56 protein-coding genes are annotated in these 52,239 nt (G+C 70.7%); 18 read left to right on the top strand and 38 right to left on the bottom strand.

Features of this window, described 5'->3' with window-relative positions; genetic code table 11:
• Positions 1-216 precede the first annotated feature (216 nt).
• Positions 217-804 (top strand): GNAT family N-acetyltransferase, encoded by a 588-nt coding sequence (locus ACIGYR_RS32420; protein WP_391846308.1) that lies wholly within the window; start codon positions 217-219, stop codon positions 802-804.
• An 81-nt stretch (positions 805-885) separates the two neighbouring features.
• Here ACIGYR_RS32420 and ACIGYR_RS32415 read toward each other — a convergent pair whose 3' ends face one another.
• From ACIGYR_RS32415 to ACIGYR_RS32390, 6 genes are all read right to left on the bottom strand, one after another.
• Entirely contained in the window at positions 886-2,463 is a 1,578-nt protein-coding gene (locus ACIGYR_RS32415; protein ID WP_399605755.1) for a type VI secretion protein, read from the bottom strand.
• Positions 2,464-2,475: 12 nt separating this feature from the next.
• On the bottom strand, positions 2,476-3,888 hold the full coding sequence (locus ACIGYR_RS32410; protein ID WP_391846318.1) for an ATP-binding protein: 1,413 nt from the start codon (positions 3,886-3,888) through the stop codon (positions 2,476-2,478).
• A 14-nt stretch (positions 3,889-3,902) separates the two neighbouring features.
• Complete coding sequence (locus tag ACIGYR_RS32405; RefSeq protein WP_399605759.1) at positions 3,903-5,459, bottom strand: SCO6880 family protein; 1,557 nt, start codon at positions 5,457-5,459, stop codon at positions 3,903-3,905.
• Positions 5,456-6,802, bottom strand: a complete 1,347-nt coding sequence (locus ACIGYR_RS32400) for a hypothetical protein (protein ID WP_399605762.1) — start codon at positions 6,800-6,802, stop codon at positions 5,456-5,458. Before ACIGYR_RS32400 ends, ACIGYR_RS32405 begins: the two co-directional genes overlap by 4 nt.
• A complete protein-coding gene (locus tag ACIGYR_RS32395) occupies positions 6,792-7,619 on the bottom strand; it encodes a hypothetical protein (RefSeq protein ID WP_399605765.1) in 828 nt (275 codons plus the stop codon). Before ACIGYR_RS32395 ends, ACIGYR_RS32400 begins: the two co-directional genes overlap by 11 nt.
• 171 nt (positions 7,620-7,790) lie before the next feature.
• Positions 7,791-8,099 carry a hypothetical protein gene (locus ACIGYR_RS32390; RefSeq protein ID WP_014673544.1) on the bottom strand — a complete coding sequence of 103 codons (309 nt, stop codon included), beginning with the start codon at positions 8,097-8,099 and terminating at the stop codon, positions 7,791-7,793.
• Between the two features lie 548 nt (positions 8,100-8,647).
• On the opposite strand from ACIGYR_RS32390, the gene ACIGYR_RS32385 reads away from it, so the two are divergent.
• Positions 8,648-9,412, top strand: coding sequence for a trypsin-like serine peptidase (locus tag ACIGYR_RS32385; RefSeq protein ID WP_399605767.1), 765 nt, complete (start codon positions 8,648-8,650; stop codon positions 9,410-9,412).
• Positions 9,413-9,463: 51 nt separating this feature from the next.
• On the opposite strand, the gene ACIGYR_RS32380 is transcribed toward ACIGYR_RS32385, so the two are convergent.
• The 4 genes from ACIGYR_RS32380 to ACIGYR_RS32365 are packed head-to-tail and all read right to left on the bottom strand — an operon-like array spanning position 9,464 to position 12,796.
• Positions 9,464-10,027, bottom strand: coding sequence for a hypothetical protein (locus ACIGYR_RS32380; RefSeq protein ID WP_399605770.1), 564 nt, complete (start codon positions 10,025-10,027; stop codon positions 9,464-9,466).
• Between the two features lie 22 nt (positions 10,028-10,049).
• Positions 10,050-10,238 (bottom strand): hypothetical protein, encoded by a 189-nt coding sequence (locus ACIGYR_RS32375; RefSeq protein WP_399605773.1) that lies wholly within the window; start codon positions 10,236-10,238, stop codon positions 10,050-10,052.
• Positions 10,216-12,291 carry a hypothetical protein gene (locus ACIGYR_RS32370; RefSeq protein WP_399605775.1) on the bottom strand — a complete coding sequence of 692 codons (2,076 nt, stop codon included), beginning with the start codon at positions 12,289-12,291 and terminating at the stop codon, positions 10,216-10,218. The genes ACIGYR_RS32375 and ACIGYR_RS32370 overlap by 23 nt, the downstream gene beginning before the upstream one ends.
• A 13-nt stretch (positions 12,292-12,304) precedes the next feature.
• Complete coding sequence (locus ACIGYR_RS32365; RefSeq protein ID WP_399605777.1) at positions 12,305-12,796, bottom strand: hypothetical protein; 492 nt, start codon at positions 12,794-12,796, stop codon at positions 12,305-12,307.
• 171 nt (positions 12,797-12,967) lie between these two features.
• Between ACIGYR_RS32365 and ACIGYR_RS32360 the strand changes: the two genes are divergently transcribed.
• The 3 genes from ACIGYR_RS32360 (at position 12,968) to ACIGYR_RS32350 (ending at position 15,430) form a co-directional block, all read left to right on the top strand.
• Complete coding sequence (locus ACIGYR_RS32360; RefSeq protein ID WP_391846334.1) at positions 12,968-13,969, top strand: NlpC/P60 family protein; 1,002 nt, start codon at positions 12,968-12,970, stop codon at positions 13,967-13,969.
• 230 nt (positions 13,970-14,199) lie between these two features.
• Entirely contained in the window at positions 14,200-14,904 is a 705-nt protein-coding gene (locus ACIGYR_RS32355; protein WP_399605781.1) for a phosphatase PAP2 family protein, read from the top strand.
• Positions 14,905-14,920: 16 nt separating this feature from the next.
• Positions 14,921-15,430, top strand: a complete 510-nt coding sequence (locus ACIGYR_RS32350; RefSeq protein ID WP_399605783.1) for a hypothetical protein — start codon at positions 14,921-14,923, stop codon at positions 15,428-15,430.
• 180 nt (positions 15,431-15,610) lie between these two features.
• On the opposite strand, the gene ACIGYR_RS32345 is transcribed toward ACIGYR_RS32350, so the two are convergent.
• A complete protein-coding gene (locus ACIGYR_RS32345; protein WP_399605786.1) occupies positions 15,611-17,182 on the bottom strand; it encodes an FAD-binding oxidoreductase in 1,572 nt (523 codons plus the stop codon).
• Between the two features lie 322 nt (positions 17,183-17,504).
• Between ACIGYR_RS32345 and pstS the strand changes: the two genes are divergently transcribed.
• The 4 genes from pstS (at position 17,505) to pstB (ending at position 21,661) form a co-directional block, all read left to right on the top strand.
• A complete protein-coding gene (gene pstS, locus ACIGYR_RS32340; protein ID WP_399606347.1) occupies positions 17,505-18,632 on the top strand; it encodes a phosphate ABC transporter substrate-binding protein PstS in 1,128 nt (375 codons plus the stop codon).
• A gap of 114 nt (positions 18,633-18,746) precedes the next feature.
• Positions 18,747-19,754, top strand: coding sequence for a phosphate ABC transporter permease subunit PstC (gene pstC / locus ACIGYR_RS32335; RefSeq protein ID WP_399605789.1), 1,008 nt, complete (start codon positions 18,747-18,749; stop codon positions 19,752-19,754).
• Positions 19,751-20,812 (top strand): phosphate ABC transporter permease PstA, encoded by a 1,062-nt coding sequence (pstA, locus tag ACIGYR_RS32330; RefSeq protein WP_399605792.1) that lies wholly within the window; start codon positions 19,751-19,753, stop codon positions 20,810-20,812. The genes pstC and pstA overlap by 4 nt, the downstream gene beginning before the upstream one ends.
• 72 nt (positions 20,813-20,884) lie before the next feature.
• On the top strand, positions 20,885-21,661 hold the full coding sequence (pstB, locus tag ACIGYR_RS32325; RefSeq protein WP_391846347.1) for a phosphate ABC transporter ATP-binding protein PstB: 777 nt from the start codon (positions 20,885-20,887) through the stop codon (positions 21,659-21,661).
• 287 nt (positions 21,662-21,948) lie between these two features.
• Here pstB and ACIGYR_RS32320 read toward each other — a convergent pair whose 3' ends face one another.
• Both ACIGYR_RS32320 and ACIGYR_RS32315 read right to left on the bottom strand, forming a co-directional pair.
• Positions 21,949-22,947, bottom strand: coding sequence for an anion permease (locus ACIGYR_RS32320; RefSeq protein WP_391846349.1), 999 nt, complete (start codon positions 22,945-22,947; stop codon positions 21,949-21,951).
• A gap of 7 nt (positions 22,948-22,954) precedes the next feature.
• Positions 22,955-23,575 carry a DUF47 domain-containing protein gene (locus ACIGYR_RS32315; protein WP_391846351.1) on the bottom strand — a complete coding sequence of 207 codons (621 nt, stop codon included), beginning with the start codon at positions 23,573-23,575 and terminating at the stop codon, positions 22,955-22,957.
• Positions 23,576-23,790: 215 nt separating this feature from the next.
• On the opposite strand from ACIGYR_RS32315, the gene ACIGYR_RS32310 reads away from it, so the two are divergent.
• On the top strand, positions 23,791-24,096 hold the full coding sequence (locus ACIGYR_RS32310) for a metal-sensitive transcriptional regulator (RefSeq protein ID WP_073901267.1): 306 nt from the start codon (positions 23,791-23,793) through the stop codon (positions 24,094-24,096).
• An 11-nt stretch (positions 24,097-24,107) separates the two neighbouring features.
• Here the strand turns inward: ACIGYR_RS32310 and ACIGYR_RS32305 are convergent, their stop codons facing one another.
• Both ACIGYR_RS32305 and ACIGYR_RS32300 read right to left on the bottom strand, forming a co-directional pair.
• A complete protein-coding gene (locus ACIGYR_RS32305; protein ID WP_391846967.1) occupies positions 24,108-24,269 on the bottom strand; it encodes a hypothetical protein in 162 nt (53 codons plus the stop codon).
• Positions 24,270-24,384: 115 nt separating this feature from the next.
• Positions 24,385-25,257: a hypothetical protein gene (locus tag ACIGYR_RS32300; RefSeq protein ID WP_399605796.1), complete on the bottom strand. Its 873-nt coding sequence runs from the start codon at positions 25,255-25,257 to the stop codon at positions 24,385-24,387.
• Between the two features lie 158 nt (positions 25,258-25,415).
• On the opposite strand from ACIGYR_RS32300, the gene ACIGYR_RS32295 reads away from it, so the two are divergent.
• Positions 25,416-25,601, top strand: coding sequence for a hypothetical protein (locus ACIGYR_RS32295; protein WP_391846355.1), 186 nt, complete (start codon positions 25,416-25,418; stop codon positions 25,599-25,601).
• Positions 25,602-25,649: 48 nt separating this feature from the next.
• Here the strand turns inward: ACIGYR_RS32295 and ACIGYR_RS32290 are convergent, their stop codons facing one another.
• The 8 genes from ACIGYR_RS32290 to mshD form a co-directional block, all read right to left on the bottom strand.
• Entirely contained in the window at positions 25,650-26,075 is a 426-nt protein-coding gene (locus ACIGYR_RS32290; RefSeq protein WP_391846357.1) for an NUDIX hydrolase, read from the bottom strand.
• An 18-nt stretch (positions 26,076-26,093) separates the two neighbouring features.
• Complete coding sequence (locus tag ACIGYR_RS32285) at positions 26,094-27,245, bottom strand: CHAD domain-containing protein (RefSeq protein WP_399605800.1); 1,152 nt, start codon at positions 27,243-27,245, stop codon at positions 26,094-26,096.
• Positions 27,226-29,592 carry an RNA degradosome polyphosphate kinase gene (locus tag ACIGYR_RS32280; RefSeq protein WP_399605802.1) on the bottom strand — a complete coding sequence of 789 codons (2,367 nt, stop codon included), beginning with the start codon at positions 29,590-29,592 and terminating at the stop codon, positions 27,226-27,228. The genes ACIGYR_RS32285 and ACIGYR_RS32280 overlap by 20 nt, the downstream gene beginning before the upstream one ends.
• Positions 29,593-29,749: 157 nt before the next feature.
• Complete coding sequence (locus ACIGYR_RS32275) at positions 29,750-30,508, bottom strand: hypothetical protein (RefSeq protein ID WP_399605805.1); 759 nt, start codon at positions 30,506-30,508, stop codon at positions 29,750-29,752.
• A gap of 34 nt (positions 30,509-30,542) precedes the next feature.
• Complete coding sequence (locus ACIGYR_RS32270) at positions 30,543-31,550, bottom strand: ABC transporter permease (protein WP_399605808.1); 1,008 nt, start codon at positions 31,548-31,550, stop codon at positions 30,543-30,545.
• Positions 31,547-32,428 carry an ABC transporter ATP-binding protein gene (locus ACIGYR_RS32265; RefSeq protein WP_391846367.1) on the bottom strand — a complete coding sequence of 294 codons (882 nt, stop codon included), beginning with the start codon at positions 32,426-32,428 and terminating at the stop codon, positions 31,547-31,549. Before ACIGYR_RS32265 ends, ACIGYR_RS32270 begins: the two co-directional genes overlap by 4 nt.
• On the bottom strand, positions 32,425-32,811 hold the full coding sequence (locus tag ACIGYR_RS32260; protein WP_399605811.1) for a GntR family transcriptional regulator: 387 nt from the start codon (positions 32,809-32,811) through the stop codon (positions 32,425-32,427). The genes ACIGYR_RS32265 and ACIGYR_RS32260 overlap by 4 nt, the downstream gene beginning before the upstream one ends.
• Before the next feature lie 93 nt (positions 32,812-32,904).
• On the bottom strand, positions 32,905-33,831 hold the full coding sequence (gene mshD, locus ACIGYR_RS32255) for a mycothiol synthase (RefSeq protein WP_391846371.1): 927 nt from the start codon (positions 33,829-33,831) through the stop codon (positions 32,905-32,907).
• A 162-nt stretch (positions 33,832-33,993) separates the two neighbouring features.
• On the opposite strand from mshD, the gene ACIGYR_RS32250 reads away from it, so the two are divergent.
• Positions 33,994-35,784: a bifunctional metallophosphatase/5'-nucleotidase gene (locus ACIGYR_RS32250; protein WP_399605814.1), complete on the top strand. Its 1,791-nt coding sequence runs from the start codon at positions 33,994-33,996 to the stop codon at positions 35,782-35,784.
• Between the two features lie 145 nt (positions 35,785-35,929).
• On the opposite strand, the gene ACIGYR_RS32245 is transcribed toward ACIGYR_RS32250, so the two are convergent.
• The 8 genes from ACIGYR_RS32245 to ACIGYR_RS32210 all read right to left on the bottom strand — a co-directional run bounded on the left by ACIGYR_RS32245 (position 35,930) and on the right by ACIGYR_RS32210 (position 44,054).
• The gene (locus ACIGYR_RS32245; protein WP_399605816.1) at positions 35,930-37,054 is read right to left on the bottom strand and encodes a tetratricopeptide repeat protein; all 1,125 of its coding nucleotides are present in this window, start codon (positions 37,052-37,054) and stop codon (positions 35,930-35,932) included.
• Entirely contained in the window at positions 37,051-38,370 is a 1,320-nt protein-coding gene (locus ACIGYR_RS32240) for an ATP-binding protein (RefSeq protein WP_399605819.1), read from the bottom strand. The genes ACIGYR_RS32245 and ACIGYR_RS32240 overlap by 4 nt, the downstream gene beginning before the upstream one ends.
• A 160-nt stretch (positions 38,371-38,530) precedes the next feature.
• Positions 38,531-39,982 carry a sensor histidine kinase gene (locus ACIGYR_RS32235; RefSeq protein WP_399605821.1) on the bottom strand — a complete coding sequence of 484 codons (1,452 nt, stop codon included), beginning with the start codon at positions 39,980-39,982 and terminating at the stop codon, positions 38,531-38,533.
• Positions 39,979-40,713, bottom strand: a complete 735-nt coding sequence (locus ACIGYR_RS32230; RefSeq protein ID WP_391846381.1) for a response regulator transcription factor — start codon at positions 40,711-40,713, stop codon at positions 39,979-39,981. The genes ACIGYR_RS32235 and ACIGYR_RS32230 overlap by 4 nt, the downstream gene beginning before the upstream one ends.
• A gap of 93 nt (positions 40,714-40,806) precedes the next feature.
• Positions 40,807-41,025 carry a hypothetical protein gene (locus ACIGYR_RS32225; RefSeq protein ID WP_391846383.1) on the bottom strand — a complete coding sequence of 73 codons (219 nt, stop codon included), beginning with the start codon at positions 41,023-41,025 and terminating at the stop codon, positions 40,807-40,809.
• Positions 41,026-41,068: 43 nt separating this feature from the next.
• Positions 41,069-42,058, bottom strand: a complete 990-nt coding sequence (locus tag ACIGYR_RS32220) for a S1C family serine protease (protein ID WP_399605825.1) — start codon at positions 42,056-42,058, stop codon at positions 41,069-41,071.
• Positions 42,059-42,151: 93 nt separating this feature from the next.
• Positions 42,152-43,177 carry a LacI family DNA-binding transcriptional regulator gene (locus ACIGYR_RS32215; protein ID WP_391846387.1) on the bottom strand — a complete coding sequence of 342 codons (1,026 nt, stop codon included), beginning with the start codon at positions 43,175-43,177 and terminating at the stop codon, positions 42,152-42,154.
• Between the two features lie 97 nt (positions 43,178-43,274).
• Entirely contained in the window at positions 43,275-44,054 is a 780-nt protein-coding gene (locus ACIGYR_RS32210) for a winged-helix domain-containing protein (protein WP_399605828.1), read from the bottom strand.
• A 179-nt stretch (positions 44,055-44,233) separates the two neighbouring features.
• Between ACIGYR_RS32210 and ACIGYR_RS32205 the strand changes: the two genes are divergently transcribed.
• The 3 genes from ACIGYR_RS32205 to ACIGYR_RS32195 are packed head-to-tail and all read left to right on the top strand — an operon-like array spanning position 44,234 to position 46,819.
• On the top strand, positions 44,234-45,094 hold the full coding sequence (locus tag ACIGYR_RS32205) for an alpha/beta hydrolase (RefSeq protein WP_399605831.1): 861 nt from the start codon (positions 44,234-44,236) through the stop codon (positions 45,092-45,094).
• A gap of 48 nt (positions 45,095-45,142) precedes the next feature.
• A complete protein-coding gene (locus ACIGYR_RS32200) occupies positions 45,143-45,397 on the top strand; it encodes a MoaD/ThiS family protein (RefSeq protein ID WP_030744385.1) in 255 nt (84 codons plus the stop codon).
• Between the two features lie 3 nt (positions 45,398-45,400).
• The gene (locus ACIGYR_RS32195) at positions 45,401-46,819 is read left to right on the top strand and encodes a hypothetical protein (RefSeq protein ID WP_399605835.1); all 1,419 of its coding nucleotides are present in this window, start codon (positions 45,401-45,403) and stop codon (positions 46,817-46,819) included.
• On the opposite strand, the gene ACIGYR_RS32190 is transcribed toward ACIGYR_RS32195, so the two are convergent.
• Together ACIGYR_RS32190 and ACIGYR_RS32185 are read right to left on the bottom strand one after the other, a co-directional pair.
• Entirely contained in the window at positions 46,820-47,020 is a 201-nt protein-coding gene (locus ACIGYR_RS32190) for a DUF397 domain-containing protein (protein WP_399605838.1), read from the bottom strand.
• Positions 46,993-47,844, bottom strand: a complete 852-nt coding sequence (locus ACIGYR_RS32185; RefSeq protein ID WP_399606349.1) for a helix-turn-helix domain-containing protein — start codon at positions 47,842-47,844, stop codon at positions 46,993-46,995. The genes ACIGYR_RS32190 and ACIGYR_RS32185 overlap by 28 nt, the downstream gene beginning before the upstream one ends.
• Positions 47,845-48,010: 166 nt before the next feature.
• On the opposite strand from ACIGYR_RS32185, the gene ACIGYR_RS32180 reads away from it, so the two are divergent.
• Both ACIGYR_RS32180 and ACIGYR_RS32175 read left to right on the top strand, forming a co-directional pair.
• The gene (locus tag ACIGYR_RS32180) at positions 48,011-48,412 is read left to right on the top strand and encodes a hypothetical protein (RefSeq protein WP_399605840.1); all 402 of its coding nucleotides are present in this window, start codon (positions 48,011-48,013) and stop codon (positions 48,410-48,412) included.
• On the top strand, positions 48,409-48,711 hold the full coding sequence (locus ACIGYR_RS32175; RefSeq protein WP_399605843.1) for a hypothetical protein: 303 nt from the start codon (positions 48,409-48,411) through the stop codon (positions 48,709-48,711). The genes ACIGYR_RS32180 and ACIGYR_RS32175 overlap by 4 nt, the downstream gene beginning before the upstream one ends.
• A 95-nt stretch (positions 48,712-48,806) precedes the next feature.
• Here the strand turns inward: ACIGYR_RS32175 and ACIGYR_RS32170 are convergent, their stop codons facing one another.
• The 4 genes from ACIGYR_RS32170 to ACIGYR_RS32155 form a co-directional block, all read right to left on the bottom strand.
• A complete protein-coding gene (locus tag ACIGYR_RS32170; protein ID WP_004986406.1) occupies positions 48,807-49,094 on the bottom strand; it encodes a DUF1416 domain-containing protein in 288 nt (95 codons plus the stop codon).
• A gap of 54 nt (positions 49,095-49,148) precedes the next feature.
• Positions 49,149-49,994, bottom strand: coding sequence for a sulfurtransferase (locus ACIGYR_RS32165; protein ID WP_399605845.1), 846 nt, complete (start codon positions 49,992-49,994; stop codon positions 49,149-49,151).
• 129 nt (positions 49,995-50,123) lie between these two features.
• The gene (locus ACIGYR_RS32160) at positions 50,124-50,231 is read right to left on the bottom strand and encodes an Ms5788A family Cys-rich leader peptide (RefSeq protein ID WP_391846404.1); all 108 of its coding nucleotides are present in this window, start codon (positions 50,229-50,231) and stop codon (positions 50,124-50,126) included.
• A 204-nt stretch (positions 50,232-50,435) separates the two neighbouring features.
• Positions 50,436-51,173, bottom strand: coding sequence for a DUF2993 domain-containing protein (locus ACIGYR_RS32155; RefSeq protein WP_391846406.1), 738 nt, complete (start codon positions 51,171-51,173; stop codon positions 50,436-50,438).
• A gap of 131 nt (positions 51,174-51,304) precedes the next feature.
• Between ACIGYR_RS32155 and ACIGYR_RS32150 the strand changes: the two genes are divergently transcribed.
• Positions 51,305-51,568, top strand: coding sequence for a DUF3099 domain-containing protein (locus tag ACIGYR_RS32150; RefSeq protein WP_391846407.1), 264 nt, complete (start codon positions 51,305-51,307; stop codon positions 51,566-51,568).
• A gap of 112 nt (positions 51,569-51,680) precedes the next feature.
• Here the strand turns inward: ACIGYR_RS32150 and ACIGYR_RS32145 are convergent, their stop codons facing one another.
• Positions 51,681-52,043: a DsrE family protein gene (locus tag ACIGYR_RS32145; protein ID WP_399605849.1), complete on the bottom strand. Its 363-nt coding sequence runs from the start codon at positions 52,041-52,043 to the stop codon at positions 51,681-51,683.
• Positions 52,044-52,239 lie beyond the last annotated feature (196 nt).

Genomic DNA, 52,239 nt, shown 5'->3' with positions numbered 1-52,239 from the left:
GGTACTGCAGGGGGGACCCTGTGGGAGAGTAGGACGCCGCCGAACAATTTTTGAGAAAACCCCCGCATCGGGCCGATGCGGGGGTTTTCTGCGTTTCCGGGACGATCTCTCATTCAGACGATCTCTGATTCAGAAGGCGACCTGGACGGTGGTCGACGAACAGCCGGCCCCGTAATTCTGGTGAACGGGTCCACAGGTGCGGGCTACCGTGGCCACATGACCACGCTGCCCAGGAATGACTACGTCGTTCGCGCCATACGTCCCGAGGAGTGGGAGCGGGTGAAGCAGCTGCGGCTGGACGCGCTGCGGGATCCGGTCGCGCATCTCGCCTTTCTGGAGGTGTACGAGGAAGCGGCGGCCCAGCCGGACTCCTTCTGGCAGGACCGGGCCCTGCGATCCGGTGAGGTGCCCACGGCCCGATCCGGTGAGGTGCCCACGGCCCGGCAGTTCATCGCGGAGGCATCCGACGGGACGTGGGCCGGCTCGGTCACCCTCCTCGTGGAGGAGGCCGGGACGGAGGACTGGGCCGGGTTTCCGGTCGAGCGGCGGCAGGGGCACATGGTCGGTGTGTTCGTACGGCCCGAGCACCGAGGGAACGGGCTGGTCGAAGCGCTGTTCGACGCCGGTGTGGAGTGGGCGTGGGAGCGAGGGGCCGAGCGGGTACGGCTGTTCGTGCACAAGGAGAACACGCGCGCCCAGGCGGCGTACCGAAGGATCGGCTTCGAGCCGAACGGCCGGGTCGTGGCGTTCTCGAAGAACGAGGGGGAGACAGAGCTGGAATTCGTCCTGGAGCGGCCTTCATAGAGAGGCAGTTCCTGGTGCGGCATCCTGGACCGGCAGTTCCCCGAGCTGCCTTCCTGGACCGGCAGTTCCTGGAGCTTCCCCCTAGACCGGCAGTTCCTGGTGTGGCCAGCGGGCGCGGGCCTGTTCCCGGGAGCGGAGCAGCGCGAGTGTGGGCAGGCCCTGGTCGTTGCCGGGGGCGAGGAGGGCCGGCAGCTCGGGGAAGGGGGCCACGGCCGCGATGTCGTCCAGGACCAGGGTGAGTGGTGGGTCGAGCCGACCGGAGGATGACCGTTCGGCCATGCGCCGGCCGTGCTCGACCACGCTGGAGACGAGGGCCGTCAGGAGGGGCATCGCGCCGGGATCGCTCCTCGGGTCCTCGATGGATTCACCGACCACATACAGCGTGCCCCCTTCGTGGACGAAGGAATCCAGGGCCAGCGCATCAGTTCGGTTGGGTGTGCAGGACTCGCGGATGTTGACCGTGAACAGCGCCGACAGCGCCCTGCTCGTCAGTTCCTGGGCGATGTCCCGGCGTTCCGGATGCGCGGTGAGCGCCGCCTCCAGCTCGCCGGCGGCGCCCGCAGCGGCCTTGGGGTGCGTGCGGAGGGTGCGGACGGCGTCCTGGACCTGCGTGCCCTGGGCCCAGCGGTGGACGTGCCGGATGGTGCGGTTCTCCAGGGCGGCGGCGTGGAGGTAGCTGCGCAGGAGGGTGACCGCGGTCTCCGCCACCGCCTGGTCGATCTTCGCGGTGGGCTGTACGGGGGCGAGCAGTGCTGCCGCCCTGTGCAGTGCCGTCTGTTTGTCCTCGCAGCCGCGTGTGGGGGACCAGTGGAGTCGGGCCGGGGTGTCGCAGAGGTGGACGGGGTCGTAGAGCAGGGTGGGGCCGAGTTTGGCCTTGGCGTCCTTCGTCTCCGCCCACAGGGCCGGGTCCGACGTCACCACGAGGGCCGGGCCGGGCGCGTCCTGGACGGCTCGCGCCGCGGTCGTCCGGCGGGCCGCGGGCGGGGCGTAGAGCACTGTGCGATCGACGCGTTCGGTTTCCCACGGGCCCGCCGGTGCAGCGGTGGGCGGGACGACCGCGTGATGGACGCGGCCGGTCTCCCACGCGCCCGTCGGTTCTCCGGTGGCCGGAGCGCCGGTGGGCGGTGCCTGCGGGACCGTTTCCTGGAGGGGCCGCGTCGGCCGCGGCTCCGGCTCGGTGCGGGGTGCGGGCAGGTCGTACCGAGGGTCCGGCTCGGTGCGGGGTGCCGGCACGTCGTACCGCGGCTCCGGCGGTACGGGCTGCCGGGCGGTGTGGCCGGCCGCCCGCCGGGCCGCCCGCCCCGCCCGCCAGCGAGCCATCGTGCCCATGGCGAACACCGTGCAGACGAAGAGAAGCATCAGCTGGCCGATGAACAGTCCCCAGAACAGGCCCCAGCCGGACAGCTGAGCCGACGGGGTGTCCGGCCAGGCGCCGGGGAGGTCGTGCGGCCGGCCGATGAGATGGCGCATGGCCAGGGGAGTGCGGGAGAAGGTGACGCCGTCGGGCCAGCCACCCTGGGCGAACCAGGCGGCGAGGCCCGTGGCGGTCCACACCAGGACGGTCATCCCGAGGAGGAACGCGAGCATGCCGATCAGCAGGCCGTCGGGGATGCCGCCCTGTCCGTCCCGGCGGCTGTCACGGCGATCGTCCGGTCTCACCCTGCATCCCCCTTACGCCACCGTCGACTCGGAGTCGCCCAGGTGCTGTTCCACGAAGGCCGCGGCCCGCTGCTCGGCCTCCAGTTCGGCCGCGCGCAGGGCGTCGTCGGCCGCGAGTTCGGCGGAGGACTCGGTCATCGCGCGGTCGGTGAAGACCAGCGGGCGTTCCGTCTCCGTGATCAGGTGTTTGACCACCTGGACGTTGCCGTTGACGTCCCAGACGGCGATGCCGGGGGTGAGCGTCGGGATGATCTCCACGGCCCACCGGGGCAGGCCCAGCACCCGGCCGGTCGCCCGGGCCTCGTCGGCCTTCTGGGCGTAGATCGTCCGGGTCGACGCCATCTTCAGGATGGCCGCCGCCTCCTTCGCCGCGGCCCCGTCGACCACGTCGGACAGGTGGTGGACGACCGCTACGAAGGACAGGCCCAGCCGGCGCCCGAACTTCAGCAGCCGCTGGAACAGCTGGGCCACGAACGGGCTGTTGATGATGTGCCACGCCTCCTCGACCAGGAAGATGCGCTTCTTCCGGTCGGGGCGGATCCAGGTGTGCTCCAGCCACACTCCGACGATCGCCATGAGGATGGGCATGGCGATGGAGTTGCGGTCGATGTGGGACAGGTCGAAGACGATGAGGGGCGCGTCGAGATCGATGCCGACCGTGGTCGGGCCGTCGAACATGCCGCGCAGGTCACCGTCGACGAGCCGGTCCAGCACCAGGGCGACGTCCAGGCCCCAGGCCCGTACGTCGTCTATGGCGACGTTCATCGCCTCGGCGGACTCAGGCTCGGGGTGCCGTAGCTGCTCCACGATGTCGGTCAGGACGGGCTGGCGGTCGACGATGGTCTCGTTGACGTACGAGTGCGCGACCTTCAGGGCGAAGCCGGCGCGTTCGTCCAGGCCGTGGCCCATCGCCACCTCGATGATCGTCCGGAGCAGCGCGAGCTGGCCGGTCGTGGTGATCGCGGGGTCCAGCGGATTGAGCCGGATCCCGTGGTCCAGGGCTGCCGTGGGGTCCAGCCGGATGGGTGTTATCCCCAGCTCCTGCGCGATGAGGTTCCACTCACCCACCCCGTCCTCGCCCTGCGCGTCCAGGACGACGACCTGGCGGTCCTTGAACCGCAGCTGGCGCAGGACGTACGTCTTCTCCAGCGCCGACTTGCCGTTGCCGGACTCGCCGAGGACGAGCCAGTGGGGGGCGGGGAGCTGCTGGCCGTAGAGCTGGAAGGGGTCGTAGATGTAGCCCTTTCCGGAGTACACCTCGCGGCCGATGATGACACCGGAGTCGCCGAGGCCGGGCGCGGCCGTGGGCAGATAGACGGCCTGGGCCTGGCCCGTGGAGGTGCGCACCGGCAGTCGGGTCGTCTCCACCTTCCCGAAGAGGAAGGAGGTGAATGCCTCGGTGAGGACGGACAGCGGATCCCGCATCGGTGAATCAGCCCCTACCTTCGGATGCCGGTGGCGAAGGGAAGTGTGTTCACGAAGGCGCGGTGGTGCTCTCGGTCGCACCACTCCAGCTTGAGGTACGACTTGCCGGCGGAGGCCCTTATCGTCCGCTTGTCGCGGGCGAGGGCCTCCGGTGAGCGGGAGGAGACGGTGATGTAGCCGACGAGGTTGACGCCCGCCGCGCCGCTGGCGAGGTCCTCGCCGCGCTGGTCGAGGCGGTTGTGGGCGGCGATGTCCCGTGGGTCGACGGTCCGGTTCATCTTGGCGGCGCGGGACGCCTCGGCCTCGTCGTTGGTCTTCTCGGTCAGCATGCGCTCGATGGCGACCTCGGTGGGCTCCAGGTCCATGGTCACCGCGACCGTGCGGATGACGTCCGGGGTGTGGACGAGGAGCGGGGCGAGGAAGTTCACGCCGACCGGGGTCATGGGCCACTCCTTCACCCAGGCGGTGGCATGGCACCAGGGCGCGCGGGTGCTGGACTCCCGGGTCTTGGCCTGGAGGAAGGTGGGCTCCATGGCGTCCAGTTCGGCCGGCCAGGCGTTGCGCCGGGTCATCGCCTGGATGTGGTCGATGGGGTGGTCCGGGTCGTACATGGAGTGGATGAGCGAGGCCAGCCGGCCCTGACCGAGCGGCTGCCGTACCCGGATGTCGGCCTCCTGGAGCCGCGAGCAGATGTCGGTCAGCTCACGGGCCATGACGACGGCGAGCCCGGCGTCCCGGTCGACCTTGTTGCCGTGGGCGCGGGCGGCGCGGGCCATGGCGTGCGCCTCGGCGGCCAGTTCGCGGTTGTAGTGCATGCAGGCGACGAGGTAGGCGCGGTGCTGCTCGCTGCTGGTGGACACCATGGACTGCAACTGGTCGTAGGACCGCTGGAGCCAGTCCGGGGAGCGGCTGTCGCCGCGCAGGGTGACGTCCTTGGCGTGCGCGTCCGGGTCGGCGGGCAGGGTGCGGGCGAGCATCTGCAGCCGGGTCACGAAGCCGTCCCCGTTGGCGACGTGCTTGAGCAGGGTGCCGAAGCGGTCGACCAGGGCCTCCTGGTCCTCGGAGTCGCGCAGGCCGACGCCGGGGCCCTCGATCTCGATGGCGGCCGTGACCGTCTTGCGGTCGGCGTGCAGGAGTACGGCGATCTCGTCGGGGCCGAAGGGCGCGGCGAGCCAGGAGATCCGCCCGATGCCCGGGGGCGGCCCGACCTCCACCTCCCGGCCGTCGATGCGGGTCCCGGCCTCCATGGCGACGGACCGGTAGGCGGCCCCGTTCTTGAGGGTCCGCTTGTAGCTGCGGTTGATCTCGAACCACTTGTAGAAGGTCCGGCGCTTGTACGGCACGTAGACCGCGGCGAGCGCGAGCAGCGGGAAGCCCGTCAGCAGCAGGATCCGCAGGGACAGGACCGGTACGAGGAGGCCGCACATCATGCCGAGGAACGCGCCGGCGATGATCAGTGCGATCTCGCCGGACTCGCGGTTCCGTCCGACGATCGCGTTCGGCCGGGCGCGGCCGATGAGATACGTACGGCGGGGCGTGACCGGATGGGACAGGTGGGACTCGGTCGTCAACGCCCTTCACCTCCCGAGCGGTTGTTGCGGGTGTTGCTGGCGTGCGGGGTGTTGACCGGGCTGGCCGCGCGGGGCGCGGGCGTGGCGGAGGGGACGGCTCCGCCGGTGCCTCCGGTGGGGGTACGGCTGCTGTGGGCGGCGACACCGCCGGAGGCGGGGTTGGCCGGGCGCGGGGTGCTGCCGCCCTGCCCGCCGCCTCCGTTGCTGTCGGCGCGGGTGCTGTGGGTCTTGATGCCCTGGGCGACGAGGGTGGCGGGAGAGCTGATGACGGCGGCGGCCTTGCCTTCGGCGCCCTGCATGATGCGGTTGTTGCGGCCGCTCGCGATCTCGTCGCCGAAGCCGGGGACGAAGCGGTAGATCGCCGCGCTGGCGAAGATGGCCAGCAGGATGATGGCGAGGCCGGAGACGACGGCGGAGAAGGCGTCGGGGCCGTTGCCGCCGGAGAGCGCGCCGGCGAGGCCGAGCACGATGACGATGACGGGCTTGACGAGGATGACGGCGATCATGATGCCGGCCCAGCGCCGTACGTGCCCCCACAGGTTCTTGTCGACCAGCCCCGCGTAGACGACGGTGCCGAGGAGGGCGCCGACGTAGAGGAGCGCGGCCCTGATGACGAGCTCCAGCCATAGGACGCCGGCGGCGAGGATGCTGACCAGGGAGACGACGATCAGCATGATGGGGCCGCCGCCGATGTCGGTGCCCTTGTTCAGGGCGCCGGAGAAGGTGCCGAAGAAGGTGTCGGCCTGGTCGCCGGTGGCCTTCGCGAGGACGTCCGTCACGCCGTCCGCCGCCGAGACGACGGTGTACAGGATCAGGGGGGTGAAGGCGGAGGCCAGCACGGTGAGCCAGAGGAAGCCGACGGCTTCGGAGATGGCGGTGGTGAGCGGCACGCCGCGTACGGCCCGCTTGGCGACGGCGAGCAGCCACAGCAGGAGCGTCAGGATGGTGGACGCGGCGAAGACGACGGCGTACTGCTTGAGAAACGCCTGGTTGGTGAAGTCGACGCTGGCGGTTTCCTTCACGGCGTCACTGAGCTTGCCGATGGTCCAGGAGGCGGCGTCGGCACAGCCCTTGGCGACCGAGGCGAGGGGGTCGAGGGTGTCGGTGAGGGGGTTGTTGGGGGTGACGCCGGAGGAGCCGCCGGAGGAGCCGTTGTCCCTTTCGCAAATTTCGCGGGCGGCACCATGGATGAGGTCACACGTGTCGCTGCTCTTCGTCGCTGTGGGTGTCGGCGAGGAAGGCGGAGTGGGTGCGGCAAAGGCACGTGTGGCCGCTAGGACCGCAGCCGTTTGGGCGACGGCGACTGTGCCGGCCAGCCTGAGTACGCTTCGGTTAGCGGGCATAGGTGAACCCTCCGTACTCATCGACGGCCTTCGACATCTCATCGGCACTGGAGGCCCTGTCGTCGCCGGGGACAGGAGCAGGGCCCTCCTTCTGGGAGTGCGTGACGATCTTCCAGTCCTCGCCGACCCATTCAAGCTTCATGGTGATGGTGAACCAGCTGTTGGTGACGGGATTCGTGGAATTCTCGCCCGCCAGACCGAGCAGGCCACTGCACCACACCTCGACTGTGACCGTGTCGCCGGCGGCCTCGGTGACCTTCGTACCGACCGGACTGGTGCGGGAGACGAACGTGTAGCCCTTCGGGGCGGTGCCGTCGTCGTTCAGGCCGAGACTCTTGTTGAAGGCGGGCGTGTATGCCTGGTCGAAGGCCGTCTTGGAACTGGTCACTCGGCTGGGGGTGATGACGGCTTGCAAGACGTAGTCGCGGCCGGATTTGTTGAACATGTCGGCCGATCCCAATGCCACCGCGTAGTTCGCCGCGGCGCTCTGTGCGCCCTGCTCCGTGTGGGCGAAGCCCGTCGGGATGTTGCCGGTCCTTGTTTCCACCGGCTTGGATCCGCTTGCCGCGGTTGACGCTGCCCGCGGCTGGTCGTCCTTCACTGACGGCCCGTCGGCAGACGAGTTGTCCCCCCGATTGGCGAAGGCGATGGCGGCGATGAGGAGGACGACCACGCCGACCACCGTCACCAGGCTTCTGGAGGAGGAGCGGTTGGGGCGGCGAGGGGCGCCGCCGTAGGGGTCGGTCTCCGGGAGGCGGGTCCGGGTCTGCCCCGTCTCCGCGTAGTCGCTGTAGTTCTGCTCGTCTCCGGGACTCATGCCGCGTACGCCCCCTCCACCTCGTAGACATACGACGGTAGCCGTGCTGGTTCCCGCGCGGGCGCGGTGTGGTGACTCGACATCAGGGAAACGCAACCTCAGCCGGTGGGCACGACGGGTGGGTGGGGTGGAGGGGACAGCCGCTGCCGGGCGTGCCCGGAAGGGGTGGGGCTACACCGCCATGCCGTACACGATGGTGAACAGTGTGCCGAGGGAGCCGATGATGAATACCCCGGTGAGGCCGGCGATGATCAGGCCCTTGCCCTGTTCCGCGCTGAAGGTGTCCCGGAGGGCCGTCGCGCCGATGCGCTGCTTCGCCGCGCCCCATACCGCGATGCCGAGGCAGAGGAGGATGGCCACGGCCATGACCACCTCGATCATCACCTTGGCCTCGTTGCCCAGGCTGCCGAAGGGGCCCCAGTCCGGAGCGATCCCGCCGATGATGGTGTTGATGTCTCCCTTGTCGGCCGCAAAGAGCATGTAAGTCACCGCCCCTGGTGGGTAGTTCCGCGTGTGCCCCTGCCGTGTGCAGAGGACAGGCATCATTGTCGCCGACAACGTCGCCAACGTATGTCGACTTGACGTCATTGACTGACGGGTTTCGTACGAATGGCGCGTACGGTCACTCTGTGTATCACGGCAGGTCACGCCGGGCAATGAGGTCCGACCGGAACCTGTCGTGTGGTTCTGTCGTTGACCCCCTTTACGACCTGGCACGGTTTCTGACGGCCGGTCGGGTGAGATGCCGCCTCGATGTTCTCACGGGTGCGGACACGGGTGGTCGGAGCCGCCCGAGGACGTGCGCTCCGAGGATGTGCGGTCTGAGGGCGTACGGTCCGACGATTGTCCCCGCGCGCCCTCTGGCCGGTGCGACCACCGGGCGCCCCGGCCGCCGCTGTCACGGTGCTGCTCCGCTTCCCGTCCCCGGGCTCCTCTCGGTGCGGTGGTGACGGGGCTCGGAGGTTTACAGGAAAAACTCAGGGAAGTTGAAGCGCGTTTCTCACCTTCGCGGGCAAGAGTGAGACGTGATGAAGCGCATCCCCCGCATCTCGGTCACCTCACGGCCCGCGCTGCTCGGAGCTGTGGTGCTGCTCGCCCTGACCTCGGCCTCCGTGGCCGCCGCCGACGACGGGCGGGGACCCCTCGGGGTCACCGTCGACGCCGACGCGACCCGGCGGAGCGGCCGGGTGGGTGCGCTGTTCGAGGCGGACGATGGACCGGTGGGCGGCCACTTCTGTACCGCGTCGGTGGTGCACAGCCCGCAGGCCGATCTCCTCGTCACCGCGGCGCACTGCGTGGACGCGGACAACGGGGACCTGGTGTTCGCGCCGGGCTACCGGGACGGGCGGGCGCCGTACGGGATGTGGAAGGTGACGCGGCGGTTCCTGCCCGACGGGTGGGTCGAGGGCCAGGACGAGGACAGCGACATCGCCTTCGCCGTCGTCGCCGACCGGGGTGGCCGGCGGTTGGAGGAGGTGGTCGGGGCGAACCGGCTCGCGACCGGGACGGCCACCGGTGCCACCGCGGTGACCGTCACCGGCTATCCCGACTCCCGGGATACGCCCATAACCTGCACCAACAGGCCGGCCCGTGAGAGCGGTACGCAGCAGCGCATCGCCTGTCCCGAGTTCACCAGCGGCACCAGTGGCAGTCCCTGGGTGAACGGCGACAGCCATGTGGTCGGCATCCTGGGCGGCCACGAGAAGGGCGGCGCCACGGCCGACATCTCCTACAGCGTGGTGCTGGGGAGAGCGGCGGCGGAACTGTACCGGGACGCGACGGAGAACCCTTGACGGGGTGGTGCCAGGGGCGGTGTTGTACTGGTGACAGGAGAGGTCTCGGCGCTACGTCAGTGGCTTTCCGGCCTTGCAGGTGTCAGTCTTTTCGACAGCGTTCGTGTACGAGACGATGAGCTGCTTCATGGCATTCGCATCCCGGTGGTCTGAGGTAAATACTTGGAAGGCAGTGAACAATTCGCTGCCCAGAAGTTTCTTGCTTACGCACTTACGCGTTTTCCCGAATGCTTCGTTGCCGGAGTAGAGGAACCTGCCCCCATCGGCCTGATGGCTGAGCTCGGAATTCGGCTGTCCCGCCACGAAGTAGGCCGTGTCGTGGTCACCCGACAGCCAGTGCTCACTTGTCTGGACAGCGAGGCGGGTGTCGACCCGAACCACGCAACGTGCAGTGTTTCCATTGGCCACTTCCTGCTTGACACTCAGTTTTCGGCCGGGTGGTAGGAACGGAGCGAGAGCCTTGGCATCGACTGGAATGCCGCACAACGATTGTGGGGGTGCATACTCGCGCTCTTCGTCCTCACCGCTGCACCCGGAGAGCGTGACGAGAAGAGTGGAAGCGACGGTTACGGTGGCCGCGAGACGCAGCCCTGCAAGTGGCCGGCGGGCGTACATGGACTCTCCTTGTCCAGTTGTCTCAGGGAATGTCAGCGGCACTGCCCGGAGACTGGCCGTGAATGATGGCCCAGGCATTGTTATAACCCTGATTCGCTGCGTTGCCTGCGTAGACCACGAGATCCGGGTTCAGGTGATAGTGCTGTACCGCGAGTTCAGCCGCCCGTTCTGTGTACTTTCCATTTTGGTCATGGCCGTGCTGCCAGACCATTCCTTGTGTGTCCTGGGCGTTGTCCGCGGCGTTCCCCTGGGCGTCTTGGAAAATCATCTGCAAGACCGATCCGGTCGCGGTACCTGCGGCCCCGCCGACAACCGCCCCGGCCAAGGGTGACCCGATGAACGAGGTGCCGGCGCCGACGACGGTGCCGATGCCGCCGGAGAGCAGGTTCTGGTACTGGGCGACGGCATGATCGAAGGAGTCGTCTCGTCCCTTCGCCCAGCTGCCGATTGCCTCCATGCGTCCCATGCTGAGCGTCCCGGAGATTTTCTCCGCTCTTCTCCGCCACGGTCTGGACGAGGAGGGAGTGATCGCTGGTGAAGCGCCGGTCGGCAGGCAGGTCGGGGTTCAGGTGGTAATCCATCAGTCTCGACATGTAGGCCTTCCGGCCCACCTCGACGGCGGCGTATCCCTCGGGATTCTGTCCCACGGCGAACAAGAACTTGTCCACCTCCCGGTGATCGAGGCGGGCCGCGGAGCCGTCGATGGGATACAGCTTGTCTTCATGGGGCACGTCGCTGATCGCCCGGTTGATGTCCGGTAGGTATTCCGAAGCGATTTGGCCCATGCTGTCGGACATGTAGCCGCGGTCCGTGAGGAGTTCCGGTGTGTCGGCGGTGGCGGAGACGATCTCCTGGAACAGGTAGGTCTGGCCGCTGGTGTGCGCCGGTGTGTCGGGAGTCGGCATCTCTCCGGCGGGGTGCCCGGTGGTCGCCGCCTCCAACGCCTGGGCCAGGTAGTTCTGGCCGGCGATGCTGTGGACGTCGTGGGTGTCGTGGATATCCATCGGCCACTGCCGCTGCTTGAAGAGGTACTCGAAGTCGGAGACGGCCTTCTCGTGGTCTCCGTCCTTCGGGACGAAGTCCTCGTTGAAGAAGTCCGTGGCCGCCGCGGGATTGTTCGCCAGGCCCTTCAGGTATCCGTTGAGCGGATCCCATCCGCCATCGGTGCCCTCGTAGTTCAGGCGCGGGCAGATGTTCGCCTGCCAGGCGACGTTCTTGCCGTCGTCCGTGTAGAACCGTTCGGTCCTCATCAGGGCGCGGCCGTAGTCGGTCATGAAGGTGTCTTCGAAGTCGCCGTTGCGCATCAGGTTGCTCATCACCTGGAAGCCGAGCACGCCGCCGTGGTCGCCGACCGGCTTGTTGCCGAGAGTGATCACCTGCTGCTTCCACGCCGTCATGCCCGAGCTGTCCGACTGGCTGGCGGTGGCCAGGGTCAGACTCAGGTTCTTCTGGAGGTCGTCGAACTGGTGTCCGCGGTCGTAGGCCAGATGCGCGCCCTCGCGTCCGTCGTGGAGACCCAGCCAGAACGCCATCGTGCCCTTGGGGCCGAGCCGCTCGGCGAACTCCTCCGCGAACAGAGGGTCGCTGTGGTACTGCTTCAGGCCGGCGTTGATCGCGTCGAAGTCCTCGGCGGTCAGGTCCTTCGGATCCTTCCGCGCCAGCTTGGCCAGCTTGTCGGCCTCCTGCACCGCCTTCGCCGCCTGGTCGCGGTCCTTGTAGACGACGTCGGAGAAGCCGTACTTGCTTTCGTCCATGAGCGCCATGAGGACGTCGGAGGCGGTGCCGTCACTCGTGGCGGCGTGGTCGAGGATCTTCTGCACCTCGTCGCGCAGGGCTTTCTCGTCCGCGACGCTGTGGCCGGGAACCTCGGTGCCGTGCGCGGCGCGGTCGGGATGGACGGCCATGGTGACGGTGAAACCGCCGTCGCCCGACGGCAGCACGGTGAGGTTCTTTTTCCGGCCGTTCTCGATGACCTGGTGCAGCCGCTCCTTGTGGCCTTTCAGCTCGTCCCTGGTGTCCCGCAGGATGTTGTGGACCGACGCCGCCTCCTTGGCGGCGTCACCGAACTCACCGGCGGTCTTGCCGACGAAGCCCTTGGAGACATCGGCGTTGACGCCGTGCCAGTCGGCCTTGACCGCCTTGTCGTGCAGGCCGTCACGCGCCTGTTTCCGCAGTTCCGTCAGGTTGCGTACGAGCAGGTCCCAGTCGTCGACGGCGTCGTCGAGCAGCTTGAAGTTGGCGTGGTAGAGGTCTTCGAACTTCACTGGACGGTCTCACTCACCGCTCCTTCTTCGGGTAGTACACCGGGTTCTTGTCACCCGGCTCTCCCACCCGGTCGTCGAACCCGGCGTCCAGCGTGTCGATGCTGCTCATCGCCCGCCCGATGTGCCCGTCGTCACCGCCGTGGATCTTCTGGGTGACGTGCATGTGGTGGGAGATCTGGGCGCACGCGTCCTGCAGTGACGTCAGCTGTTCGTCCCATCGCCGGGCTACGTGCTTCAGGGCCTTGCCCAGCCTGAAATCCTGCTTCGCGAGGTCGGCGGCTGCCGACTCGGTCGCCGACTGCGCGACCCGGGCCTTGGTCCGCAGCTGGTCGTGAAGCGAGTGGGCCTCTTTGCCGATCCGCACAAGATCGGCGTTGCCGACCTTGAGGTCGCCGTACGTACTGCTGCCGCCGCCACCCGGGTCGGCCAAGTGGTTGAGCTGCGTCTTGGTGGAGCCGCGGTCCTTCGCGTCGGTTACGAGTCGGTTCCACTCTTCCCAGGGCATCCGATCCACCTCCCCAGCTGGCGCGGCCCGCCTCGCCGCGGTCCGCCGTTGCGGGTGTCAATGTATGGGCAGGGCAGCGCGTTGTGAGGCTTGGCCGATGTTCTCGTGCCGTGACACGTCGGCTTTTAGACTGCTGCCGGTGGACTGGCCGATGACGAGGGGCGGTTGACGGTGCGTAGGACGTGGGTCGTCGGTGGCGCCGTCGTGGGCGGCGGGTTGAGCTTCGTCATGCTGCTCGTCGTCGGCGTCTACGTCGTGGCCGGGAACCTGGTCAACGGGGTGACCTCGGGGAGCCGGGGGCTGGCCAAGGGGGCCGTGCCGGCTGCCTACAAGCAGCTCGTGCAGCAGTGGGGCAACCTGTGCCCGGCGCTCAGCCCCGCGCTGCTCGCCGCCCAGCTCTACCAGGAGAGCGGCTGGAACCCGACCGTCGTCAGCCCGGCCGACGCCCGCGGCATCGCCCAGTTCATCCCCAGCACCTGGGCGACCCACGGCATCGACGGCGACGGTGACGGCAGGCGGGATATCTGGGACCCGGACGACGCGATCCCGTCGGCCGCCTCGTACGACTGCGAGCTGGCGAAGTACGTGAAGGAGGTGCCGGGCGACGTCTCCGACAACATGCTCGCCGCCTACAACGCCGGTGCCTACCGCGTCATCAGGTCCGGCGGGGTCCCCGCCATCAGCGAGACGCAGAACTACGTCCAGCGGATCCGCAGCCTGGAGAAGAGCTTCGCCGCGCCGGTCACCCGGATCGATCCCACCCGGCAGGCCGCCGGTGCCATCTCCTTCGCGCAGAGCCGGCTCGGCACGCCGTACCTGTGGGGCGGCAACGGCACGGCCGACCAGGGCGGGCGCTTCGACTGCTCGGGCCTGACCAAGGCCGCGTACGAGAAGGTCGGGATCGGTCTGCCGCGGGTCGCCAACGACCAGTACAACGCCGGACCGCACCCCTCGCGGGACCAACTGCTGCCGGGTGACCTGGTGTTCTTCTCGGACGACCACAACGACTCCCGGGCCATCCGGCACGTGGGTATCTACGTCGGCGGCGGGTACATGATCGACGCCCCGCGCACCGGCGCCGTGATCCGTTTCGACCCGGTCGACACCCCCGACTATTTCGGCGCCACTCGGGTAACCGAGGATGGCGCGAAAGCGCTCCCCACGACCGTGTGAACCGAGCGTGAAGTCGCCCCCTGAGCTGCGATGATGAGTCTCTCTTCGATAACGTCTGCGTGATCATTCAGTGGAGAGTGGAACGTATTGACGGTGGCCGTGCGTTCCTGTTGACGTAGCCGAGCGGACGTCAGTGCGGCAGTGCAGCGGAAGCGGATCTACGAAACACGGGGGGCAGGAGCGACGCACACCCGGTGCGTCCGGACGAACGACGAAGGGGCCGCAGCACCATGGCTGTACTCGCCGAATCCGGATCGAACCCCGACGTCGGCCTGCTCTACGACATCAATGGCCTGGCCAAGGGCGCTCCCGGCTGGTTCGACCGGATCATGGAGTTCGTCGGTGAGTACGGCCTGCTGATCGCCATGGTGCTGCTGGTCCTGTGGTGCTGGTGGACCGTGCGGCGCCGCGGCGGCGGGGACGCGGCGTCCTCGGTGGCCGCGCTGGTGTGGGCCCCGCTCGCGGCCGGCCTCGCGGTGCTGGTGAACGTCCCGATACGCGGTTTCGTGGAGCGCCCCCGCCCCTTCGTCGACCACCAGGGCCTGGACGTCCTCGTCGACGGCAAGTCCGACTTCTCCTTCGTCAGCGACCACGCGACGATCACGATGGCGCTCGGCGTGGGACTCTTCGTCGCCAACCGCCGCTTCGGTCTCGCCGGTATCGGTCTGGCCCTGCTGGAGGGCTTCTGCCGGGTCTACATGGGCGTGCACTATCCCACGGACGTGGTCGGCGGCTTCGCCCTCGGTACGGCGGTGGTCCTGCTCCTGTCCCCGCCGGCCATGGCCCTGCTCACCCCGCTGGTGCGGGCCGTGGAGCGTTCGCCCCGGGCGGGCCGGCTCGTCCGGCGCCGGCCGGCGGCCGACAGCGGCCGGGACGCCCTGCTGCCCAGCGCCCGCAAGCCGGTGGAATCCGAGGAGCGCGACCTGGCGGCCTAGCCCTACGCTCCACCGCATGACCAAGTTCCTCGCCACGGTGTGCCTGCCGCCCACCCCGCCCCACCGGGTGCCGGACGCGATAGCCGTGGCCATGGCGCCGTACGACATGAACGCCACCGACGACTGGAATCCGGTGGGGGAGTGGGACGGGTGGATGATCCACGTCCGTCCCGGGACCCCGTACGTCGTCCGTCCCGAGCACGACGGTGACCCGAGGCTCCTCACCGCCGGCACCGTCCCCCCAAGCGCGGCCGACCTCGCGCCGCTCGGCCCGCTGGAGTGCTACGGCGGCCCTCGCGGACTGCTCGACCTGGCCGCGATGCGCCGGCGGGCGGTACGGGGGCGCGAGGCGCCGCACGCCGCCCGGGTGGAGGACCCGCGCGCGGTCGTCCCCGGTCACGCCCTGCTCACGCTCGACGGCCGCTGGCGGGACGCCGGCACCGAGGGCTACCGGGAGTGGGCCGCCGGCCATCTGGAGCGCCTCGATCCGGAGGCCGTCCTGGTGGACGTGCTCTGCCACTGCTGACGGCTCCGGCCGCCGCGGGCCGGGGTCGGACCACTCGGCGGTCACGCTCTCCGCGGGCCGGGCTCACGGCTCTCGGCGGTCACGCTTTCCGCGGGCCGGGCTCACGGCTCTCGGCGGTCACGCTTTCCGCGGGGCAGGGTCAGGGCTCTGGGGGCCTCCGCGGGGCACGGCCGCTGTGCGCTACAGCCCCTGGCCGTAGGAGAAGAAGCGCTGCGGGTCGTAACTCTTCTTCACCTTGGCCAGGCGGGCCGCCGCGTCCCCGTAGTACGCCTTCTTCCAGTCCTTCAGTGTCGAGTCGGTGTAGTTCTGGTAGGCGGCGCCCGAGGCGTACGGCTTCATCGCGTCATGGGCCGAGGCCAGCCAGGACTGGGCGGTGCCGCCGGAGGCGCCCGCGCCCCAGGAGGCGATGTACTGGGCCAGCATCCGGGAGCGGCGGTGGACGAACGCGGTCGCGGTCGGGGAGACCCGGTTGACCGCGCCGCCGAGCGCCGTGAACGCGATGCTGCCCCCGCCGCCGCGCACCGCGGCGATCTGCTTGAGCACCGTCTGGATGCCGGCCGCGGACAGCGAGCGGTCGAAGAAGTCGGAGCGGGCCGCGTACGTCTCGCGGCCCAGCTTGCCCTGCGGGGAGCGGCCCGGGGTGGAGCCCGGCAGATGGCACTGGGCGTCGGCGGAGAAGGAGGAGCAGCCGGCGTAGATCTCCATGGCCTCCTCGTAGCCGCGGCGGTGCAGGGAGACGGAGGAGGCGTTCGCGCCGGCCAGGTGGGCCAGGCGGTCCACGGCGTTCTGGAGTTCGCCGTAGGTGCCGAGGGAGAAGCAGGACACGGAGATGGCCGGGGTGCGGCCCGGGGAGCAGGACAGGTGCAGGGAGGACCAGATCTCGTCGGGCTGGCTCGGGCCCCACTCCTGCCATGCCTTGAGCACCTTGGCGGCCTTGGACCAGGGCCAGGTCAGGTAGGCGGTCACGGCCTGTGGCGCGGCGTGCGTCGTGAAGTGCAGCTCGGTGACGACGCCGAAGTTGCCGTTGCCGGCGCCGCGCAGCGCCCAGAAGAGGTCGGAGTGGTGGGTGGCGTCGGCGGTGAGCTGGGTGCCGTCCGCCGTGATCAGGGTGGCCTGGGTGAGGCTGTCGCAGGTCAGGCCGTAGGCGCGGGAGGCGACGCCGTGGCCGCCGCCGAGCACCAGGCCGGAGACGCCGACGGTGGGGCAGGAGCCCGCGGGTATGGTCACGCCCTTCGCGGCCAGTCCGCGGTAGACGTCGATCAGCTTGGCGCCGGCGCCGACGACGGCCTGGCCGCCGCTGACCCTGATGCGGTTGAGCCGGGAGACGTCGAGGACGAGGCGGTTGTCGCCGGAGGAGTAGCCGGCGTAGGAGTGGCCGCCGTTGCGGATCGACACCTTGATGTGGTGCGCGTGGGCGTACGCCAGGGTCGTCCGGATGTCCGCGGCGTGCGCGACGTAGGCCACCGCGGCCGGCTTCAGGCCGTCGAAGCGGGTGTTGTACAGCCGATGGGCCGTCGTCCAGGAGGCGTCGCCGGGCCGTACCAGGCTGCCGTCCAGGTCACGGGCGAGGGCGGCCCAGTTCGCCGCCGCGCTCGCGCTGGTGGTCTTCAGCGACGACAGGGAGGATGACTGCGACGGCGTACCGGTGTGCGCCGCCGCGGGGGCGGCGGAGCCGCCGCCCGCACCGCACGCGGTCAGTGCGGTCGTCGCCAGGGCGGCCGCGCCGCCCGAGATGAACGTACGCCGTTCCATGTCCGTCGCCTTTCCTCGGCCTCTCAGGACCAAGACGACGGCCCGCACCGCGGGGTTCCCCCGATCGGGTGAAGAACGCCGAACACGCGCCCGATGCAACCCGCTCGTCGGAACCTCCATGTGCCCTCTACGTAAGCATTCCGTGACCTAACCAGGCCGACGGCAGGGGTTCACCCTCCGTTTACTTCTGGCCATCGGTGGCTTCACCTGTTCTGCCTAATTTCGGCCCTACCCGGTGCGGAGTGCGGTCATGGATGCGCTCTCGCACCACTTACCCTCGCGCGCCGCCGACAGCGGCGGCTCCTGGAAGGAACCCCTGAAAGTGAAGCTTCAGCGCAAGAACCGGCTGCGCGCCCTTTCCCTCGGTGCTGTCGCCGTCACCGGCGCCCTTGCCCTGACGGCGTGCGGCTCCGACGACAACGGCGACAAGACGTCGGGCAACTCGTCCGCGGCCACCAACGCCGGGTCGGTCAAGTGCGACGACGCCAAGGGTCAGCTCCTCGCAGACGGCTCCTCCGCGCAGAAGAACGCGATCGACGCCTGGGTCAAGCAGTTCTCCCAGGCGTGCAAGGTGCAGATCAACTACAAGGGCGGCGGCTCCGGCGCCGGTGTCACCGCGTTCACGCAGGGCCAGGTCGCCTTCGCCGGCTCCGACTCGGCGCTGAAGCCCGACGAGGTCACCGCCTCCAAGAAGGTCTGCAACGGCGGCCAGGGCATCGACCTGCCGATGGTCGGCGGCCCCATCGCCATCGGTTACAACGTCCCGGGTGTCGACAACCTGGTCCTGGACGCCCCGACGCTCGCCAAGATCTTCGACAGCAAGATCACCAAGTGGAACGACCCGGCGATCGCCGCGCTGAACAAGGGCGTGAAGCTCCCCGACCTGAAGATCCAGGCCTTCCACCGCTCGGACGAGTCCGGTACCACGGACAACTTCACCAAGTACCTGATCGCCACCACCCCGGACAACTGGAAGTACGACGGCGGCAAGGCCTGGCAGGCCAAGGGCGGCCAGTCCGCTCCGCAGTCCGCCGGTGTGGCCCAGCAGGTGAAGCAGACCTCCGGCGCCATCGGTTACTTCGAGCTGTCCTACGTCAAGGACGGCCTCAAGGCCGTGTCCATCGACACCGGCGCCAGCAAGCCGGTCGCGCCCAGCTCCGAGAGCGCCACCGCCGACATCGCCGCCGCGAAGGTCGTCGGCACCGGCAAGGACCTGTCCCTCAAGCTGGACTACAAGACCAAGGCCGAGGGCGCCTACCCGATCACCCTGGTCACCTACGAGATCGTCTGCGACAAGGGCAACAAGGCGGACACCCTGCCCGCCACCAAGGCGTTCCTTCGCTACATCGCCAGCGAGGACGGTCAGAAGATCCTCCCGAGCATCGGCTACGCGCCCGTGCCCGACGAGATCATCGCCAAGGTCCGCACGACCGTCGACGGCCTGAGCTGACCTGATCCGTGAGTGCGGCCCGGTTCTCCACGACCCGGGCCGCACCGTCCGGTGCACCGCCGCCAGGAGCCGGGGCCCCTTCGGGGCGTACGGCTCCGCAGACCGGAGAACCCGATGGACATATCGACGAAAACAGACGTTCCTCCTCCTACGCCACCCCAGCCCACGGTGGTCGAACGGAAGCGCAACGCCCGTGGCGCGACCCGCCCCGGTGACCGCATCTTCCTCGGCCTGTCCCGCGGCTCGGGCATCCTGCTGCTGGTGATCATGGCCGCGATCGCGGGGTTCCTCACCTACCGCGCCGCCCTCGCCATCAGCAAGGACCACGGCAACTTCCTGACCACCTTCGAGTGGAACACCAACATCCAGCCGCCGACCTTCGGCATCGCGGTGCTGGCCTTCGGCACGATCGTCTCCTCGGTCATCGCCATGGCCATCGCGGTCCCGGTCGCGGTCGCGATCGCGCTGTTCATCACGCACTACGCCCCGCGCCGCATGTCCGGCCCGGTCGCCTACGTGATCGACCTGCTCGCCGCGGTCCCGTCCATCGTGTACGGCCTCTGGGGCGCGCTCGTCCTCGTGCCGCACATGAACGGCCTGTTCGGCTGGCTCGACGACTTCTTCGGCTGGACCGGGGCCTTCTCCTGGGACGAGGGCGCGCCGCGCTCGATGCTGACCGTCGGCATCCTGCTCGCGATCATGATCCTGCCGATCATCACCAACGTCAGCCGTGAGGTCTTCCGCCAGGTCCCGCAGACGCACGAGGAGGCGGCCCTGGCCCTCGGCGCCACGCGCTGGGAGGTCATCCGCATGTCGGTGCTGCCCTTCGGCCGCTCCGGTGTGATCTCCGCCTCCATGCTCGGCCTCGGCCGCGCGCTCGGCGAGACGATGGCCGTGGCCACCGTTCTCTCCCCGACCTTCGACATCCAGGCCAGCCTGCTCAACCCGGGCGGCGGGACCTTCGCCCAGAACATCGCCAGCAAGTTCAGTGAGGCGGACGAGTTCGGCCGTGACGCGCTCATCGCCTCCGGCCTGGTCCTGTTCGTCATCACCCTGGTGGTCAACGGCGCGGCCCGGCTGATCATCGCCCGTCGCGCGGAGTACTCGGGGGCCAACGCATGAGCACCGCAGCCGTCACCGACAAGCGCCCCAGCACCCTGCGCGCGGCCAGCCTGCCCAGGTGGACCCCGTGGGCGATCGCCGCGGGCTCCGTCGCCCTGGGCATCGGCATCAGCGCGGCCGCCGGCCTGGACAGCAAGATCCAGTGGGGTCTGATCGCCGGCCTCCTGTTCGTTCTCGGCACCTACGGCGTCGCCGCGCGCGTCGAGGGCCGCCGGCAGGCCAAGGACCGGGTCGCCACCAGCCTCGTCTGGGTCGCCTTCGTGATCGCCGTGATCCCGCTGATCTCCCTGATCTGGGTGACCGTCGCGCGCGGTGCGAAGGTCCTCGACTTCTACTTCCTGTCCCACTCGATGGGGGTCGTCGCCGACACCGAGCCCGGCGGCGGCATCTACCACGCCATCATCGGCAGCCTGGAGCAGGTCGGCCTGGCCACCGCCATCGGTGCCCCGATCGGCGTGCTCACCGCGATCTACCTGGTCGAGTACGGCCGCGGCCGGCTCGCCAAGGCCGTCACGTTCTTCGTCGACGTGATGACCGGTATCCCGTCGATCGTCGCGGGTCTGTTCATCCTCAGCCTGATGCTCATCTTCGAGATGCAGCCGTTCGGCTTCGCCGGATCGCTGGCCCTGGCCATCCTGATGATGCCCGTGGTCGTCCGCTCCACCGAGGAGATGCTCAAGCTCGTCCCGAACGAGCTGCGCGAGGCGTCCCTGGCGCTCGGTGTGCCGAAGTGGCGCACCATCCTGAAGGTGGTCCTGCCGACCTCCCTCGGCGGCATCACGACCGGCATCATGCTGGCGGTCGCCCGCATCGCCGGTGAGACCGCGCCGGTGCTGCTGCTGGTGTTCGGCAACCCGTTCATCAACAACAACCCCTTCGAGGGCGCGCAGGCGTCGCTGCCGCTGTACATCTACCAGCAGTTCGCCAACAGCGCGGGCTCGGGCGCGGCGTACGACCGCGCGTGGGCGGCCTCCCTCACGCTGATCGCCTTCGTGATGATCCTCAACCTGGTGGCGCGCGGCATCGCCCGCTGGAAGGCCCCGAAGACCGGTCGCTGAGGCGACTACCCACGGCTCCGCCGGGCGGGGCCACACAGCGACCGAGCTTGAAATTCTGGAAGTGAAGCAGACATGGCCAAGCGAATCGACGTAAGCGGACTCACCGCCTACTACGGCTCCCACAAGGCGATCGACGACATCTCGATGACCGTCGAGCCGCGCTCGGTGACGGCGTTCATCGGCCCCTCCGGCTGCGGCAAGTCGACGTTCCTGCGCACGCTGAACCGCATGCACGAGGTCACCCCCGGGGGCCGCGTCGAGGGCAAGGTGCTCCTGGACGACGAGGACCTCTACGGCGCCGGGGTCGACCCGGTGTCCGTGCGCCGCGAGGTCGGCATGGTCTTCCAGCGCCCGAACCCGTTCCCCACGATGTCGATCTACGACAACGTGGCGGCGGGCCTGCGCCTGAACGGCAACTACAGGAAGAGCGAGCTGAGCGACATCGTCGAGAAGTCGCTCAAGGGCGCGAACCTCTGGAACGAGGTCAAGGACCGCCTGAACAAGCCGGGCTCCGGCCTCTCGGGCGGTCAGCAGCAGCGGCTGTGCATCGCCCGTGCCATCGCGGTCGAGCCGAAGGTCCTGCTCATGGACGAGCCCTGCTCGGCCCTGGACCCGATCTCCACCCTCGCCATCGAGGACCTGATCGGTGAGCTGAAGGAGCGCTTCACGATCGTCATCGTGACGCACAACATGCAGCAGGCGGCGCGTGTGTCGGACCGTACGGCGTTCTTCAACCTGGCCGCGGTGGGTCAGCCGGGCCGCCTGATCGAGATCGACGACACCGAGCGGATCTTCTCCAACCCGTCCGTGCAGGCCACGGAGGACTACATCTCCGGCCGCTTCGGCTGACGGGCCCCGCCGTTCCGGCCGAGCCGGAGCGGCGCCGATGGACCCCTCGCGGTGCTGCATGGCGGTGCCACCGCGAGGACGCAAAAGGGCCCGCCCCCGGCTCCCGGGGGCGGGCCCCTCGCGTTCCCCTCCCCGACACCTCGCGGAAGGGGTGGCGCCGGCGTCACAGGACGCCGAGGCCGCGGCCTCGGCGTTCGCGCCGGCGTCGGGGTGGACCTTGAGCGCCCACCCTCCCGGGCGGCCGTTCGGCCGGGGGAGGGTGGGCGCGGGGGACGGCGACGGGCCGGCTACAAGGCGACCAGCTTGACCACGCCGAAGGCCAGCGCGGCGACCAGCGCGGCTGCCGGCATCGTGATGAACCAGCCCAGGACGATGTTCTTGGCCACGCCCCAGCGGACGGCGTTGAGCCGCTTCGTCGCCCCCACGCCCATGATCGCCGAGGTGATGACATGGGTCGTGGAGATCGGCGCCTTGAAGATGAACGCGGTCGTGAACATGATCGACGCGCCCGTCGCCTCCGCCGCGAACCCCTGCGGCGGGTCCAGCTCGATGATCTTGCGGCCCAGCGTGCGCATGATCCGCCAGCCACCGGCGTACGTGCCCAGGGACAGCATCACCGCACAGACGATCTTGACCCAGACCGGGATCGGGTCGTCGAACGTCTCGTGGCCGGAAATGACCAGTGCCAGCACCACGACACCCATCGTCTTCTGGGCGTCCTGGAGGCCGTGGCCCAGGGCCATGCCCGCGGCCGAGACGGTCTGGGCGATACGGAAGCCGCGCTTGGCCTTGTGCGGGTTGGACCGGCGGAACAGCCACATGATCGCCGTCATGACGAGGTAACCGACGATCAGGCCCACGAACGGCGACACGAACATCGGGATGACGACCTTGTCCAGGACACCGCCCCAGAGGACGTCCGTGCCACCGGCCAGCGCCGCGCCCACCATGCCGCCGAACAGGGCGTGGGAGGACGAGGACGGCAGGCCGAAGTACCAGGTGGCCAGGTTCCAGACGATCGCGCCGATCAGCGCCGCGAAGAGGATCCCCATACCCGTGGAGCCCTTCGGCGTCTCGATCAGGCCCTCGCTGACGGTCTTGGCGACGCCGGAGCCGAGGAAGGCGCCGGCCAGGTTCATCACCGCGGCCATGGCGAGGGCCGCCCGCGGGGTCAGCGCCCGCGTCGACACCGACGTCGCGATCGCGTTCGCCGAGTCGTGGAAACCGTTCGTGTACGTGAAGAAGAGCGCGACCGCGACGGTCGCGATCAGGGCGAAGGTGTCCATCGACGCCTCAGGACTCCTTGACGGCGATGGTCTCCACCGTGTTCGCCACGTGCTCGAAAGCGTCGGCCGCCTCTTCCAGGACGTCCACGATCTGCTTGAGCTTCAGCACCTCGATCGCGTCGTACTTGCCGTTGAAGAGATGGGCGAGCAGTTTGCGGTGGATCTGGTCGGCCTGGTTCTCCAGCCGGTTGACCTCGATCCAGTACTCGGTGAGGTTGTCCATGGTCCGCAGGTTCGGCATGGCCTCCGCCGTCAGCTCGGCGGCCCGGGCCAGGACCTCGATCTGCTGCTCGACGCCCTTGGGGAGCTCCTCGACGTTGTAGAGGACGACGAGGTCGACGGCCTCCTCCATGAAGTCCATGATGTCGTCGAGGGACGACGCGAGGTTGTAGATGTCCTCGCGGTCGAAGGGCGTGATGAAGGAGGAGTTCAGCTGGTGGAAGATCGCGTGCGTGGCGTCGTCACCTGCGTGTTCCGCGGCCCGCATACGCTCTGCGATCTCGGCCCGGGCGGAGGAGTCCGCCCCGAGCAGTTCCATCAGGAGTTTCGAGCCGGTGACGATGTTGTCCGCGGACGCGGCGAACATGTCGTAGAAGCTCGTCTCCCTGGGGGTCAGACGAAAGCGCACGTGTGGTCCTCGGGGTGCTTCGGTTTCGGTCAGGCTGATGCTAGGCGCATCATCCGGCCACGGCTATCGGGCCGCATCCCAGTGTCGCCCATCGGGCGTGGTGATCAGCACGGGGGCGTACCAAGGGCTCCTTACCCCGCAAAGTTCGTTACCATATACCCACTAGGGGTATGTATCCCTTTTGTCCGAAGCTCGTCCCGAGACGGAGGCCCGCGATGACGACGACCGAGGCCGGCGCCACGCACGGCTACCACAAGCAGAAGGACGAGCACCTCAAGCGGCTCCGCCGTATCGAGGGGCAGATCCGTGGCCTGCAGCGGATGGTGGAGGAGGACACCTACTGCATCGACATACTCACCCAGGTCTCCGCCTCCACCAAAGCGCTGCAGTCGTTCGCGCTCCAGCTGCTCGAGGAGCACCTGCGGCACTGCGTCGCGGACGCGGCCCTCAAGGGCGGTGACGAGATCGACGCCAAGGTGGACGAGGCGACGAAGGCGATCGGCCGTCTGCTCCGCACCTGAGCGGGCCGCGCTCAGTCCGGATTCCGCTCCTTGGCGACCCGCAGTACCTCGTCGATGCTCTCCAGGCTGAGCCGGTCCTCGGCGGCCGAGGCCGCGATGATCAGCTCTCCGCACAGCTCGATCTCGGCGAGGGCCACGTGGTCCTGAACCGCCGTGCCGCCGACCGGAGCCACCCGCCTCACCTCTCCTCTGCCGTCACCCGCTTCCTAGGGTAGGCAGCGGTCCGCACACCGCGCATGGCACGGACGGGCTACTTACGGGAGGGCGTCCCGGACTAGTTGGCCGGATTCAAGCGCCGCCCCCGGGACCGTCCCCGGGCTCGTCCTCGGCGATCCGGCCCGCGTAGATGTCCGCGGGGGCCGGCAGCCGGACGTCCACGGGCGTGCCGAAGGCATAGAGCAGCAGGGTCGAGGCGACCGCCACGCTCGCCTTCTGCCGGCCGTTGACGAAGCTGAAGCGCTGCCGGAGCTTGCGGATGCGGCCCTGGTCGTCCAGATAGGCGTCGAACGGAACCTCGGCCGTGGCGAACCCTTTCGCCGCCGCGGCCAGGGACGCCCTGTTCCCTGCCGACGCGTACCGGGCCGCACGTCCCAGGTCGGCGGTGCCCCGGTAGTGCCGCACCGGGGTCCCGGCGACCTCGGTCCGGCCGACGAAGGCCGCCTCCCGCGCCCCGCGCAGCATCTCGGCCGCCGCGTACGGATCGGTCGCGCCGCCGGTGACCAGGTTGCCGTCGGACAGCGTGGCGGTCTCCACCCGCACCCACTTGTCGGCGGGCACGCCCGCGCCCCGGTTCTTCATGAACAGGGCGCCCGGGACGAGGAGTTCGGTAATGGGCCGGTGTTCGGAGGTGCCCGCGGGGTCCTCGGGCAGCATCACGGTCAGCCGGCCGATGCGGTGCCGGTAGTCGTAGACGCCCTTGCCGCGGATGGTGACCCGGGTACCGCCGGTGGCCATCTCCATCGAGGTGGCGGCCTTGGAGCTGCCCGCGTCCCGCAGTGCCTCGCCGGCCCGGTGCAGGGCGGTGACGGGGTCGCCCCCGCCCTTGACGTCCTCGGCGGCGGCCCCGCTGCCGGAACAGCCCGAGGCGCCGGTCCCGAGGCAGAGGAGGATGCCCACCGCGGCGACCGTCCTGCCCGCGCGTCTGTGCTGCCGCCGATCCATCGCCTGCCTACCCCCAGCCGGTGTGTCCGTCACGGGCCCCCGTCGCTCGGTTAACGACGGGTAGGGGGCGTCGTCACGCGCCGCCGGGGTGGGCGGAAGCCGCACGAGGGCGGAAGCCGCAGGAACCCTTTTCCCGCGGGCTGGGTAACGTGGGCGGGGTGGCATTCACCTCGGCGCAGCACGACGGGCCGGAGCGCGCCCGGCCCGGGCAGGAACACCTCACGACGACGAGCGAACAGGGCCGCTTCTGTGTGGCCCGGTGCAGCTGCGGCTGGCGCGGCCCCGCCCGCCGCGCCCGCAGCCAGGCCCGCACGGACGCGGAAGGGCACGCGGCCGGCCTGTGACGGCGGTGACGGACGACGGCGGCCCGCGCCGGGCCCCGGTGAGGGGGCTCAGCCCTGCCGCTCCCGCAGGTCCGACGGCCGACGGAGCGCGTCCACCAGGTCCCGGTCGCGCAGCTGGGTGAGCCGGGACCGGGCCGCGGCCGGGGAGAGCCACAGGATCCGGTCCACCTCGGCGTTCGGTGTGAAGTGGCCGGAAACCGCCTTCGCGGCCCAGTACCGCACCCGCTTCGGACGGCCGCCCGCCGCATAGTGCACGGTGGGCAGCTCGCCGCCGGGCTCGGCCGTGTACCCGGTCTCCTCCGCGACCTCACGCAGGGCGGCGGCGAGCGGGTCCTCGCCCCGCTTCAGCTTGCCCTTGGGGTGCGACCAGTCGTCGTACTTCGGCCGGTGGACCAGGCAGATCTCCAGGTCACCGGAGAGCGGGGAGCGGCGCCACAGCACGCAGCCGGCCGCCTGGACCACGGTGTCGTCCACACCGCCTCCTCGTGGGGTTCAGGGCGCGTCGACGGTCTGCCTCTGCCACGCCTGCTGGAACGCGAACCGGGCCGCCTCGACCTCGTGCCGCTGGTCGGCGTGGAGCACGCCGAGCGCGTACGCGGTGGCCGGGGTGATCCGGGGGGTACGGGCCGCCTGGGCCGCCGCCGCTGCCGCCTCCGAGGCGTCCCGGTGCCGGTTCAGCGCCTGGCCCGCCGTCAGCTGCCGTACGTCCAGGGGGGCCTCGCCGCCGTACAGCACCTCCCGGGCGTACCGGTGCAGGCGCAGCAGCAGGCGGACCTGGTGCCAGGGGCCGTCCTGGGGGTGCGGGGACGGATCCGGGGACAGGCCGTGCACCAGGGCCTCCGCGTTGTAGGGGTGGCCGGCGGTGATCAGGGGGAGCGCGGCGATGGCGTCCGTGAGGCGTTCCTCGGCCGCGGCGGCGAGCGGGTACAGGCCGGTGGTGGGGGCGGTGGGGGTGAGGGGGACCTCGCTGGCGAGTACGGCGACCTTGTCGGCGACCGCGTGGAAGCGGGAGGAGCCGAGGGCCTGGAGGGCCGTGGAGTGGGCCCGGGTCCGGGCCAGGGTCAGCTGCCGCTCCAGCAGGGCGCCGGCCTTCGCCGCGCCCACGGTGAGGTTGCCGCGTTCCGCGGCGGGCGGCGGGCCGCCGGGACCACCGGTGTTCTCCGCCGCCGCTTTCACGGGGAGGGACGCCACGCCGGCGGCACGGCCGCCCGCGGCGCGGGCGTCGACCGGCTGCGCGGGAAGCACCGCCGCTCCCGACAGCCTGTGCAGCGCCAGCAGCAGCCGCTCCAGGCGCGCCTCGTAGGCGTGCTCGAGCCCCAGGGTGCCCGACAGCCAGGCCAGTTCGGGGCGCATCTCCTCCGACCAGGCGGGGTCGAGGAGGGGGCGGAAGGTGTGCAGGCTGCCGCTGATGCGGCGGGCCGAGTGGCGCAGGGCGCGCGCCGCGTCGACGGACTCCTCCACGCTGCCCGCCCGCCCGCCCGCGTAGCCGCGCGCGGCGGCGCCCGCGCCGTTGCCGCCGCCCTCCCGGTGCAGGCGCAGGGCGCGGAGGAACTCCGTGGCCTGGGCGCGCAGGTAGCCCGCCAGGGCGTCTGCCGTCACCGCCTCGGCCGTGGGGTCCGTCGGGTCAAGGTGTCGCTGTGCCACGCCGGCGCCTCCGGGCGTCTATGAGCATCTCCTGGACGTTGCGCAGGGGTTGGCCGTCCGCGTCGGTCGCGTGTCGCGTCCACTCACCGTCCGGGCCGAGGTGCCAGGAGGCGGTGGTGTCGGACATGCCGGTGTCCAGCAGCCGGTTGAGGGCTGCGCGGTGACCGGGGTCGACGACCCGGACCAGGGCCTCTATCCGGCGGTCGAGGTTGCGGTGCATCATGTCGGCGCTGCCGATCCACACCTCCGGTTCGCCGCCGTTGCCGAAGGCGAACACCCGGGAGTGTTCGAGGAAGCGGCCGAGGATCGAGCGGACCCGGATGTTCTCCGACAGGCCCGCGACACCGGGGCGGACGGCGCAGATGCCGCGTACCCAGATGTCGACCGGCACGCCCGCCTGGGCGGCCCGGTAGAGCGCGTCGATGACCGCTTCGTCGACCATCGAGTTGACCTTGATGCGGACGAACGCCGGACGTCCCGCACGGTGGTGCTGGGTCTCCTTGTCGATCCGGGCTATCAGGCCGTCCCGCAGGGACTTGGGGGCGACGAGGAGCCTGCGGTAGGTCTCCCGGCGCGAGTAGCCGGACAGCCGGTTGAAGAGGTCGGAGAGGTCCGCGCCGACCTGGGGGTCGGCGGTGAGCAGGCCGAGGTCCTCGTACAGCCGGGCCGTCTTCGGGTGGTAGTTGCCGGTGCCGACGTGGCTGTAGCGGCGCAGGGTGTCGCCCTCCTGGCGGACCACCAGGGACAGCTTGCAGTGTGTCTTCAGGCCGACCAGGCCGTAGACGACGTGGCAGCCGGCCTCCTCCAGCTTGCGCGCCCACTTGATGTTGGCGTGCTCGTCGAAGCGGGCCTTGATCTCGACCAGGACGAGGACCTGCTTGCCGGACTCGGCGGCGTCGATGAGCGCGTCGACGATCGGGGAGTCGCCGGAGGTGCGGTACAGGGTCTGCTTGATCGCGAGGACGTCCGGGTCGGCCGCCGCCTGCTCCAGGAACGCCTGCACGGAGGTGGAGAAGCTGTCGTACGGGTGGTGCAGCAGCACGTCGCGGGCGCGCAGGGCCGCGAAGATGTCGGGCGCGGACGCCGACTCGACCTCGGCGAGGTCGCGGTGGGTGCCGGCGATGAACTTCGGGTACTTCAGCTCCGGCCGGTCGAGGCCGTGGATGCGGAAGAGGCCGGTGAGGTCCAGCGGGCCGGGCAGCGGGTAGACCTCGGCCTCCGAGATCTTCAGCTCGCGGACCAGCAGGTCCAGCACCTCGCGGTCGATGGACTCCTCGACCTCCAGGCGCACCGGCGGGCCGAAGCGGCGCCGCATCAGTTCCTTCTCCAGGGCCTGGAGGAGGTTCTCGGCGTCGTCCTCCTCGACCTCCAGGTCCTCGTTGCGGGTGATCCGGAAGGCGTGGTGCTCCAGGATCTCCATGCCCGGGAACAGCTCTTCGAGGTGGTTGGGGGCCGCGATGACGTCCTCGATCGGGACGTAGCGGCCCGGGGACGCCTCCAGGAAGCGGGTCAGCAGCGGCGGCACCTTCACGCGCGCGAAGTGCTTGTGGCCGCTGACCGGGTTGCGTACGACGACGGCCAGGTTCAGCGAGAGGCCGGAGATGTACGGGAAGGGGTGGGCCGGGTCGACGGCCAGCGGGGTGAGGACCGGGAAGATCTGGTGCCGGAAGAGGGTGAAGAGCCGTGCCTGCTCCTTGTCGGTCAGCTCGCTCCAGCGGACCAGGTGGATGCCCTCCTCCGCGAGTGCGGGGGCGACGTCCTCGTGGTAGCAGGCGGCGTGCCGGGCCATCAGCTCGCGGGAGCGGGCCCAGATCATCTCCAGCACCTCGCGGGGCTGGAGGCCGGAGGCGGAGCGGGTGGCGACGCCGGTGGCGATACGGCGCTTCAGACCGGCCACCCGGACCATGAAGAACTCGTCCAGGTTGCTGGCGAAGATCGCGAGGAAGTTCGCGCGCTCCAGCAGGGGTGTGTTCGGGTCCTCGGCCAGCTCCAGGACCCGCTCGTTGAAGGCGAGCCAGCTGCGCTCCCGGTCGAGGAAACGGCCCTGGGGCAGGACAGCGCCCCCGGTCGGGGACTCCTCGAACGTGTCGAGGTCCGCGTCCAGGTCGGGTTCCAGGTCGGAGACGGTGGCGGAGACGGCGTGCTGCCGGTGCGCGGCGATGGAGCCCACGGAGGGCTGCGGGTGCTGGGCCTCTGCTGCCTGGGTGTCTTGCTGACTCATGAACCCATTCTTCCGCGCGACGGGCGACACGGGCGCGTCGGAACGCGCGGGTGGGAGCTTCACGGTCCCGTTCCCCGCGGCGGGCCCCTCGGGGGGCGGCGAAGGCTCTGGCACGGCGGGCTTCATTGGCCGAGCGTCGCAAGCCTGGCTGAATCAATGGTTACGGCGACATGACGTGCGGGATAGCGGGGAGCGGCTCGACGGGGTCCCGGCCGCGGAAGAACCGGTCCGGTACGTCCCTCCCCCCGGTGGGGACGTACCGGACCGGCGTGCGCCCGGGGGGTCAGGCGGCCCGGTGGCGCAGGACGGCGTACGCGGCGCCGACGGCGGCCCCGGTGAGGGCCAGGACCATGCCGGTGGCGGCCAGGTGCAGGGGCCAGAAACCGGTCAGCGGGCCGTGCAGCGGCTGCCACAGGTCGCGCAGGTACAGCCGCAGGGCCACGGTGGCGGCGCAGGCGACGGCGAGCGCGGGGAGCGTCCGGCGCAGGGCCAGGCCGGCCAGGGCGCCCGCGGCCAGCCCGAACAGCACGAGCGCGGGCAGCAGCGGGCCGCGCGGGACGAAGACGCGGTCCCAGGCCCAGTTCGTGACCAGGACGTCCCGGTCGGCGGACCAGACCCGGCCGAAGGTCAGGGCGAGCACCGAGGCGCCGGCGAGCAGGGGCAGCGCGGCCGCCGCCAGCTTCGCGGTCAGCCAGCGGACGGGCGTGACGGCCTGTGTCCAGACCAGGTGCGCGGTGCCGGACTCCAGCTCGCGGCCGATCAGCGCGGCACCGGCCCAGGCGGCCACCACGCAGGGGGCGTAGCAGAGGGCCTCGCCGAGGAGGTTCATGACGTTGTCGGTGTCGGTGAACACGGTGTAGGTGCACCAGCCGCCGTTCTGCCGGCAGGCCCGGTCCCGGGGTGCGGCGGAGTAGTGCACCCAGAGCAGTTCACCGGCCGTGAGGAGCACGAAGGCGGTCCAGATCAGCAGGGCCGGGCGGTGCAGCCGCAGCAGGGTGCGGCGGGTGACCGGACGGTCGGGGGCGAGGGCGGCGGCGCTCATGCGGTGGCTCCCGGGCGGGTGGGGGCGGGGGTGGTCATGCGGTGGCTTCCTGCGCGGCCCGGACGGGCCCCGTGACGCGGCGCAGCGCCAGGAAGGAGCCGAGCACCAGCAGCCCGGTGACGGCGAGGATCAGTGCGCAGGTGGTGAGCTGGAGCGGCCAGGAGTGGGAGTAGGGGTGGAAGGTGCTCCAGCGACCGGTGAGGCCGGCGTACACGGCCCGGCACCGGGCCTCGGTGTCGCACTGCGGGACGGGTACGCGGGCGCCGGAGCGGGTCACCACGCCTTGGGCGACGTCGAGACCCGAGCCCACGGATCCCCCGTCCATCGTGGAGACGCGGGTGACCGCGGGCCACAGGTGCGGCAGGGCGATCTCGAGAACGCCCCGGAAGCACGTGATGACCACCATGCCGACGAGGAGGGCGGGCAGCGTACGGCGGAGCACCAGGCCCGCGAGCGCGCCGAGCGCGAGTCCGGCGAGGGCCAGGGCGACGGTGGTGGGGCCGTTGGCGTAGAAGGTGAAGCGGTCGTACCAGTCCTTGGCGGTGTCGATACGGCCCCGGCCCGCGTTCCAGGCGAGCCGGTGCAGCCAGAACAGCAGCGTGGATCCCGCCGCGACGGCGACCGCCGGTACGGCCAGCCGGACGGCCAGCCAGCGCGCCGGTGACGTGCCCTGCGTCCAGGCCAGCCGGGCCGTGCCGGACTCCAGTTCCCGGCCGACTAGCGCGGCGCCCGCCCAGCCGGCCACCAGCACGGGCAGCACGTTCAGGGCGACGGTGGCGTAGTTGCTGTAGTCCTTGTACCGGAGGATGGCCTCCTGGTCGTAGCTGCACCTGGCCGTGGCCGGGCAGGCGTTGTACTGCCGCCAGCCCTCGGCGGCGGCGTCGGCGAGCGGGCCGCGCAGGCCCAGCAGCAGGGCGGCCAGCGCGAGCACCAGGCCCGTCCAGGCGTACAGCGCGGGCCGGTGCAGGCGCAGCACCCAGCGGGTCAGTCGCGGCTTCCCGGCGGTCCGCGGTACGGCGGTGCCGGTCAGGGTGGCGGTCATGCGGCACTCTCCTCGGACAGGTCCGGCGCGCCGGGATTGCGCAGGTGGGCGAGGACCAGTTCCTCCAGCGAGGGCGCCGAGGTGCGCCAGTCGCCGGGGAGCGGTCCGGCCGGGCGGACCAGCGCGGTGAGCTGGCGGCCGGTGACCCGGGACTCCACCACCGTGTGGGCGCCGAGGTCGGTGGCCTCGGCGGCGCCGGACACCCGCAGGTGGGCGGCGAGCAGCTCGTCGATCTCGCCGGCCAGCCGGATCCGGCCGCCACCGACCAGCAGCAGATGGTCGCAGGAGTCCTCCAGCTCGGCGACGACGTGCGAGGACATCACGATGGTGGTGCCGTACTGGGCGGCCTGTGCCATCAGCGTGCCCATCAGCTCGTGCCGGGCCAGTGGGTCGAGGTCGGCCATCGGCTCGTCCAGGAGCAGCAGTTCGGGCCGTTTGCCGAGGGCGAGGGCGAGCGCGACCCGGGTGCGCTGGCCGCCGGAGAGGGAGCGGATGCGGGCCCTGGGGTCCAGGTCGCCGCCCGCGACGACCTGCTCGGCGACGGCCGCGTCCCAGTGCCCGGGGTTCAGGTCGGCGCCCATGCGCAGCGTCTCGGCGATGCTGAGCTGCGGATACAGCGGCTTGTCCTGGGCGACGAAGCCGACGCGGGGGCGGGCCGCGGCCGGGGTGGTGCCGAGGACGGTCAGGCTGCCCCGGGTGGGCGTGGTGAGTCCGGCGGCCAGGGCCAGCAGGGTGGACTTGCCGGCGCCGTTGGGGCCGACGACGGCGCACACGCGGCCGGTGGGCAGCCGGAACGTGCAGTCCCGCAGGGCCCATCCCGCACGGCGGCCGAACCGTTTCCCCAGGGCGTCGGCCCTCAACGCCGTGTCGCTGCTCATGACGGGTCTCCCTGGAAGTGCTTGTCGAGTACGGCAGTGAAGAGTGCGGACACGTCGTCCCGCTCCAGACCGGCGGTGCGGGCGCGTTCCGCCCACTCCTCCAGTTCCGTGCGCAGCGGGGAGTCGGCGGGGGCGGCGCCCAGGGACCGGCGGACGAAGGTGCCGAGCCCGCGCCGCGCCTCCACCAGGCCCTCGCGCTCCAGCTCGCGGTACGCCTTCAGGACGGTGTTGGGGTTGATGGCGGTCGCCTCCACCACCTCGCGCGCCGTGGGCAGCCGGTCCCCCGGCTCCAGCAGACCGAGACGCAGGGCCTGTTTGGTCTGCTGGACGATCTGCACATAGGTGGCCACGCCGCTGTGCCGGTCGATGCGGTACTCGACCATCGGGTACAACCACCCTTTCACTAATTGAGTAGTGAAAGGGTGGTGCAAAAGAGGGGCGGCCGTCAACCCGGCCGCCCCTCGCGTAGGGGTATGTCAGGTTTCGGTGCGGTACATCAGGTCCGTCTCGTGCACGAGGAACCCCAGCCGCTCGTACACCGTCACCGCCGCCTTGTTGTCGGCGTCGACGTAGAGCATCGCGGTCGGCAGCTGCTGGGCGGCCAGATGGCGCAGCCCGATCGTGGTGAGCGCCTTGCCCAGCCCGCCGCCCTGCTCGCCGGGCCGCACCCCGAGGACGTACACCTCGCCGAGCCCCTCCTCGGCGTGCACCTTGGTCCAGTGGAAGCCGATCAGCTCCCCGCGCCGCTCCGCGAGGAAGAACCCGGCCGGATCGAACCACGCCTCGGCCTTGCGGTCGTCCAGGTCCCGCTGGGTGAGCGAGCCCTGCTCCGGGTGGTGGGCGAAGGCGGCGGCGTTCACCGCGAGCCAGGCGGCGTCGTCCTTGCCGGGCACGAAGGCGCGCACGGTCACGCCCTCCGCCAGCACCGGCTCGGGCAGCTCCAGGTCGGCCAACGACCGGCGCATCTGACGCAGTTCGCGGAACAGGGTCAGACCGAGCACCTGGGCGAGATGCCGGGCGGCGGGGTGTCCGCCGTGCGCCCACACCCGCAGCCGTTTGCCGGAGGCGGCGAGCAGGGCCGAGCCGAGCGCCCGGCCGTGCCCGTGTCCGCGCTGCCCGGGATGCACGACCAGCTCGGCGGCCGGTGCCTCGACCGGGTCGGTGTCCTCCAGCTGGGCGTACCCGACGAGTTCGCCGTCGATCGTCAGCAGCAGATGCGAGACGCCCTCGCGGGCTCCCCCGCGCAGTTGCAGCCGCCCCTGCTCGGACACCGGTTGCTGCCCGTCGATCCGGGCGGCCTCACCGATCAGGCGCAGGACGGCCTCGGCAAGGTCCGGGGTGAGCGCGGAGTAGGTCTCGATGGAGCGGGCGGAAAAGCCCCGTACGGTGTCGTCGCTGCTCATGCGTACGAGGGTACGGGGCGGCCGGGGCGAAGTCCCGGCACACCGGCCGCAAAGGAACCGGCAAAGGGAAACCAGGATGTAACCCCGAACCCCCTGTCGCGCTACGCGCGTTGACCCTAGGCTGCGCCGAGCCACCACAGCCGACCCACAGGGGGGTTCTCCATGTCAGCCGCGCCCCGGCGCCCCAGACGCCGTACCTATGGCTTCCTCGCGACCGCAGCCGGTCTCGCCACGGCGGCGGCGCTGACCACCGCCCTCCCGGCGGACGCGCACGAGAGCCACCACCAGCACCGTCCGGGCCGCTACCAGGACGTCCAGCTGCTCTCCTTCAACGACCTGCACGGCAACCTGGAGCCCCCGTCCGGCTCCTCCGGCCGGGTCAGCGAACTCCAGCCGGACGGCACGACGAAGACGATCGACGCGGGCGGCGCCGAGTACCTCGCGACCCACCTCCGCCAGGCCCGCGAGGGCCACCCGTACTCGATCACCGCGGCCGGCGGCGACATGGTCGGCGCCTCCCCGCTGCTGTCGGGCCTGTTCCACGACGAGCCCACCATCGAGGCGCTCAACAAGCTCGACCTGGACGTCACCTCGGTCGGCAACCACGAGTTCGACGAGGGCGCGCGGGAGCTGGCCCGCCTCCAGAACGGCGGCTGCCACCCGACGGACGGCTGCTACGCGGGCGAGAAGTTCAAGGGCGCGAACTTCCCGTACCTCGCGGCGAACGTCCTGGACGACAAGACGAAGAAGCCGATCCTGAAGCCGTACTGGGTCTGGCGGAAGAACGGCGTCAAGATCGGTTTCATCGGGGTCACGCTCGAGGGCACCCCGGGCATCGTCTCCGCCGACGGCGTCAAGGGCCTGACCTTCAAGGACGAGGCCGAGACCATCAACAAGTACGCCAAGGTGCTCCAGCGGCAGGGCGTGAAGTCGATCGTGGCCCTGATCCACGAGGGCGGCTTCCCGGCCTCCGGCTCCTACAACTACGACTGCGACGCCGCGGGCGCGGGCAGCGGCATCTCCGGCCCGATCGTGGACATCGCCAAGAACGTCACGCCGGCGGTGGACGCCCTGGTCACCGGCCACACCCACAACGCCTACGTCTGCACGGTCCCGGACCCGTCCGGCCGGCCCCGCATGGTCACCTCGGCGGCCTCCTTCGGCCGCCTGTACACCGACACCACGCTGACCTACGACCGCCGTACCGGCGACATCGTGCGTACGGCGGTGAAGTCCGCGAACCGCGTGGTCACCCGGGACGTCCCCAAGGCGCCGGACATGACCGACCTGATCGGGAAGTGGAACACCCTGGCCGCCCCGATCGGCAACCGCGCCATCGGCTACATCTCCGCCGACGTGAACAACACCGGCACCGAGTCCCCGATGGGCGACCTGATCGCCGACGCGCAGCTGGCCCACGGCCGTGAGCTGGACCCGAAGACCAGCCTGGCGCTGATGAACCCGGGCGGGGTCCGGGCCGGCCTGACCTACGCGGCCAAGGCCGCCGAGGGCGACGGCGTGGTCACCTACGCCGAGGGCTTCACGGTCCAGCCGTTCGCCAACACCGTGAACCTCCAGGACTTCACCGGCGCCCAGCTGATCCAGGTGCTCAAGGAGCAGGTGAGCGGCGTCAACGAGGCGGCGCCGAAGATCCTCCAGCCGTCCGCGGGGCTCACCTACACCCTGGACCTCACCAGGTCCGGCGCGGACCGCGTGGTCACCGGCTCCATCCGGCTGAACGGCGCCCCGGTCGACCCCGCGGCCACCTACCGGGTCGCCACCAACAGCTTCCTCGCGGGCGGCGGCGACGGCTTCCCGACGCTGGGCCAGGGCACGGGCGACCTGGTGGGTGCGGACGACCTGACGGCCCTGGAGAAGTACCTGACGGCGAACTCGTCGGCCACGAATCCGATCGCCCCGCCGAAGGCCGACCGGATCACCGTCGTGCGGTAGAAGACCGGCAGCAGAACCTGTGTGAACACCTCCGCGGCCCCGAGATACCCCTGAGAATTCCTCTGAAGGGGTATCTCGGCAGGCCGTCGGCCCCGGCCCCGGTGCCGGCACGCGAGGACACGATGACCCTGCGCCGCCGGCGGCCTCAGCCTTTCTTGTGCCGGTCGAACCAGATGGTGGCGGCCGTCGGGGCCAGCCCCGCCCAGAAGACGATCTGCGGAACCGTCCGGTCCGTCCACGGCAGCTGGGTGAGGAGCAGCGCGCAGAGCATGGCCCAGGCGGCCTGACCGAGCACGATCCGGGGCCAGCGGCGGCGCCGGATCAGGGAGCGGATGTTGTACTGGACGCCCTTGCGCAGCCGCCGGAAGCGCAGCAGCGCGCCCACCGCCCAGAGGGCGGCGAACGGGACCAGCGTCCACAGCCGTTGGCCGACGGGCACCGGCAGGTCGCGCTGGGCGTGGCCGTCGGTGGCGAAGAGATCGAGCATGACCCCGGCGAGCGCCACGCACAGCAGGGCGAGCCAGCGCACCCCGCGCAGCAGCCGGTACGAGGCGTCGTCCAGGCCCTGCCGCAGCTGTGCCGAGTCCGGGGTGACGGCGAGGGCGTCGGCGTACAGCGTGGCGGACTCGGCGGCCTTCACGCCCGGTGCGGCGGCGGCCTCCCGGGTGCGCCGGGCCAGGGCCTGCGGGTGGTTCGGGTCGAGCCGCAGGATGGCCTCGTCCATCTCGGCGGCGACGGCCCGGTCACCCGACAGGGAGGCGATGCTCCAGCGCACCTCGTACGGGAACACCTCCTCGGGCGCCAGCCGGACGGCCTCGCGGGCCAGTTCGTCCGACTCCCGGAGGAAGGAGACCATGGCCTCCCGGGTGACCTCGCCACCGTTCGCCTGCCCGAAGCGCAGCACCCGGATGCGGTACAGCCAGGAGCCGAGCTGCGCGTACCCGGCCCAGTCGTCGGGGTCCAGCCGGATGACCTCCCGCAGGATCTCCTCGGTGTCCACGAGCCGGCCGGTGGCCTGCAGGGCGAAGGCACGCTGCATGAGGGCGTCCGTGTCGTGCGGGGCGAGCGCGAGCGCCCGGTCCGTCGCCTCCAGCGCCCGGTCCGCCTCGCCCTCCACCCGCAGATGGCAGCGGGCGAGCCGGACCCAGGCGCGGACGTCCTCCGGGTCCTCGGCGAGCCGCTGCGCGAGCAGCGTCTTCGCCTCGTCGTACCGGCTCAGTGCGTACAGGGCGTCTGCCCGCTCCAGGGCGGGGTGCAGTCCGGTGCTCACAGCTTCCGCCGCTTCTTCAGGTAGGTGATCAGGTCGTCGTACGTCCCGCCCTCGTTGGCGAACATCGCCACGTTCCGGGCGGCGGCGAACCACGGCTCGGCCGACGGAACGACCTCTTTCGCGGCGGCCAGCAGGTCCTTCATGGTGATCAGGCGCACCGTGCCGGTCCGGGCGGAGTCGAGGAGGGCACGCTCGGCGGCGGCCTCGCAGACATGGGCCAGGTCGGCCCCGGAGAGCCCGTCGGTGGCCTTGGCGAGCTTGGGCAGGTCGATGTTCTCGATGGGCCGGTCGCGCAGGTGGTACCGGAGGATCGCCTCGCGGGCCGGTGCGTCGGGCGGCAGCACGAGCAGGGTGCGGTCCAGCCGCCCGGGCCGCCGCAGGGCGTTGTCCACGTCCCAGGGAACATTGGTGGCGGCGAGGACGAACACCCCCTCGTTGGCGGCGGAGTCGATGCCGTCCAGCTCGGTCAGGAGCTGGTTGACGGTGTTGCGCATCCCGCTGTGCGCGGTGCGGCTGCGCTTGGCGCCGAGCGCGTCCAGCTCGTCCAGGAAGACCACGCAGGGAGCCTGCCGGCGGGCGGTCTGGAAGATCTCGTGCATGTTGCGCTCGGAGTTGCCGATCCACATGTCGAGCACGTCGTTGACGGACACCGACAGGAAGGAGGCGCCGAGTTCCCCGGCGACGGCCCGCGCGATGAACGTCTTGCCGCATCCGGGCGGTCCGTACAGCAGCAGCCCGCCCCGCAGGCTCTTCCCGTACAGCTTCCGCAACTCGGGATTGCGCAGCGGTGCGAGAAAGGCGGCCTCCAGCCGCTCCTTGACCTCCCGCATCCCGCCGACGTCGGCGAGCCGCACGGCACCGGGCTTGTCGACGTCCCACGCGCCGGCGTCCCCTGGGTCTCCCTCCCCGTCGGCCCGCACCGGGACCTCGACGAACCGGGGCGGTACGACATCCCCGACCTGATCCTCCGCGGCCTGCCAGTCGAAACGGGGCCGGCCACCGGACACCGTCGCCCGCGGCTCGACGGGCACCTGACGGCCCTCCGGGGCCGGTGCCTGCGGGGCCTCCTGGGCCGGAGCCTGCCGAACCTCCTGGGCCGGTGTCTGCGGGGGCACCCCCATGGCCCGGACCATGAGCTGCCGGGCCTGCTCGTCCCCGGGCGCGTGCTGCAGGGCGACGGCCACCTCCGCGACGGCCGCCTCGGACTGACCGGTGTTCAGGAGCAGTTCGGCCAGGTGCAGTCGGAGTGGCACGTCGGCGGGCGCGGCGGCAACCGCCGTACGCAGGCTGTGTATCAGCGGTGAGTCTTCCGGCATGGCGCTCACCCTACGGAACCGGCCCGGGGCAGGACGCGGCAGGCGTCCGGTCCCCCGGCCGGTCGCCGGTATCACCCGGCACATGCGCCGGGCGCACGGCCTCGGCCGGACCCGGATCGCACGTCTGCGCGCCATGCCCGGGCGCGACGGAGGGACCGGGTCAGCCGGCGGGCGTCCCCGGCGGCGGGGTCGACGCCCCCGGCAGCCGTACCGTCGCCACCGTGCCGCCGCCCTCCGCGCGGTCCAGGGTGACCTGGCCGCCCGCCTGCTGGACCGTACGGGCCACGATGGACAGGCCGAGGCCGGAACCCGGCAGGGCCCGCGCGCTGGGGGAGCGCCAGAAGCGGTCGAAGACGTACGGGAGTTCGTCCTGCGCGATGCCGGGGCCGTGGTCGCGGACGGTCAGCACGCCCTCGCTCAGCCGCACCTCGACCGTGCCGCTCCCCGGGCTGAACTTCACCGCGTTGTCGAGGATGTTGACGACCGCCCGCTCCAGCGCGGAGGGCTCCGCCCGGACGAACCAGGGCTCCAGGTCCGCGGTGATCGACAGCTCCCGGCCACGCAGCCGGGCCCGGCGCAGGGCCTCCTCGACGGTGTCCTGGAAGGCGACCACCTGGACCCGCTCACCGCGCTGTCCCTCCGAGCGGGACAGCTCCTGGAGGTCACCGATGAGCGCGCCCAGTTCGGTCATCTGCGCCTTCACCGAGGCGAGCAGCGCCTTGCGGTCCTCCGGCGGGATCGGCCGGCCCGTCTCCTCGCTGCGGGTGAGGAGTTCGATGTTCGTGCGCAACGACGTCAGGGGTGTACGGAGTTCGTGACCGGCGTCGGCGATCAGCTGCTGCTGGAGGTCGCGGGAGCTGGCCAGCGAGGCGGTCATCGAGTTGAAGGACCGCGACAGCCGGGCGACCTCGTCCTCGCTGTCGTCCGCCACGGGGATCCGGACGCTCAGATCCTCGGTACGGGCCACGTGCTCGACGGCCTCGGTGAGCTCGTCGACGGGCCGCAGCCCGACCCGGGCGACCGCGAGCCCCGCGGCACCGGCGCCGACGACCCCGATGGCGGACACCAGCAGGAGGATCAGTGCGAGATCGTTGAGGTTCTTCTGGGTGCTCTTCAGCGGTGCGGCGACGAGCACGCCGATATTCGGCCCCCGTCCGCCGTCCGTGGTCGTGGTGGCGAGAACGGGCTTGGTGAGCACACGCAGCTCGTTGCCCTCCGTATCGGTTCCGTTGCGGAGGTAGGCCGTGTTGATCTCCAGGTCCCTGATCTCGGTCTTGTCGACCTCGGTGACCTTGATCTTGCCCGAGGCGCCCCCGAACAGGCAGACCTTGCCGTCCTCGGTGACCACCTGGGAGTACCTGTCCCCGAAGAAGTTGTCGCCCGACGGGGTGTCCGAGCAGTGGGCGAGGGCGGGCAGGAACTGGTCCGGCTGTGTCGTGTTGCGCAGGGACTTCTGCAGGTCCTTGTCGAGCTGCTCGTACAGCTTGCGCTCCACGATGAACCAGCACGTCACCGACACCGCCGCTACCGCGAAGGCCACCGCCGCCGCGACCAGCATGGCCAGGCGGGCCCGGATCGGCAGCGCACGGTAGCGGCGCGCCAGATGCTTCACTCGGCGCCGCCCTGCCGGAGGACGTAGCCCACTCCGCGCACGGTGTGGACCAGTCGCGGCTCGCCGCCGGCCTCGGTCTTGCGGCGCAGGTACATCACGTACACGTCGAGGGAGTTGGACGAGGGCTCGAAGTCGAAGCCCCACACCGCCTTCAGGATCTGCTCACGGGTGAGCACCTGTCGCGGGTGCGCCATGAACATCTCCAGCAGCGTGAACTCCGTGCGGGTCAGCTCGACCTGCCGGCCGCCGCGCGTGACCTCCCGGGTGGCGAGGTCCATGCGCAGGTCGCCGAAGGTGAGCGCCTCGTCCTGCTGCGCCTCGGCGGACACCGTCGTCGCGTACGAGCTGCGGCGCAGCAGCGCACGGATGCGGGCGAACAGCTCGTCCAGTTCGAAGGGCTTGACCAGATAGTCGTCGGCGCCCGCGTCCAGCCCGGTCACCCGGTCACCGACCGTGTCGCGGGCCGTGAGCATCAGGATCGGGATCGTGTCCCCCGCACCCCGGATGCGGCGGGCCGCCGTCAGACCGTCCATGCGCGGCATCTGGATGTCCAGCACCACCAGGTCCGGCCGGTAGGCGGCGGCCTTGTCCAGGGCATCCGCGCCGTCGACGGCGACCTCCGTGCCGTACCCCTCGAAGGCGAGGCTGCGCTGGAGTGCCTCGCGTACGGCCGGCTCGTCGTCGACGATCAGGATGCGCTGGGGGTCACGGTCGCCTTCGGCGGGGCTCATCGCTCGCGATTCCTCGGGGTGCGGTGGGTCGGGTTGGTCGGCTGTCTCTCAGCGTGCCACGTCCCGCGGGCCGGTGAGCGACACCCGGGGCGGTCAGGCCCGGACCGTGCTCAGGCGGTGCAGCGGCACCTTGCGGCGGTGCGGGCGGGCGGCGGAGGTGCGCAGGCCCATCAGCTGGGGGACCGGGTTCACGGTCACCTCCGGGGCCCGGGGTGCCGGCACGGGCACGTGCAGCTCGGACACGATGGACAGGGCCAGGGTGAGACCGGCCGGACCGCGCTCGGCCTTGTGGTGGGGAACGTGCTTGATCATGACCTGCTCCTTGCTGTCTCGCGCACTGCCGCGCTGTGTGGTGCTAGCTGTCGGAGCCCGCCCGCAGTTTCGCCAGGTCGGACTTGACGGTGTTGACGGGGATGGCGAAGCCGAGGCCGATGCTGCCCGCGTCCGAGGACGAGGACGCCTGGGAACCCGACGAGTACATCGCGGAGTTGATGCCGATCACCTGACCGCTCGAGTCGATCAGCGCACCGCCGGAGTTGCCGGGGTTCAGGGACGCGTCGGTCTGGCTGGCCTGGTACGTGGTCGTGGACGAGCCGGTGTCGCCGTTGAACTCACGGCCGCCGAACTGGAACGGCCACTGCCCGTCGCCGCCCTGGCCCTGCCCCTGGCCCTCGTCGGTGGACACGGTCACGTCCCGGTCGAGGGCGGAGACGATGCCGCTGGTGACCGTGCCGGTCAGCCCCTCGGGGGAGCCGATCGCCACGACCGAGTCGCCGACCTGGACGCCGCTGGAGTCACCGAGCGCCGCGGCCTTCAGCCCCGAGGCGCCCTGTAGCTTGATCAGCGCGAGGTCCTTGGAGCTGTCGGTGCCGACCACCTCGGCGGTGTAGCTCTTGCCGTCGCTGGTGCGCACCTTGATCGAGGTGGCGCCGGAGACGACGTGGTTGTTGGTGACGATCTCGCCGCCCGAGGTGATGACCACGCCGGAGCCGGTGGAGGAGCCGCCCGCGAGCGTCGCGTTGACCTCGACCACGCTGGGGCTGACCGCGGAGGCTATCGCGGCGACGTCGCCCTTCTTGGAGGTCGGCACCACGGTGGTGCTGCTGCCGGCGGTGGCGACCGCGTCCTTGCCGGTCAGTTCCTGGAAGGCGTAGGCCGTGCCGCCGCCGACCGCCGCCGCCACGATCGCGACCGCCGCGAGGAGGGCGACGGGCCCCCGGGTGCGCTTCTTCCTGTGCGGCGCGGGCTGCATGGCCGGCTGGTGCGGAGGCGGGGGCGGCCACTGCGGGTTCACGGCCGCGGAGTAGGTGGGCGGCTGCTCGTATGTGCCCTGGCTCTCGGTCATGACATAAGAGTCCCCCGTGACCATGAGAGCTTCCTGAGCGCACCCTGAGAAGCCCGGCAGAACCTCGTTTGCCCGATATGAAGGTCCCGCGGATCAGCTCAGGCAGCCGCAGCTCGTGCGTACCACCAGCCGCGACGGGAACGTCTTCAGCCGCTCGCGCCGCGATCCGGGGATCCGCAGCCCGTCGTCCAGCACCAGGTCGACCGCCGCCCGGGCCATCGCCGAGCGGTCCGAGGCGACCGTGGTCAGCGGCGGGTCGGCGAGCGCGGCCTCCTTGATGTCGTCGAAGCCGGCCACCGCCAGCTGCCCCGGCACGTCGATGCGCAGCTCGCGCGCGGCCCGCAGCAGACCGATCGCCTGGTCGTCGGTGGAGCAGAAGACCGCCGGCGGCCGGTTCGGGCCGGAGAGGACGTCGAGCGCCACGCGGTAGGCGTCGTAGCGGTTGTACGGCGCCTCGAACAGCCGGCCCTCGGTGGGCAGCCCCGCCTCGGCCATGGCCCGCTTCCAGCCCTCGACGTGGTCGGAGACCGGGTCGCCGACGGCCGGCGTCTGGGCCGTACCGCCCATGCAGGCGACGTACTCGTAGCCGTGCTCCAGCAGGTGCCGCACGGCGAGCTGGGCGCCGCCGAGGTCGTCCGTCACCACGGCCACGTCGTCGATGGCCTCCGGACGCTCGTGCAGCAGCACCACCCGGGCGTCCCAGGCGTCGATCTCGGCGGCGGCGGAGTCGTTCAGGGCGTGGGAGACGAGGATCAGGCCCGAGACGCGCATGCCGAGAAAGGCGCGCAGGTAGTGGACCTCGCGCTCGCCGATGTAGTCGGTGTTGCCGACCAGGACCATTTTCCCGCGCTCGGAGGCGGCCTGCTCGACCGCGTGCGCCATCTCGCCGAAGAAGGGCTGGCGGGCGTCGGGAATGATCAGACCTATGAGGTCGGTGCGCCGGGAGGCCATCGCCTGGGCGACCCGGTCCGGGCGGTATCCCAGCTCCTTGATCGCGGCGAGGACACGCTCGCGCGTGGCCGGGGCGACCGGCCGGGGTCCGTTGTTGATGACATAACTGACGACGGCGGTGGAGGTACCAGCCAGCCGTGCCACGTCATCCCGAGTCACCTTGGCCACGCGCGGAGTCTACGCGGATTGACCCGCTCTGGGCAGGGCGTATCACATGGCGGCCGGGTGAGGGGAATGCCCCGTCCGAGTGCCTCTCACGCGGCGCTCACGCCTCGGCGGGGACCTCCGTACCGTCCAGGACGGCGGATGCGTCCGCATCTTCCCGCTTTGCCCGCCCGGACTTGCCCTTGGCGTCCTCGGCCGACCGGTCGGGCTTCTCGGGCGTAACGAATCGATAACCGACGTTCCGGACGGTTCCGATCAGCGACTCGTGCTCCGGGCCGAGCTTGGCCCGCAGCCGCCGTACGTGCACGTCGACCGTCCGGGTGCCGCCGAAGTAGTCGTAGCCCCACACCTCCTGCAGCAGCTGGGCGCGGGTGAAGACCCGGCCGGGGTGCTGCGCGAGGTATTTGAGCAGCTCGAACTCCTTGAAGGTCAGGTCCAGGACCCGTCCCTTGAGCTTCGCGCTGTACGTGGCCTCGTCCACCGACAGATCGCCGTTGCGGATCTCCATCGGCGAGTCGTCGTTGACGATCTGCTGGCGTCCCATGGCGAGCCGCAGCCGGGCCTCCACCTCCGCGGGGCCGGCCGTGTCGAGGAGGACGTCGTCGATGCCCCAGTCGGCGGTGACGGCGGCGAGACCGCCCTCGGTGACGACGAGGAGCAGCGGACAGCCGGGACCGGTGGACCGCAGCAGCTGGCACAGGCTGCGGACCTGGGGCAGGTCGCGCCGGCCGTCGACCAGGATGACGTCGGCGCCGGGTGTGTCGACGAGGGCCGGGCCCTCCGCCGGAGCCACCCGCACGTTGTGCAGGAGCAGGCCGAGGGCCGGGAGTACCTCTGTCGACGGCTGGAGGGCGTTGGTCAGGAGCAGCAGAGAACTCATGCGTCTGGTTCCTCCTCGGTCCCTGCGAGGACGCGTGCGGACGGGTACTGCTCTGCGATCCCGGGGCCCCGTACACCGGCGGTCACCTGAGGTTTCCCGCTGTGTATACAACGCTTCCGAAAGCACGAAAGGACCCGGGGGCTACGCTGCCCGAGTCCTCTGCCAGCAGAATAGCCCACATGAGCAACCGACCGGCAGGTCATGTGGCACGTTCCACCGTTCGTCCGCATCGCGAGACAGGCAGACGGGGCGCTATCCGGACGTTCCTGTGCACGCCAGACGGAATTCCGGTCGATTCCGTATACGATCCGGGCGCCGTTGTATACGAAGCGTCTCCGCACGCGCCGGATGCCGCCTCTTTTCCCTCCCGTGACCTGGTGTTCGTGGTCGCGCACGGCTTCACCGGGGACGTGGACCGGCCACACGTACGACGGGTGGCCGGCGTCCTGCGCGGTTACGGCGCGGTCGTCACCTTCTCCTTCCGCGGCCACGGACGCTCCGGTGGCCGGTCCACGGTCGGCGACAAGGAGGTGCTGGACCTCGCCGCCGCCGTGGAGTGGGCCCGCGGATTCGGGCACGCACGCGTGGTGACGGTCGGCTTCTCCATGGGCGGCTCGGTGGTCCTGCGGCACGGGGCCCTGCACCCCGGAACGGTCGACGCGGTGGTCTCGGTGAGCGCGCCGGCCCGCTGGTACTACCGGGGCACGGCCCCCATGCGCCGCCTGCACTGGCTGGTCACCCGCCCCGAGGGCCGCCTGGTCGGCCGGTACGGGCTGCGTACGCGCATCCACCGCCGCGACTGGGACCCGGTGCCCCTGCCACCGGTGGAGGCGGTCTCCCGGCTGGCCCCGACCCCGCTCCTCATCGTCCACGGCGACCGCGACGGCTACTTCCCGCTCGACCACCCCCGGATGCTCGCCGAGGCGGCCGGCGACCACGGCGAACTCTGGATCGAACCGGGCATGGGGCACGCGGAGCACGCGGCGGACGACGCCCTGATGGCCCGGATCGGGGACTGGGCGGCGTCGGCGGCGGGCTAGCCTTGCCCCGCACAGATTTTCTTTCCCTGCCGTCGATTGAGGATCGAGATGCCCAAGGTCACGGTGCGCTACTGGGCCGCCGCCAAGGCCGCGGCCCAGGTCGCCGAGGAGCCGTACGAGGCGGACACGCTGGCCGGCGCGCTGGCCGCCGTGCGCGCGCGACACCCCGGTGAACTCACGCGGGTGCTGCAGCGCTGCTCTTTCCTCATCGACGGCGACCCCGTCGGGACCCGCGCACATGAGACGGTACGGCTGGCCGAGGGCGGCACGGTCGAGGTGCTCCCGCCGTTCGCAGGAGGGTGAGCGATGACCGACCAGCCGTATCAGGGCGGCCCCTACGAGGGTTACGACCCCTACCAGCAGCAGCACTGGCCCGGCCAGGAGCCGCAGTACGGGCCCGGCCAGGAGCCGCAGTACGGGCAGCAGTCCGGCCACGATCCGGAACTCACCCAGCAGTGGCAGGGCCAGACCTGGGAGACGCAGACGCACGCGCCGGTGCGGGCGGCGGAGACGGCGTACCTGCCGCGGCAGGAGCAGCAGCCGTACCAGCAGCCCCACCATCAGGAACCGCAGTACCAGCAGCCGTACCAGCAGCCGCAGCACCCGCAGCAGTCGCAGTACGAGCAGGGGCAGCAGCAGGCGCAGTACCAGCAGCCGCAGCCGCAGCAGTCGCAGTACGGGCAGGGGCAGCAGCAGGCGCAGTACGAGCCGCAGCAGCCGCAGCCGCAGCATCGGTCGCCGTACGGGCAGGGGCAGCGGCAGGCGCAGTACGAGCCGCAGCAGCAGTTCGGTGAGTCGTACGGGGACGAGGCGTACCGGCACGGGGCGTACGCGCCGGAGCCGTACGCGTCCGCCCCGGAGCCGACGCCCGCGCCCGCGTCCGCGCAGGCACCCGAACCGGTGGCCGAACCGGCCGCGGACTCCGCCGGACCCGTCTACGGTCCCGCCACCCTCGCCGGCAACGCGCGGATCACCGATGCCCAGCGGGCGCGCCTGGAGGGCCGTTCCCCGATCATCGGGCCCGGCATGCAGCCGGCGCTGCTCACCGCCGCGCTGGGCCTGCTCCTCGCCGCCTCGGCCCCCGTCGCCTTCTACGCCCTCGTCGTACCGCTGGTGCTGCTCCAGGCCGTGACGGCCGCGGGCTGGTTCCGGCTGAACGGCATGTGGCCCGCCCGGCAGGGCATCGCGCTGGCGTTCGCGGGCGCGCTGACGGCCGACGTGGCGGTCCTGGCCGTCGGCCGCGACCACGCCCTGGTGGCCATCCTCGGTTCGCTCGGCCTGTGGGTCCTGCTCTCCCTCGTCCTCCAGCTGCGCTCGCACGCCTCGCCGGACGAGCGGATGTACGGCCTGATGGCGACGGTCGCCTCGGCCGCGCTCGCGGTCATGGCGACGGGCTTCCTGGCCGCAGACCCGCACGCGGTGTCGGTGGGCGCGGTGGCGGTGGCGGTGGCCGTACTGGCCCGCGCCCTGCCCCTGCCGGCCCCCGCGTCGGTGGTGGTCGCCCTGCTGGCGGCGGCCGGCGCGGGCATCGCCGTGGGCGGCATGACCGGCTTCGGGACGAAGGGAGCGCTGCTCGGCGGCGCCGCCGGAGCCTGCGCGCTGATCGGCCACCGGGTGGCGAGCTACGACTACCCGTCCCGCTTCGTCCACTTCACGGCGGGTGTGGCCCTGCCCCTGTCGGCGGCGGCACCGGTGGTGTGGGTGCTGGGGCGGGCGCTGGGTTAGTCAGGCGTCGCGCTTGACGCCGTCGACGAAGGCCGCCCAGGCGGCGGCCTGGAAGACGAGCGCTCCGCGCGCGGGGGCCTTGCTGTCTCGGACGGGAACGAGGGAGGGGAAGCCGTCGGAGACTTCGAGGCACTGGCCGCCGTCGGAGTTGCTGTAGCTGCTCTTGCGCCACGTCACGTTGCTGAGATCGATGGCTCGCACGTCGCTTCCTCCAACATCCGCAGGATGAACTTCCGCGATCCGGCCGGGGACAGGGCTGTATCGCGCACCGCATCATAAGCGCGCTGGAGACGCTCAACCTTGCTTGGTTCTGGGATCAGTTCGCCGTGTACGTCGTTCTCGGCGTATGCCACGGTACGGGTGTCCAGCAGCCGGAGGAACATCAGGTCCGTGCTTGCGAGGCCATGAAAACTGGTACAGAACGGCAGTACTTGAAGGGTGATGTTCGGGCGCTCCGACATTTCCACCAAGTGCTCCAGTTGCTCCCGCCACTCGCCCCGGTTGGGCAACGGTGTTCGCAGGACGGCCTCGGAGAGGATGCTGCGGAACGGCGGCGCCTCGCCTCCCTCCAGCAACTCCCGGCGACCGATGCGGGCTTCGACCTGCTGATCCAGCTCCTTTCCCTTGATCCCACCCGCCGCCAACGCTTCGCGTGCGTACGCATCGGTCTGCAGAAGTCCCGGCGGCCTGCTCACGCCGTAGTGCCAGAGGCTGACCGCCTCCGACTCCAGCACCATGTACCGCCGGTACTGCTCCTTGAACTGAGTCGGGTCCGCCAGCGCCAACTCCCACAGCGTCACCAGCAAACCCGGTGTCCCGTAGTACTGGTCCAGCGCCTGTACGACCTCGGGGCCGCCCAGTGTCTGCCCGCTCTCCATCTTGCTGAACAGGGACGAGTCCCACCCCACCTCCTTCGCGAGGTCCCGCAGGCTCAGTCCGCGCTCGCTCCGCAGGTGCCGTAATTCCTCGGCGAACCGTCCCCTCGGCTCCTGACTCCGCCCCGTGACCACCAGTCGCTGCGGCATCGTGCTCCCGTTGAATTTGTTGAATTTGGTCGGCCCCGCGTTGAATTTGGGCCCCTCACCAGCCCAAACGCCATTTTGATGCGTCATGCTCGTGGGTATCCGAACACGCAGCGTAGCTCCACGTACGCGCTGCGTTCAGGTGTTCATGGAAAGGAGCTGGCCAGTGATGGCAACGACGTCGGAGCCCTACGAGCCCGGACGCCTCCTCTACGACCCCGTCACCGACAAGGTCGGCGAGTACCGGGACCGCGCCGGTCCCTACGTGCTGCTGCGGCCCGTCGGCGGGGGAGTGGAGTGGCAGGCCGATCCGGGGGCGGTGCGGCCGGCCACGGACCGGGAGCGGATCGGCGCGACCGTCCGGGCCGTCAACCACCGGGCCCGGACACTGCCGTCGCTGCCCGCGCCCCTGGACGACGCGAGCAGGCCGCCGCGTCCGGTCCCCGGCTGCGCCTCCTGTCTGGAGCTGGCGGAGCGGCGGGAGGCCTCCCGGGAGGCGCACGACCGCAGCGCCGAGAGTGACGCGAACGTGCTGCTGCGCCAGCACCAGCGCAAGGAGCACCTCGCGTGACGGCCGGGGATCTGCCGTACGAGGCGTGCCGGCGGGCGCAACGGGAGCACACGCGGCCGGGAGGCCGGGCGGATCAGTGGCCCGCCTACGCGCTTCCGCCGTTTCACCCCGGCGCGTACGGCGGGCATGAGGCGCGTGGGACGGCGGGCGCCCGGCCCGTGCCCCGGCGCGGTCCGCGTCCCGTGCGCCGCTCCGGGCGCCGGTGGGACGGGGCGGCCATGAGCGGGATGCTCATCGCCCTCTGTGTCGGCGCGCTGCTCGCGGCGGTCATGCTCGCGAGCGCCCGGGGGCGCTGTTGACGGGCCCGGCGGACAGCCGAAGGGCCGCACCCCCACTGGCGTCCAACCCAGGGGATACGGCCCTTCAGCTCGTCACCGAGCCCTCTTCGGCCCGCTCAGACCGCGATCGCGACCTCGGCGAGCCCGCCCTGCTGGGCGACCACCGTGCGGTCCGCGGTCCCGCCCGGCACCAGGGCGCGGACGGTCCACGTGCCCTCGGCCGCGTAGAAGCGGAACTGGCCGGTCGCGGAGGTGGGGACCTCCGCCGTGAACTCGCCGGTCGAGTCCAGGAGACGGACGTAACCCGTCACCGGCTCGCCGTCGCGGGTCACCTGACCCTGGATCGTGGTCTCACCGGGCTTGATCGTCGAGGCGTCCGGGCCGCCGGCCTTCGCTCCGCACATGCTGTTTCTCCAGAGGGGTCTGACCGGGAGGTCGGTCGGGATGGGTTACGGGACTTACTTGTTGGCGCCGAGCTCGATCGGCACGCCGACGAGGGAGCCGTACTCGGTCCAGGAGCCGTCGTAGTTCTTGACGTTCTCCACGCCCAGCAGCTCGTGCAGCACGAACCAGGTCAGGGCCGAGCGCTCACCGATGCGGCAGTAGGCGATCGTGTCCTTGGCGAGGTCCACGCTCTCCGCGGCGTAGAGCTCCTTCAGCTCGTCGTCCGACTTGAACGTGCCGTCGTCGTTGGCGTTCTTCGACCACGGGATGTTGCGGGCCGACGGGACGTGGCCCGGCCGCTGCGACTGCTCCTGCGGGAGGTGGGCCGGGGCGAGCAGCTTGCCGGAGAACTCGTCGGGGGAGCGCACGTCGACCAGGTTCTGGGAGCCGATCGCGGCCACGACGTCGTCGCGGAAGGCGCGGATCGAGGTGTCCTGCGGCTTGGCCCGGTAGTCCGTCTTCGGGCGCTCCGGCACCTCGTCGCCGGCGACCAGCTCGCGGGCGTCCAGCTCCCACTTCTTGCGGCCACCGTCGAGCAGCTTGACGTTCTCGTGGCCGTAGAGCTTGAAGTACCAGTAGGCGTACGACGCGAACCAGTTGTTGTTGCCGCCGTAGAGGACGACCGTGTGGTCGTTGGCGATGCCCTTCTCCGACAGGAGCTTCTCGAAGCCCTCCTGGTCGATGAAGTCACGGCGGACCGGGTCCTGGAGGTCCTTGGTCCAGTCGATGCGGATCGCGTTCTTGATGTGGTTCTTCTCGTAGGCGGACGTGTCCTCGTCGACCTCGACGATGGCGATGGCCGGGTCGTCCAGGTGCTCCTGCAGCCAGTCGGCATCGACCAGGACGTCGGTGCGGCTCATGCTCTTTCTCCTCCGGGGCAGTTGCGGCGGGGTGTGCGAGTGGAGCGGGTGCGCGCTCGGTTGCCGGGCGGCACACGGGGGCCCTTCCAGCAGGGCAGGGGGTGAGATGCGGAAGTCGGGGACTTTCGCTCAGAAGGGGCGACAGAGCATGGCGGCGACGCGGCACAGGTCGACTGCCCGCCGCTTCGTGAGATTCGCCTGTCCCCGCGGCTGGAGGACGCTCGTCGGATACCGCATGCGGTCGATCGTAGGGATGTCCGGGCGGGCGTGTCACCGGTGTGTCAGATGGCGAGATCCGATCGTCCGCATAGTGGGACGAGAAAAGCGTCCGGAGGGTCCTCGCGGGACCTCCGGACGCTCGGGCGCCTCGGGGCATCTACGGTGCGGACAGGGCCGTCTCGCCAGTCGGACAGCCGGTGTCCTGCGGGCGTTTCCCGGCCCCTACCCCGCCAGCCTGACGCCGGAACCCTTGACGCTGATCTCCACGCCGTCCGGCGCGGCCTGCACCTTGTCCAGCTTGATGCCGCCGGGCAGCTGGTCGACGGCCTGCTGGAAGTCGGTGATCGTGCGGATGCGGTCCTCGGCGATCGCGGCGGCGCCCAGCTGGGGCAGCGAGTCCGCGTGGACCTCGACCTTGTCGTTCACCACGCTCACCGAGCTGAGCACGGACACCGTCCGCTTGATGCCGAGGGACGACACGGTGCCCTCCACGGCCACCTTGATCTTCCCGTTGCCGCCGTCGGAGAGGCCGACGACCTTGGCCGTGACCCCGGGGGCGACCTCGGTCGGCTCGGACTTCGCGGTCTTCAGCAACTCGGCGTAGGAGATCGTCGCGGTTCCGGTCGCGGTGGCCGCGGTGGCGGAGCTGTAGTCGCCGGAGAACTCGACACCCTTCATGTCGGCCTTGAGGTCGTCGACCCGGATGGTCTGGCCCGCCTTGCCGGTGGCCGCGTCGTAGCTCTTGATGCCGACCTCGACGTCGTCCAGGGAGCCGCCGGCGACCTGGGTGAGGAAGGGGAAGCCCTTGATGTCCACGTCCGGGGTCGCGGCCAGGTTCTCGCTCGTCTTCAGCTTGTCCGCGGCCTCGCCCTCCGCGAAGTGCACCGCGACCCGGTCCACGATGACGAACAGCGCGCCCAGGATCACGACGACGATCAGGAGTATTCGCAGGGCTCGCATGTGGTGGTTCCCCCGGGTCGGTGACGGAAGCGGAGTCCGGATACGGATACGCCACGGTAACCCTGCGGCGCCCGGCCGTGCGGGGATTGTGGATCAGTTGTGACAGGGGCCGCCGGACCTACCCTGGAACCATGTACGCCCGGCGACGGCACATCTACTTCGCCATGATGGGGACCTGCATCGGTCTCTTCGTCCTGGCCTGGGCGGTCGTGCGCATCTGGTCCGTCCCGGCCGCCGTGGGCCTGTGCGTCGTGGCCATGCTCATCCCGCCGGTCGCCGCGATGGTCGCCAACCGGCGGGGCCCGGAGGACCGCTGGTGGGACGACCCCTCCGGCGACCCGAAGTCGGACGAGTGGTGGGACGAACTGGACGGCAAGAAACGTCCGAGGCCGTAAGGTTTTCCGGCGGCTCAGGGGCCGTGCGACCGGCCGTTCCGACCTGCCGTTCCCGCCTAGCGTTCCGACCTGCCGTTCCCGCCTACCGTTCCGACCGGCCGTTCCGACCGGCTCAGTAGACGAGCGCCTGCGTCTCGTCCCCCAGTGCCTCCTGGACGAAGACCTGGGCGCCCGCGATCCGTACGCCCTCGATGACGTCCTTCTCGGTGATCTCCCGGCGGGCGGCGCACTGCGTGCACAGCGTGACGCGTCCGGCGGCCAGGATCGAATCGAGCAGGTCCGGCAGCGGCGCGGCGTGCGGCAGCTCGAACTCGGCGGCCCGCCCGGGCAGCGCGAACCACGACGACTCCCCGGTCAGCCACAGCGAGACCTCCACCCCACTGGCCACCGCAACCGCCGCCACCGTGAACGCCTGCGAGCAGCGCTCGGGGGCGTCCGCCCCTGCCGTCACCTTGATCACGAGCTTCTTCGCCATGACCGAAGCGTAATCCGCTTGCAGAGCGAGCTGCTCGTCTGAGCAGACCTCGTCAGGAGGGTCGTGACCCAGCCGCGTAAGCTGGGCTGCGGCTCTGTCGTATGACCACCCTCGCTCAAGGAGCACCCGTGGAGATCTTCTTCGAAACCCTGCTGGTCCTGGTCTGCGTCGGCGTGCTCGCCTTCGCGTTCCTGAC

It is taken from the genome of Streptomyces sp. NPDC053076 (assembly GCF_044546845.1).
GTDB lineage: Bacteria > Actinomycetota > Actinomycetes > Streptomycetales > Streptomycetaceae > Streptomyces.
Note: the sequence above shows the minus strand (reverse complement) of the source record. Positions and strands in the feature narration are given on the sequence as shown.

Coding starts and splice junctions, on each gene's coding strand:
- ACIGYR_RS32365 (WP_399605777.1), bottom strand. CDS start 12,796: ATGCCCTGGGAAGAGTGGAACCGACTCGTAACCGACGCGAAGGACCGC.
- pstA (WP_399605792.1), top strand. CDS start 19,751: ATGAGCACCGCAGCCGTCACCGACAAGCGCCCCAGCACCCTGCGCGCG.
- ACIGYR_RS32355 (WP_399605781.1), top strand. CDS start 14,200: ATGGCTGTACTCGCCGAATCCGGATCGAACCCCGACGTCGGCCTGCTC.
- ACIGYR_RS32270 (WP_399605808.1), bottom strand. CDS start 31,550: ATGACCGCCACCCTGACCGGCACCGCCGTACCGCGGACCGCCGGGAAG.
- ACIGYR_RS32240 (WP_399605819.1), bottom strand. CDS start 38,370: ATGCCGGAAGACTCACCGCTGATACACAGCCTGCGTACGGCGGTTGCC.
- ACIGYR_RS32200 (WP_030744385.1), top strand. CDS start 45,143: ATGCCCAAGGTCACGGTGCGCTACTGGGCCGCCGCCAAGGCCGCGGCC.
- ACIGYR_RS32170 (WP_004986406.1), bottom strand. CDS start 49,094: ATGTGCGGAGCGAAGGCCGGCGGCCCGGACGCCTCGACGATCAAGCCC.
- ACIGYR_RS32310 (WP_073901267.1), top strand. CDS start 23,791: ATGACGACGACCGAGGCCGGCGCCACGCACGGCTACCACAAGCAGAAG.
- ACIGYR_RS32395 (WP_399605765.1), bottom strand. CDS start 7,619: ATGAGTCCCGGAGACGAGCAGAACTACAGCGACTACGCGGAGACGGGG.
- ACIGYR_RS32265 (WP_391846367.1), bottom strand. CDS start 32,428: ATGAGCAGCGACACGGCGTTGAGGGCCGACGCCCTGGGGAAACGGTTC.
- ACIGYR_RS32375 (WP_399605773.1), bottom strand. CDS start 10,238: ATGGTCTGGCAGCACGGCCATGACCAAAATGGAAAGTACACAGAACGG.
- ACIGYR_RS32420 (WP_391846308.1), top strand. CDS start 217: ATGACCACGCTGCCCAGGAATGACTACGTCGTTCGCGCCATACGTCCC.
- ACIGYR_RS32180 (WP_399605840.1), top strand. CDS start 48,011: ATGGCAACGACGTCGGAGCCCTACGAGCCCGGACGCCTCCTCTACGAC.
- ACIGYR_RS32145 (WP_399605849.1), bottom strand. CDS start 52,043: ATGGCGAAGAAGCTCGTGATCAAGGTGACGGCAGGGGCGGACGCCCCC.
- ACIGYR_RS32260 (WP_399605811.1), bottom strand. CDS start 32,811: ATGGTCGAGTACCGCATCGACCGGCACAGCGGCGTGGCCACCTATGTG.
- ACIGYR_RS32410 (WP_391846318.1), bottom strand. CDS start 3,888: ATGCGGGATCCGCTGTCCGTCCTCACCGAGGCATTCACCTCCTTCCTC.
- mshD (WP_391846371.1), bottom strand. CDS start 33,831: ATGAGCAGCGACGACACCGTACGGGGCTTTTCCGCCCGCTCCATCGAG.
- ACIGYR_RS32380 (WP_399605770.1), bottom strand. CDS start 10,027: ATGTACGCCCGCCGGCCACTTGCAGGGCTGCGTCTCGCGGCCACCGTA.
- ACIGYR_RS32160 (WP_391846404.1), bottom strand. CDS start 50,231: ATGCGGTATCCGACGAGCGTCCTCCAGCCGCGGGGACAGGCGAATCTC.
- ACIGYR_RS32230 (WP_391846381.1), bottom strand. CDS start 40,713: ATGAGCCCCGCCGAAGGCGACCGTGACCCCCAGCGCATCCTGATCGTC.
- ACIGYR_RS32185 (WP_399606349.1), bottom strand. CDS start 47,844: ATGCCGCAGCGACTGGTGGTCACGGGGCGGAGTCAGGAGCCGAGGGGA.
- ACIGYR_RS32165 (WP_399605845.1), bottom strand. CDS start 49,994: ATGAGCCGCACCGACGTCCTGGTCGATGCCGACTGGCTGCAGGAGCAC.
- ACIGYR_RS32385 (WP_399605767.1), top strand. CDS start 8,648: ATGAAGCGCATCCCCCGCATCTCGGTCACCTCACGGCCCGCGCTGCTC.
- ACIGYR_RS32320 (WP_391846349.1), bottom strand. CDS start 22,947: ATGGACACCTTCGCCCTGATCGCGACCGTCGCGGTCGCGCTCTTCTTC.
- ACIGYR_RS32250 (WP_399605814.1), top strand. CDS start 33,994: ATGTCAGCCGCGCCCCGGCGCCCCAGACGCCGTACCTATGGCTTCCTC.
- ACIGYR_RS32300 (WP_399605796.1), bottom strand. CDS start 25,257: ATGGATCGGCGGCAGCACAGACGCGCGGGCAGGACGGTCGCCGCGGTG.
- pstB (WP_391846347.1), top strand. CDS start 20,885: ATGGCCAAGCGAATCGACGTAAGCGGACTCACCGCCTACTACGGCTCC.
- ACIGYR_RS32350 (WP_399605783.1), top strand. CDS start 14,921: ATGACCAAGTTCCTCGCCACGGTGTGCCTGCCGCCCACCCCGCCCCAC.
- ACIGYR_RS32275 (WP_399605805.1), bottom strand. CDS start 30,508: ATGAGCGCCGCCGCCCTCGCCCCCGACCGTCCGGTCACCCGCCGCACC.
- ACIGYR_RS32195 (WP_399605835.1), top strand. CDS start 45,401: ATGACCGACCAGCCGTATCAGGGCGGCCCCTACGAGGGTTACGACCCC.
- ACIGYR_RS32400 (WP_399605762.1), bottom strand. CDS start 6,802: ATGCCCGCTAACCGAAGCGTACTCAGGCTGGCCGGCACAGTCGCCGTC.
- ACIGYR_RS32225 (WP_391846383.1), bottom strand. CDS start 41,025: ATGATCAAGCACGTTCCCCACCACAAGGCCGAGCGCGGTCCGGCCGGT.
- ACIGYR_RS32150 (WP_391846407.1), top strand. CDS start 51,305: ATGTACGCCCGGCGACGGCACATCTACTTCGCCATGATGGGGACCTGC.
- ACIGYR_RS32155 (WP_391846406.1), bottom strand. CDS start 51,173: ATGCGAGCCCTGCGAATACTCCTGATCGTCGTCGTGATCCTGGGCGCG.
- ACIGYR_RS32220 (WP_399605825.1), bottom strand. CDS start 42,058: ATGACCGAGAGCCAGGGCACATACGAGCAGCCGCCCACCTACTCCGCG.
- ACIGYR_RS32210 (WP_399605828.1), bottom strand. CDS start 44,054: ATGAGTTCTCTGCTGCTCCTGACCAACGCCCTCCAGCCGTCGACAGAG.
- ACIGYR_RS32345 (WP_399605786.1), bottom strand. CDS start 17,182: ATGGAACGGCGTACGTTCATCTCGGGCGGCGCGGCCGCCCTGGCGACG.
- ACIGYR_RS32390 (WP_014673544.1), bottom strand. CDS start 8,099: ATGCTCTTTGCGGCCGACAAGGGAGACATCAACACCATCATCGGCGGG.
- ACIGYR_RS32280 (WP_399605802.1), bottom strand. CDS start 29,592: ATGAAGCCCGCCGTGCCAGAGCCTTCGCCGCCCCCCGAGGGGCCCGCC.
- pstC (WP_399605789.1), top strand. CDS start 18,747: ATGGACATATCGACGAAAACAGACGTTCCTCCTCCTACGCCACCCCAG.
- ACIGYR_RS32205 (WP_399605831.1), top strand. CDS start 44,234: ATGAGCAACCGACCGGCAGGTCATGTGGCACGTTCCACCGTTCGTCCG.